This is a genomic window from Pandoraea thiooxydans, assembly GCF_001931675.1.
Taxonomy (GTDB): Bacteria; Pseudomonadota; Gammaproteobacteria; order Burkholderiales; family Burkholderiaceae; genus Pandoraea; species Pandoraea thiooxydans.
Genome location: NZ_CP014839.1, coordinates 1,992,051 through 2,049,721 on the forward strand (window position 1 = coordinate 1,992,051; position 57,671 = coordinate 2,049,721).

The window sequence follows — 57,671 nt, forward strand, 5'->3', positions numbered from 1 at the left end:
ATTGCCAATCAATAGATTTCTTCTAGCCCATGGAAAACCACCCGGCCAGCATTTTTTGTCTCGCGCTTCTGACACTGTTTTCCGCTCGGCTGGTTTGCATTTCTGCGCTGATCGCTTCCATCCGGGCAAAGCTTATTGTCAACAGACGAACGTCGAAAAGGCGGGCTGTGCGTGACAGCGCATGGCCCAGCGTTTCCGTTGTGGTGCCCGCCTTTAACGAAGAAAAAGTCGTAGCGGCAACGGTCCACTCCTTGCTGAAGACTCACTATCCACGGCTGGAAATCCTTGTGGTAGATGACGGATCGAGCGACCGCACCAGTGACATCGTGGACGCTATCGCCGCAGACCACGACTGCGTAAGACTGGTGACATTGCATCAGAACGTTGGCAAGGCAAGGGCGCTGAACGCCGGCGTTCGGGCCGCTCGTTCCGAATGCATCGTAACGGTCGACGCGGACACCGTTGTCGCAGCCGATTTTCTGCAAAAGATCATGAGACCGATCGTTCTCGGTCATGCGGACGCCGTGGCAGGCAACGTTAAGGTAGGAAACCGTCAATGTCTCAAGTGCGTGTTTCAAAGTATCGAATACACGTGCACGTTGAGTACCATCAAAACTTTCCAAAGCCACTGTAACGCCATCACCACGCTGCCAGGCGTCGGGAGTGCCTTCAAAAAATCCGCGCTTATCTCAGCCGGTGGCTTTACGCCAAGGACCAGGGCAGAAGATACCGACCTGTCGCTCGAGCTCGCCCGATCGAACCTCCGGCGAGTCTATCAACCACTTGCGGTCGTCTACACGGAAGCGCCGATCACCTGGCGCTCGCTGTTTCGTCAGCGGGTGCGCTGGATCTACGGGAATATGCAATGTACGGCTCTGCATCTGGGACAGCTAAGGGCACGCAATGCAATGTCGCTGCTGGGATTGCCTCTGTTCATATTTGACAACTTCCTGGCGATACCTCTGAAATTTCTGTTTGTTGTTTTTCCGCTTTTCTTCATACGGGACGCCATTTTTTCACGCTTGCTGATTTTCTATGGAGCTTGCGTAGCATTGGACTGGATCGGCGTCGCGCTGATCTACTGGCACGTGAAGGAGAGAAAAATCGAGATTCTTCACGTGCCGTTGAAGTGGTGCATGTGGCCGATTTTCATGATGGCGCCTTACGTGGTGGCGCTATGGCACTTCGTGGGGCGTCGCGGGGTCGGCTGGAACAAACTGGAGCGTTCCGCGCAAGTCGCTCGCAAGGTTAACTCTCTTACGGCCCGGGCAACACTTGACGTCGATGACAACCGTTAGATAAGACCGCGAGGATCGGTGGCTGGCCGCAGTTCGAAGACCGGTGGGTGGTTTTCATGGAATTCTGGGCGCACTTATATTACGCATAATATATATTATGTTAAATAAACATTGCGCAGCCGTTCGAGTTCCCGCTCATTGCTCACCCGCCGCCGCAAACGCCGCTTCCTGCAGCAGCATCAATCGTTGCGCTTCAGCGAGATCGATCAGCTGGAACCGCACCGTCTCTCCGGGCATTCTCTGCGCCAGCCGCGGTAGATCGACCGCGCAAACGTGCGCGATCCTGGGATAGCCTCCGGTCGTCTGCCGATCGGCCATCAGAACGATCGGCTGACCGTCGGGCGGCACCTGGACGGTGCCGAAGCCGACCGCCTCGGAGATCATTTCCCGCGCCGCGCCAAGTTGGAGCGCCGGGCCTGCCAGGCGGTAGCCCATCCGATCCGATTGCGGATCGATGCGAAACGGCTCGCCGACCAGGGTGCGTTGCGCTTTCGCGGAAAACATCGCCCACTCGCGTCCGGCCATCGCGCGCAATGGCGCATCGGGCGCGCCCAGCACCGCAGGCGGCAAGACCGGCAGCGCCGCTGCGCGCGCGCCTTTGCCGGTGCGCGGCAAAGTTGGCGACGCGTCGTTCAGCGCAATCACGTCGCCCCGGCGCAGCGGCTCGCCGCGCAGTCCGCCGTAGCCGCCCCGCACATACGTACTGGCGCTGCCCATCACCCGCGTCAGCCCGAAGCCGCCGTGCACCGCCAGATAAGCACGCACGCCGCTGCGCCGTCTTCCGAATGCAAGCACCGCGCCGGCGGCAACCGGCACCGGCTGGCACATCGGGATCGGCTTATCGTCGAGGCTGGGCTGAAGATCCGCGCCGCAAATGACGATCGTCGCCGGCGCGTGCCAACGCAGCGTCGGGCCCATCAGCGTCACTTCAAGGGTTGCCTCGGTCGACGCGTTGCCGGCCAGCAGGTTCGCCAGCCGGTGCGAGCGCTCGTCCATCGCGCCGTTGACCGGCACGCCAAGATGCTGATAGCCGGCGCGGCCGAGATCCTGAAAAGTCGTCAGCATGCCCGGTTTGATCACTTCGATGCTCATGGCGCCCCACCCTGACCCGCCTGCATTGCCGCGAATTCATCCGGCTCGATCGGCACAAAACGCACGCGGTCGCCCGGGCGCAGCAAACACGGCTGCGAGCCACGCCGCGCATCGAACAGCGGCAGCGGCGTGCGGCCGATCAAATGCCAGCCGCCGGGCAGATTCATCGGATAGATCACCGTTTGACGGTTCGCCAGGCCCAGCGAGCCGGCCGGCACGACGGTGCGCGGCGTGGTCCGGCGCGGCGGCGCCAGGCGCGCATCGAAACGGCCGATATAAGGATGGCCCGGCGCGAAACCGAGCATCAACACCTCGACCGGTTCCGCGCAATGCAGCTCGATCAACTGCGCCGGCCGCAGATCGCACAAGGCGGCAACCGTCTCGAGATCCGGCCCGCAATCACCGCCATAGCACACGGGCAGATCGATAACCCGTGCGTCACTGGCCGCCGGCAGCGGCAGATCGGCAAGCACCGACTGCAGGATTTTCGTCAATGCCAGATGCGGCGGCACGGCGCCGGACGACGGCACGCGATGCGGCTGGTAATGCACGCCGACCGTATGCAACGCCGGCACCACGTCGGTCACGCCAGCCGGCGCGGCGGCTTCGATGCACGCGGCCGCTGCGCGCGCGAAGCGATTCGCTGCAAACGGATCGGATGCATCGAATTCGACGATCAGGCATCGATCGCCGGACGGCACGATAACCGGCATCATGGCGCTGCCGCGTCGTATTCCCTATTTCGCGAACAGCGAAGCCATATCGGCGAATGCCTTGATCTCGACGGCATTGCCCGACGGATCGAGAAAGAACATCGTCGCCTGCTCACCCACCTCCCCTTTGAAGCGGATATGCGGTTCGATAATGAATTTGACCCCGGCCTGCGTCAGCTTGTCGGCCATCGCCTGCCATTGCGGCATCGTCAGGACCACGCCAAAGTGGCGTACCGGCACGGCATCGCCGTCGACCGCGCTGGTCTGGCGGTGCCCTGCCTCCTCGGGCGCGAGATGCGCGACGATTTGATGGCCATAGAAGTTGAAATCCACCCATTCAGGCGCGCTGCGCCCCTCGGGGCATCCCAGCAATTCGCCGTAGAACGCCCGCGCCGCGGCAATGCTGTGCACCGGAAAGGCCAGATGGAAAGGGGGGATGGTCGCGCTGTTTTGGCTCATGTCTTGGCAACTCGAAGTGGGGATGAAAACGGCCCGGTCGATCCGCCATGCGCTTGCCCGGCGCGATCGACGCTACCAGAACCATTATATGCATGACGAAAATTGCTTAAAAGCGATATATTTTTGATCTTACAATCATTTTTTTTGATGAATCGTCATGCTGCGCGAACTCAAGACATTCATGGCCGTCGCCGAACACGGCACATTCGCCGCCGCCGGCGCGCACATCGGGCTGACGCAATCGGCCGTCAGCGCCCAGATACAGCGGCTGGAGGAAGAACTGGGCATTGCATTGTTCGACCGTACCGGCCGCTCTGCGCGGCTCAACAGCGATGGCCGCCAGACGCTGGCGCTGGCCGGCGAATTGATGACGCTCTATGCGCGGCTGGGCCGACACGGTGATGCCGCCGAAAAAAGCGGCATGCTGCGCGTGGGGGCGATCGCCTCGGCACAAGTGTCGTTTCTGGCCAGCGCGATCGAAACATTCCGGCAGCGGCTGCCGGGTTGGCGCCTGCGTATCGTGCCCGGGGTGTCGCTGAACCTGCTGAGCCAGGTCGATGCGGGAGAAATCGATATCGCCGTGCTGATTCGGCCGCCATTCGCGCTGCCCACCGAATTGAAATGGCGTCCGCTGGTCAGGGAGCCATTTGTACTGCTGGTGCCCGAGGCGGTTGCCGGACAACCGTGGCGCGCCCTGCTCAAGCACGCGCCGTTCATTCGCTACGACCGCAGCTCCTTCGGCGGCAGGCTGGTCGAGCGCTTTCTGCGGCGCGCGCGCTTGAATGTGCAGGACGTTGTCGAACTCGACGAACTGCAGGCTATCGTGCAACTCGTCGCGCGCGGTGTGGGCGTGGCGCTCGTGCCCAGGGCGGCCGGACTCGGCGCGTGGCCGGCAGGGGTATGCGCGCTGGATCTGGGCGACGCCGCCTTTCACCGTGAAATCGGCCTGATCGAGCGTCCCCGGCAAAGCCCGGATCATGCGGCGCACCAGTTCGCCGACGAGGTCAGCCGCGCGGCCGAGGCACTGCTTCGGCCATAGGCCGCAACCCGAGCGCCCCGGGCTCCCCGCCCCCTACCCCGACACCACTTCCGTCAAGCGATCTCTCGCATAATCGACGAACGCGCTCGCGAGCCGCGACAGCGGCCATTGGTTCGACACCACGAGTGAGTATTCCGAACAAATCTCCGGAATAAACGGTTTGACCACCACGCGCCCGGCGGCATAACGCGCCGTGATCGGATCGATGAGCGCGACGCCGGCGCCATGCTGCACCAGGACGCACAGCGTCGCCGACAACTGCGATTCCGAGGTGATGACGCGATCGACGCGCCGGGCGGCGAACTCCCGATCGATCGCCACCCGGCCGTCGAACTCCTTGGGAAAGGAGACGAACGACTCGCCGTGCAAATCCTCGGGCGTAATCACCGCGCGCTCGGCCAGCCGGTGGCCCAGCGGCAGCACGCAGCGCATCGGCGCCTTCACGATGAGTTCGACATGCGCTCCAGGGTGCGTCAGCGGATGAGCAATGAAACCCACGTCACAACGCCGGCCAACCACCAAATCGACGACCGTTCTCGAACTGTGGATCAGCAGCGTGGTGTCGATGCCGGGGTGCTCGCGCAAAAAACCGGTCAGCGTGGTCGGCAAAAATTCCAGCGCGACGGCGGGCGCACCCGCGATGTGCAGCGAGCCGCGCCGCAGCGACTTGATCTGCTCGGCGGTCTGCGCAATGCGCTCCATGCCGGCAAACGAGCGTTCGACTTCCTCGAACAGCGCCAGCCCCTCGGGCGTCGGATGCAACCGGCCATTGGCGCGATCGAACAGCGGGAAACCCACATCGGCCTCCAGGTCGTTGATCAGGCGCGTGACCGCCGGCTGGGAGATGTGAAGCATCTGCGCGGCACGCGTCACGGTTTGCCGCAACATCAGTGCATGAAAGGCTTCCAGTTGCCGTATTTTCATGGGGAGTCGTTGGATTCGCTGTATAACATTTGCGTATGAACGACGCAAAAAATGTGATTTGACTTCATCTTTCCTGACGACGATTATTCGAAAAATCAAGCCGATAGTAAAGAAAAAAACGTTGTCGCCCCTATAACATGCTTGTAGCCAGGAGGTTGTAAAAATGAGTTTATCCCCTGTATTGCGTCAGTTCGGACTCGCGGCCGCGATGGCCGCCGTCGTATCGGTGGGCGTCTCGAACGCCCATGCCACCACCACGCTGTACGTCGGCGCCTATGGCGGGTCGTTTGAGCAAATGCTGAGAAAAGACGTCATTCCCCCATTCGAAAAAAGCAATGGGGACGTGAAGGTTGTCACCGTGCCGGGCGACTCCACCACGACGCTGGCCAAACTCGAGGCACAAAAAGGCAAGGCCGGCATCGACGTGGCCTTCCTCGACGACGGCCCGATGTACCAGGCGATTCAATTGGGCCTGTGCGGCAAGCTGACCGACGCGCCCGTCTACAAGGATCTCTACGATATCGCCCGCTTCAAGGGCGACCGTGCCGTGGCGGTCGGTTTGATCGCCACCGGCATCGCCTACAACACGCATCTTTTCAAACAAAAGGGCTGGGCGCCGCCGACTTCCTGGAAGGACTTGGCGGATCCGAAATACAAGGGGTTGCTGGTGATGCCGAGCATCATCAACACGTATGGACTGCACGCGCTGTTGATGGAGGCCAAGCTCAACGGCGGCAGTGAAACGAACATCGGCCCGGGCTTCGCGGTCATGAAAAAATCGGTCGCTCCGAACGTGCTGTCGTTCGATCCCTCGCCGGGAAAAATCGCCCAGATGTTCGGGGATGACGAAATCGCGCTGGCGGTGTGGGGCAACGGTCGCGTGCAGGCGTTGCGAGACCAGGGACTGCCGGTCAAGTTCGTATATCCGAAGGAAGGCGCCGTCGCGCTGGGCATGGGGGTGTGCGTCGTGGCGAGTTCGGCGCACAATGCGCTGGCCCAGAAGTTCGTGCAATACATCCTGTCGCCGCACGTGCAAGCGATCCTGGCTCAAAGCCAGGGCGTCGGGCCGTCGAACCGCAACACCAAGTTGCCGCCCGCGGTGGCTGCCGAGGTACCGAGCCCCGACGAAATCAGCAAGCTCGTGCGCGTCAACTGGGACGTCGTCAACCAGCATCGGAACGCCTGGACGCAGCGCTGGAACCGAGAAATCGAACAATAAGACCGAATCGCGCGCCATTTGAATCCGGCCTTCCGGGCAACCGCCAGATGCCGGATTCGCCCAGTCTGTCTGTCGTCCAGCAAGAGCACCATGACACCCTATCTACACCTTGAAAAACTCGGCAAGCGCTTCGGGCCAACGATTGCCGTCGACTCGATCGACCTGACGGTCGCCCAGGGAGAATTCGTATCCCTGCTGGGACCGTCCGGTTGCGGGAAAACCACCACCCTGCAAATGATCGCCGGCTTCACCGAGCCGAGCGCTGGCCGTGTGCTGCTGCAAGGCCGCGATCTGACGCCGATTGCCCCGGAGCAGCGCGGGCTGGGCATCGTATTCCAGAGCTATGCGCTGTTTCCCCACATGACGGTGGCGCAGAACGTCGCCTTTGGCCTGGAGATGCGCCGCGTGGGCGCCGCCGAGCGCCGGCGCCGGGTGCAGGACGCGCTGGAACTGGTGCACCTGGGCCAACATGCCGGGCGCTACCCGCGCGAACTCTCGGGTGGGCAGCGTCAGCGCGTCGCGCTGGCGCGCGCGCTGGTAATCGCCCCGCCGCTGCTGCTGCTCGACGAGCCGCTCTCGAATCTGGACGCCAAGCTGCGCGAAGAGATGCAGGGCGAGCTGCGCGCGATTCAGCGCAAAGTCGGCACGACCACCATCATGGTCACCCACGATCAGGCCGAGGCATTGGCCATCAGCGATCGTATCGTACTGCTCAATCAGGGCCGCATCGTGCGTATCGATACGCCGCACACGGCTTACGAAGACCCGCGTCACACCTTTGCGGCGCATTTCATCGGACACACGAATCTGATCAGCGGGCAAATCGAGTCGCGAGCGTCCGGCATCGTGCTGAGGGCCAATGGCAACTGCTTCAATTTGCCGCCCGGCACCGCCAGTCGCGATGGCGCGACCTTCTCTTTGCGCCCGGAACGCATTCGCGTGGTTGCAAGCGGCACCGGCCGCCTCGGCGGCAGCATCGAGCAGCGGATGTTCCATGGCAATCACTGGGTGCTGACCGTCCGAACCGGACTGGGCACGCTGCAGGTGTTTCTGCTCAACGACGGCATCCCCACTGCCAGCGAAGGTGACACGGTCGACCTGGACTGGAGCGACGATGCCCTGCGCCCGGTGGAGGAAAACGCATGAATCGCAATCGCGCGCATCATGGCCTGGCGTTGACGCTCCCCGCGGCGCTCTACTTCATCCTGCTGCTGGCGGTGCCTCTGGCGCTGACGTTCGTGCTGAGCCTGCGGGGGTTCAATCTCGACGTGGGCGGCATTGTGAATACCACGTCGGTGCGCAACTACGTCGCAGTCCTGAGCGACCCCTACTACTACACGATTTTCCTGCGCACGCTGGTGCTCTCGGTGGCGGTCACGCTGCTGTGCGTTCTGGTCGGGGTTCCCGAGGCGTATTTTCTGTTTCGCATGCGCGATCCATGGCGCTCGCTGTGCCTGGTGGCGGTGCTCGGGCCGCTGCTGGTGTCGGTGGTCGTGCGCACGCTCGGCTGGTCGATTCTGCTGGGCCGCACGGGGCCGATCAATGCGCTGCTGCTCAAGCTCGGGCTCATCGCGCATCCGGCCCAGATGCTCTTCACGCTCGGTGCCGTCATCGTCGTCATGGTGCACGTGCTCGTGCCGCTCATGGTGCTGTCGGTCTGGACTTCGCTGACGCGCCTTGATCCGGCCGTGGGCCACGCGGCGCGCTCGCTGGGCGCCGGGCGAGCCACCGTCATGTGGCGGGTGGTATTGCCGCAGATCGCACCAGGCATTCTCTCCGGCAGCCTGATTGTGTTCGCCCTGACCGCCAGCGCGTTCGCCACCCCGGCGCTCATCGGCGGGCGGCGGCTCAAGGTGGTAGCCACCACCGCCTACGACGAGTTTCTCGGCACCCTCAACTGGCCTCGCGGCGCCGCCATCGCGGTCATTCTGCTGGTGGCCAACTTCGTCATCATCGCCGGTTATAACCGCGTGGTCGAGCGACGCGTCACACGCCGGCTCGGAGGTGTGTCATGAAACATCACGATCGCAACGGCGCAGGCGCCCTGCTGTTCCATGGCCTGTTTCTCGCGTTCATTCTGGCGCCGCTGGTGGTTGTGTGCCTGTCGGCCTTTACCCCCGACGATTTCCTGACGATTCCAACCCGCCATTTCTCGCTGCGCTGGTTTATCGCGCTGTGGCACAGCGACGATTTCAACTCGGCGTTCAAGACCAGCCTGTGGCTGGGCGTGCTGGCGGCCACGATCAGCTCGGCACTCGCACTGCCCACCGCGTTGGGGCTGGTGCGCTATCGCTTTGCGGGTCGCGACGCTATCAATGCCTTCGTGCTCTCGCCGCTGATGATTCCGCCGGTGGTGCTCGGCATCGCCTTCCTGCGGTTCTTCACGCTCGTCAATATCAGCGGTTCGTTCGCGAGTCTGGTGGCCTGCCACGTGCTGCTGATATTTCCGTATGCGCTGCGCCTGATCATGGCCGCGCTCACCGGCATGGCCGGCGACGCCGAGCAGGCGGCGCGTTCGCTGGGCGCCGGACGCTGGACCACCTTTCGGCGTGTCACCCTGCCGATGATTTTGCCTGGCCTGGTGGGTGGCTGGGTCCTGGCATTCATCAGCAGCTTCGACGAACTCACCGCCACCATCTTCGTTGCCGCGCCGGCCACCATCACCTTGCCGGTGCGCATCTACATGAACATGAGCGAAACCGTCGATCCGACGGTGGCGGCCGTCTCCACCGTGCTCATCGCGCTGGTTCTGGTGGTGATGGTGTTCCTTGACCGCATCTACGGCTTGAACAAAGTGTTAGTGGGAAGTCATTAAATGCAAAAAACTTTCGATATCGCCGTGGTCGGCGGCGGCCTGGTCGGCATGGCCATCGCCTTTGGGTTGGCCAAACGGGGCAAGAGAGTCGTCGTATGCGACGGCGAGGACAATGCGCTGCGCGCCGCGCGCGGCAATTTCGGGCTGGTGTGGGTACAAGGCAAAGGCGCCAACTGCGTCAACTATGCCCGCTGGTCGCTGCATTCGGCCGATGCGTGGCAGGGATTTGCCGACGAGTTACTCGCGCGCAGCGGTGTCTCGATCGGCTTTTGCCGCCCGGGGGGCTTCAATATCGCGCAGTCCCGGGAGGAGCTCGCGAGCAAGGCCGAAGCGATGCAGCGCCTCCATCTCGCCGAGCCGCGCCTGAAGTTCGAAGTGCTGGAGAGCAAAGAGCTGGCACAAAGGCTGCCGGCCGTCGGTCCGCACGCCGCCGGTGCCATCTATTCTCCCAATGACGGGCACGTCAGCCCGCTCTATACGCTGCGGGCCCTGTTCGCGGCCTACGAGCGGGTCGGCGGCGAGTATGCGCCGAACGCCAACGTCACTGAAATCAACCCGACCAGCGGCTCGTTTCGCCTGCGCGTGGCCAATGGCCACACGCTCGAGGCGGGCCGCGTCGTGCTGGCCGCCGGACTCGGCAACCGCACGCTGGCGCCGCAAGTCGGCCTGCGTGCGCCGGTCAAGCCGTTGCGCGGCCAGATTCTGGTAACCGAGCGGGTCCGCCCGTTTCTGGCCCATCCGACCATCTATGTGCGGCAAACGGTCGAGGGCTCGGTGCTGGTGGGCGATTCGGCCGAGGACGTGGGTTTCAACGACGGCGTCACGCCGGACGTGTTGGCCGACATCGCGCGGCGCGCCATCGCACCGTTTCCGCTGCTCGAGCACGTGCGGGTGGTGCGCGCCTGGGGCGCCCTGCGGGTGATGACGCCCGATGGCCTGCCGATCTATGAAGAATCGGCCAGCCACCCCGGCGCCTATCTGGCGACCTGCCACAGCGGCGTGACTTTGGCGGCCGCGCATTGCGACACCGTCGCGCCATGGATTCTCGGGGGCGATCGCCCCGCTCTTCTGGACACTTTCTATGCCAACCGATTTGCTGTTTAAGACGCTGCCTCTTGCGCAGCAGACAACTGTGCGGATCTATATCGATGAACAAATGCACGAGGTGCCCGGCACCCTGAGCGTGGCAGCCGCCCTGCTGGCCGCTGGGCATCTTGCCTGCCGCACCACGCCGGTCGGCGACAACGAGCGTGCACCTTTTTGCATGATGGGCGTGTGCTTCGACTGCCTGCTCGAAATCGATGGCGTGCCGAATCGCCAAGGCTGCATGACATTGGTGCGCGACGGCATGCAGGTGCGGCGCATGCAAGGCGCAAGGAGCATCGCATGACAGAAAAACAAGTCGACCTGCTCGTCATTGGCGCCGGCCCGGCCGGCATGGCCACCGCGCTCGAAGCCCACCGGCGCGGTGTCGATACGCTGGTGCTCGATGAAAATCCGTATCCCGGCGGCCAGATCTACCGCAACGTCAGTCACTCGCCGCTGGCAAACCCCGGCGTGCTCGGCCCCGATTACCTTCGCGGCCGAGCGCTGGTCGACGCGTTCACGCGCAGCGGCATCACCTACTGGCCGCAAACGCTGGCCTGGCAGATCACGCCGGACAAGCGGGCGAGCGTCACCCGCCAGGGCCCCGATGGCGGCACGCTGCAAATCGCCGCGCGCGCCATCGCCCTGACCGGCGGTGCGCAGGAACGGCCCTTCCCGGTGCCGGGATGGACGCTGCCGGGTGTCATGGGCGTTGGTGCCGCGCAAACGCTCCTGAAGGCCGCCGCGCTGGCGCCGAGCGCGCCCGCGGTGCTGGCCGGCTGCGGGCCGCTGCTGTATCTGTTCGCCTGGCAATTGCTGCAGGCCGGCATCGAGATTCGCGCGCTGCTCGACACGACCGCTCCCGGCACTTACCGCACCGCCCTGCCGCATCTGCCCGGCGCCTTGCGCGCGCCGGCCTATCTCGCCAAGGGATGGAAAATGCTGCGTGCGATTCGGCATGCCGGCGTCGAGCACGTCAAGCACGTGCAAAGCCTCGCACTACGCGGCACGCATCGGGTCGAGGCGGTCGAATACGAGGCCGCAGGCCGCATGCACCGCCTGACGACGCCGCTGGTGCTGCTGCATCAGGGTGTGATTCCGAACACGCAGATCACGCGTTCGGTCGGCTGCGACCACGTCTGGGACGAAGCGCAGCTATGCTGGCGCCCGCAGCTCGACGTCTGGGGCGAAACCAGTGTCGCGGACATTTTCGTGGCCGGTGACGGCGGCGGCATCGCCGGCGCGCTGGCAGCCGAAGTCTCCGGTCGGCTCGTCGGACTCCAGCTTGCGCATCGCCTGGTCGGGCTCGATTCGGCCGAGCGCGATGCGGCAGCCTCCGGGCCGCGCGCCGAACTCGCCCGGCATCTGGCCATTCGCCCCTTGCTCGATGCGCTCTATCGCCCCGCCGACCCATTCCGCCGCCCGCCCGCGGACGACACCATCGTCTGCCGCTGCGAGGAAGTCACGGCCGGCGACATCCGCGCCATGGCGAAGCTGGGCTGTGTTGGTCCGAACCAGACCAAGTCGTTCTCGCGTTGCGGCATGGGCCCTTGCCAGGGGCGGTTTTGCGGCCTCACGGTCGCTGAACTGCTGGCCCAGGCGCACGGCACAACCGTGCCGCAAGCCGGCTACTACCGCATCCGACCGCCCATCAAGCCGATTACGCTGGGCGAAGTCGCCATGGCCGTGCCGGCCGATGGCGGCATCGAACGCGCCAGTTTTCCCAAGTGAGCAGTTTGCCCGGTGAAATGAATCCTCAATTTCCTCAACTTCGACAGGAACCCTCGTGAATCACATTCAACGCATTCATCCAAGCACCCGCATGAGCCGCGTGGTGGTCTATAACGGCATGGTCTTCATTGGCGGCCAGACCGCTGGCGACCCCACGCAGGACGTCGCGGGTCAAACGCGCCAGGCGTTGGCGAAGATCGATGGCTATCTGGCCGATGCCGGCATCGACAAGACAAGGCTATTGAGCGCGCAAATCTGGCTCAAGGACATCGCGGCCGATTTCGCCGGCATGAACGAAGTATGGGATGCATGGGTGGCGCCTGAATGCGCGCCCGCCCGAGCCACTGTACAGGCCAGTCTGGCACGTCCGGAACTGCTGGTCGAGATTTCGGTAACCGCCGCCGCGCTATGAGGCGGCAGGGTCCTGGCGCCGAAAATTGCCGTGCGCATTGGCCGGCTGGCCGGCCGTGCGGCATGGCACTCGCCATGCAACGCGCCAAGACCTTCAGGACTGCTCGGAATCGGCCCCCACCGACACCAGCAAACTGCACGAGACCCGGTCGAGCAGCATTGCGCTCTCCGAGCCGCCGGCCCACCAGCGGGCCAGCGTGCCGCGTGTCTGGTGCCCGACCACGATCAGATCGGCATTGAGCTTTTCCGCCAGACGCGGGATTTCCTCGATCGGGCGGCCGTGCGCCAGATGCCCGGTCGCACTTACGCCGCGCGAGGTCAGCCACTGCACGCCTTCTTCCAGGATCTCCCGCGTGGTCGTTTCGATCGCGCTGCAAGTCACGTCGGCCATGATGCCGCCGCTTTGCGCGACGTTCGAGATAATGTCGACCACCGCCAGCACATGCGTCTCGGCCTTCAGGTCGAGTGCCAGATTAGCGCCGCAGCGCAAAGCCTTGCGGCCTTCGCGCGAACCGTCGTAGCACAGCAAAATACGGTTGTAGGCTGCCATATCGATCTCCTGCGAATTTTTCCTACCCCACTCTAGCGTCACGGCCGCGCCGTCGCCATAGTGGCTTTTACCGAGAGACCGCCGCCCCGATCCGGCCAACCGGGACCAGACGGCGCGGCCGGCCGGCGGCCTTCCCTTATTAACAGCTTAGACGGTTTTGGCAAAAACTTAGTAAAACCAATCACCTGTACCGATCACGGTTCCTGCGGCGTAGCGGCGCCAAAGAACACACGGCGGACAAGCCCGTCCACCGTGGCCGGCAGCAAGATGCAGCGGCAATATCTTTCGATGGGCTATCGACCACGAACAGGAGCACTGGCCACCGGCCGTTGCCCGCGCCGCAAATCGTGCGGCGCGGCAGCCGACAGCGCGGTTAGCCGAGCGCTTCCGTTCTTGCCCGGGGCATGGAGGCACGCCCCAGCACCGGCCGCAACGCCGCGCCGGTATGACTGTCGCGCACTCGCAGCAAGTCCTCCGGCGTGCCTGCGGCGACGATCGTGCCGCCGCCCACCCCGCCCTCCGGGCCCAGATCGATCACCCAGTCGGCCTCGGCGATCACGTCGAGATCGTGCTCGATGACCACCACGCTATGGCCACCGTCGGCCAGCCGGTGCAGCACGCGAATCAGCTTGGCCACATCCGCCATGTGCAGCCCGACGGTCGGCTCGTCGAGCACATACAGCGTGTGCGGCGGCTTCTGGCCGCGTCGCGTGAGATCGTCGCGCACCTTGCTCAGCTCGGTCACCAACTTAATGCGTTGCGCCTCGCCGCCCGACAGTGTCGGCGACGGCTGGCCGAGCGTCAGGTAGCCCAGGCCGACGTCCTTCATCAGTTGCAGCGGATGGGCGATGTTGGTGATCGGGGCGAAAAACTCGACGGCTTCGTCGATTTCCATGGTCAGCACATCGCCGATGTTCTTGCCGTGCCAGGTCACCGCGAGCGTTTCGGGGTTGAAGCGCTGGCCGTGGCACACGTCGCACGGCACCTTCACGTCGGGCAGAAAACTCATGCCGATGGTGCGCACGCCCTGCCCCTCGCAGGCGGGACAGCGCCCGGCGCCGGTATTGAATGAAAAGCGCGAAGCGGTATGGCCGCGCGCACGCGCCTCCAGCGTGCCTTCGAACAGCTTGCGAATCGCGTCCCACACGCCGATATAGGTGGCCGGGCACGAGCGCGGGGTCTTGCCGATCGGCGTCTGGTCGACTTCGAGCACCCGGTCGATCGCTTCCCAGCCGGTCACGGCATCGCAGCCCTGCCACTGGTGGGTGACCGCCAGCGGCGCACGCGCACGATGCCCGTCGGTGTCCGGCTGCTGGGCTGCGGCGGCCTTGCGCGCGCGCCGCGTGGCGGGCGAAGACAATACGGAGCGACCGACCGCGTCGAGCAGATTCGTCATCAGCACGTCGCGCGCCAGGGTCGACTTGCCCGACCCGCTCACCCCCGTGACCACCACCAGGCGCGACAACGGAATATTCACCGTCAGCTCGCGCAAATTGTGGAGCCTGGCGCCGTGCACGCTCAGCCATTGTGCCGGCTCCGGCGGCGCGCCGCTACTGGCCGGCACCACCGCGCGGCGCTCCTGTAGCGGGTGCACGATCGGGTGAGCGAGAAACTGTCCGGTCAGCGAAGCGGCCTGCTTTGCCAGGTCGGCCACGCCGCCCTGCGCGACCAGCGTGCCGCCGCGCTTGCCGGCCCCCGGCCCGATATCGATGATGTGATCGGCCCGGCGAATCGTGTCTTCGTCGTGCTCGACCACCACCAGCGTATTGCCCTTCTCGCCGAGCTTGCGCAGCGCGTCGAGCAATATTCGATTGTCGCGCGGATGCAGGCCGATGGTCGGCTCGTCGAGCACGTAGCAAACGCCCTGCAAATTGCTGCCCAGTTGCGCGGCCAGACGGATGCGTTGGGCCTCGCCGCCAGACAGGCTTGGCGCGGCGCGATCGAGGCTCAGATAACCCAGCCCGACCTCTTCGAGAAACGCCAGCCGGCTGCCGATTTCGCTGACCACGTCGCGCGCGATGTCGGCCTCGCGGCCGACCAGTCGCAATGACTCGATCCAGCGGCGCGTATCGCTCACCGTCCATTGCGCGACGTCGACGATCGGATGTCCGTCGAAAGTGACCGCGCGCGCCGCCGGATTCAGGCGCGTGCCTGCGCAATCCGGGCACGGTTCGTCGCCCATGCCCTCCGGCTCCTGTTCCTCGGAGGGCAGGCTTTGTTCACGGCCCCGGCCGTCCTCGGCCAGCAGCGTGTCGTCGTAGGCCTTGCGTTGCTCGCGCGTGAGCGCCAGACCCGTGCCGACGCAACTGGTGCACCAGCCGTGCTTGCTGTTGTACGAGAACATGCGCGGATCGAGTTCCGGGTAACTGGTGCCGCACACCGGGCAGGCGCGCTTGATCGACAACACCTTGACCTGGCCGATGCCGGCGCTCGAACGCCCGGCGCGCATGGCATCGCCCAGGCCGTCGAGCGGCACGAGCAAATGCATGACGCCCTTGCCCACTTCGAGGGTTTCATCGAGCAGGCGGCGCAATTCCGCCTCGCGGTCGGCCAGAATCACCAGATCGGCCACCGGCAGCTCGATCGTGTGCTCACGAAAGCGATCGAGCTTGGGCCACGGCGCCACCGGCACGAATTCGCCGTCCACGCGCAAATGGGTGTGTCCACGCGCCCGCGCCCACTTCGCCAGGTCGGTATATAGCCCCTTGCGATTGACCACCAGCGGTGCGAGCAGGCCGACGTGCTCGCCGCGGTGCTCGCGCAGCAACTGCGCGGCGATCGATTCCACGCTTTGCGCGGTAACCGGCGTGCCGTCGTGAATGCAATGCTGCAGCCCGAGCTTCACATATAGCAGCCGCAGGAAGTGCCAGACTTCCGAGGTGGTCGCGACGGTACTCTTGCGCCCGCCGCGCGACAGGCGCTGCTCGATCGCCACGGTCGGCGGGATGCCATAGACGGCATCGACCTCGGGGCGGCCGGCCGGCTGCACGATCGAGCGCGCATACGCGTTGAGCGACTCGAGATAGCGGCGCTGACCTTCGTGAAAAAGAATATCGAACGCGAGCGTCGATTTGCCCGACCCCGACACACCCGTGATCACGTTGAACTTGCCGTGCGGAATGTCGACGTCGAGCGACTTCAGGTTGTGTTCGCGCGCATTGACGATGCGCACCACATCCTCGCCCTCGACCGCACGGCGTGCGCGCGACGCGCGCAGTGCCGTTTGCAGCGGGATGCCGGCCGCGTCCGCATGCGACGGGTTGGCCAGCGCGGCCAGCGCGCGTTCGTATTGCAACAGGGCCTGTCCGGTATGTGATTCGGCACACTGCTGCACCGTGTGCGGCGTGCCGGCGCACAGCACGCGGCCGCCGCCGTCGCCGCCTTCCGGGCCCAGGTCGATCAGCCAGTCGGCAGCGCGAATCACGTCGAGGTTGTGTTCGATAACGATCAGCGAATGACCGTTCGCGAGCAGTTTGCCGAACGCGCGCATCAGTTTGGCGATGTCGTCGAAATGCAGTCCGGTGGTAGGCTCATCGAACATGAACAGCCGCGCCGAAGGCGTCGACGCAGTGCCGCGCGCACCGCGCGTATTGGCGGTCTCGGCCAGAAATCCCGCGAGCTTGAGCCGCTGCGCCTCGCCGCCCGAGAGGGTCGGCACCGGTTGGCCGAGCTTCACATATTCGAGTCCGACGTCGACGATCGGCTGCAGCACGCGCAGCACCTGCGCATCGTCGGCAAAAAAACCGGCCGCCTCGCTGACCGTCAGATCCAGCACGTCCGCGATGCTCAGCGCGCGCGCCGGCACGCCGCGCTCGATTTTCACTTCAAGCACTTCAGGCCGGTAGCGGCGCCCGTCGCAATCAGGGCAGCGCAAATACACATCGCTCAGAAACTGCATCTCGACGTGCTCGAAGCCGGAGCCGCCGCACGTCGGGCAGCGGCCATCTCCGGAATTGAAGCTGAAGGTGCCGGCGGTGTAGCCGCGCTGCACCGCCATCGGCGATTTGGCGAACAGCTTGCGAATCTCGTCGAACGCGCCCACATAACTCGCCGGATTCGAGCGCGTGGTCTTGCCGATCGGCGACTGGTCGACAAATACCACGTCACCGAGCAAGTCGGCGCCGGTCACGCGCCGGTAGGCGCCCGGCGCCTCGGTAGCCAAACCGAAATGGCGCGCCAATGCCGGATACAACACGTCCTGCACCAGGGTCGATTTGCCCGAGCCCGAGACCCCGGTCACGCACACCAGGCGGCGCAGCGGAATCTCTACGGTGACGTCCTGCAGATTGTGTTCGCTGGCCCCCTCGAGCACCAGGCGCGGCGTGCTCGCCTCGACCGGGCGGCGCATCCACGTCAGATCGGTAACCTGACGCCGCCCGACCAGGTATTCGCCGGTCAGCGTGCCGCTGCGCCGGATCTGCTCAGGCGTGCCGTCATAAATGATCGTGCCGCCACGCTCCCCGGGCCCCGGGCCCATGTCGATCAGGCGATCGGCCGCGAGCATCACCGACGGATCGTGCTCGACCACCACCAGCGTATTGCCGGCGTCGCGCAGCCGATGCATCGCCTCGACGATTCGGTTCAGATCACGCGGATGCAGCCCGATGCTCGGCTCGTCGAGCACGAACAGTGTCTTGGTCAGCGAGGTGCCCAGCGCCGTGGTCAGATTGATGCGCTGTACTTCGCCGCCCGACAGCGTACGGCTTTGGCGGTCCAGCGTCAGGTAACCGAGTCCCACGTCGCACAGGTATTTCAGGCGCGTGCGCACCTCGGCGAGCAGCAGTTTCAGGGCGTCGTCGAGCATCGCGCTGGGCAGAACGATATCGTCGAAGAAGCGCCGGATCCGCTCGATCGGCAGCAGCATCAGGTCATGCACTGTCAGGCCCGGCAATGCCTCGAGCTGCTCGCGGCGCCACTCGACGCCATACGGCATGAAGCGCTGCGCCGGCGCCAGCACCGCGTCGGCGTTGGCCTTGGTGCCCAGGCGCCAAAGCAGCGACTCGGTCTTCAGGCGCGCGCCGCCGCAGGTCTGGCACGGCGTGTAGCTGCGATATTTCGACAGCAGCACACGAATGTGCATCTTGTAGGCCTTCGACTCCAGGTAACCGAAGAAGCGCCGGACGCCATACCACTGCTTCTGCCACTTGCCATGCCAGTCCGGCGCGCCGTCGATGACCCAGGCGCGCTCGGACGCAGACAGGTCGGCCCACGGCGTATCGCAGCGTACGTCGGCTTTTGCCGCATGGCGCAGCAAATCGTCCTGGCACTCCTTCCAGGCGGGCGTCTGCATCGGCTTGACCGCGCCGCCGCGCAGCGTCTTGCGCTCGTCGGGAATCACCAGCCCCAGGTCGACCCCGATCACGCGGCCAAAACCGCGGCACGTGTCACATGCGCCGTAAGCCGAGTTGAATGAAAACAGCGCCGGCTGCGGATCGGCATAGCGCAGATCGCTGTCGGGGTTGTGCAGGCCAGTGGAAAAGCGCCAGACCTCCGGCGCGGCATCGGCCGCATCGGCAGCCGGCAGCACGTAGACATTGACCCGCCCGCCGCCGCGCTTGAGCGAGGCCTCGATCGCCTCGAGCACACGCGCGCGCTCTGCCTGCTGGACGCGAAAGCGGTCGGCCACCACATCGAGCAGCTTGCGCGGACCATTGGCGCCCACCACCTCGCGCTGCGCCTGCACGCGCGTATAGCCACTGAGCGAGAGCCACTGCTCGACCTCCTCGGCCGAGGCCGATTCGGGCAACTCCACCGGAAAGGTCACCACCAGCCGCGGATCGTCGCGCTCGGTGCGAGCTCGCAGTTCGGCATAGATCGTCTCGGGCGTGTCGTGCCGCACCGGCTGTGCGGTCTTGCGGTCGAACAGCTCCGCCGCGCGCGCATAAAGCAGCTTCAGGTGATCGTTGAGCTCGGTCATGGTGCCGACCGTCGAGCGCGAGCTGCGCACCGGGTTGGTCTGGTCGATCGCGATGGCCGGCGGCACGCCGTCGACCCGGTCGACCTGGGGCCGGTCCATCCGGTCGAGAAATTGCCGCGCATAGGCGCTGAAGGTCTCCACATAGCGGCGCTGACCCTCGGCATAAAGCGTGTCGAACACCAGGCTCGACTTGCCCGAGCCCGATGGGCCCGTGACCACCGTCATTTCACCGGTCTGCAAATCGAGATCGATATTCTTGAGGTTGTGCTGCCGAGCGCCGCGAATGCGGATTTTTCCAGTCGATGACAATTTATTCGATCCTCACAAGGCATTGAGCCGATGCTGTTGGCCCGATAAGCCGCGCGGCGCCGCGACGCTCACTCATGCATCGGCAATTCGCCGCGGCAATTAGCTGCCGCAAAATAGGAATATTCTACTGTACATCTATACAGCCTTGCAGGGGTCATCTCATTTACGTCGCGTTCGCCTGTCAATCGCGGCGAGAACGCCCTATGCTGGAAAGCCAGGGAGTCCGCAGGGCTCCCGTTCTCCTGAGGAGGCCCCCATGTCGATCGCCACCACTCTAGAGGACTGCCTGCGCAAAAAAGGCAGCGAATACGACGTCGTACAGCACCGCCACACCCACAATAGCGCCGAAACCGCCGAAGCCGCGCATATTCCCGGCGACCGTCTCGCCAAGACGGTACTCCTGGAAGACGAACGCGGTTACGTCGCCGCGGTGCTGCCCGCCACGCACCGTCTGCAGTTGGCAAAACTGTGGGCCCAGACCGGACGGCGGCTGGTACTTGCCAGGGAGACCGATCTCCCGGCGCTGTTCAAGGATTGCGATGTCGGCGCCATTCCGCCGGTGTGCGCCGCCTACGGATTGCCGACCTACGTCGACCAAAGCCTCGCCGGCCAGGCCGACGTCTACTTCGAGGCCGGTGACCACGAAGCGCTGATTCACATGCGCACCCAGCAATTCATGGATCTCATGGAGCAAGCCGAAACCGCCCGGTTTTCGCGCCGCCGCCCGGCATACCGGCACTGACCGGTGCACGGTCAACGGCTCTGGCAGCCGTTGGCCCCCCTCCCCCTTGGCATGAAGCGCGATAACCCAAAATATCAATGTCGCTTAAATAATTAGGTTGCTATCTAATTATTAACATGTTAATTTATTGTCATGTCAAATCTCACCTCACTTCATCTGGCCTTGACCAGTGCCCTTATGGCAGCCGGGCGGCAATGGCGGCAAATCTCCGAGGCGATCACTACGCCATCGGGCATCTCCGGCGCCTGCACCGCACCGCTGATTTTCATTGGCCGGCTGGGCGAAGGGGTGCGCCAAAACGTGCTGGCCGAGCAGATCGGCATCGAAGGCCCATCGCTGGTGCGCCTGCTCGACCAGATGTGCCGCGCCGGCTTGATTCGCCGGGAGGTCGACCCGGCCGACCGGCGAGCCAACATGCTCTGGTACACCGACGCCGGCAGAGCGTTGGCCGAAAAAATCGAGGCGGACCTCATCCAATTGCGGGCCTCCGTGTTCCGCGACATCAGCAAGGAAGACGTCGAGGCCACCTTGCGTGTGTTGGCCGCCATTGGAGACGCAGCCCACGCGGTCAGCGCCCCGGCCCGGCCGTGAGCGAGGTGCTGCCATGAACCACTGGCCTTCGGCGCGGGACTGGCTGTTTTCGCTCAAAGCCTTCGTTGCCGCGATGCTGGCGCTTTATCTCGCGATGGCGGCCGGCTTGCCACGCCCGTATTGGGCGATGTCGGCCGTCTATATCGTCTCGCATCCGCTGACCGGCGCTACCCGCTCGAAAGCGCTGTATCGCGTGCTGGGCACCCTGCTGGGCGCTACCGCGGCAATCGCTTTCGTGCCGCTTTTCGACGACGCGCCAGTGCTGTTGTCGGCTGTCGTGGCGCTCTGGACCGGCTCGCTGCTCTACATTTCCCTGCTGCACCGCACGCCGCGCAGCTACGTGTTCATGCTCGCCGCCTATACGCTGCCGTTGATCGCCCTGCCCGCTGTCGATCAGCCGCAGGCCGTGTTCGACATCGCCGTGGCGCGCAGCGAGGAAATCATGCTTGGCATCATCTGCGCCAGTGTCGTCGGGGCGATTGTCTTTCCGGGCCGCATCGCGCCGGTGATCCATGCTCGCACGCAAGCCTGGCTGCGCGACGCCGCTGCCTGGGCGGCCGACACGCTGGCGCCCGGCAGTGCCGCCCAGCATCCTGGCACCCGGCACCGGCTGGCGTCCGACATCCTGGCACTCGACCAACTCATCAGCCAGCTTTCGTACGATCCGGAAACAGCCGACATGGTGCGCCATGCGCGCGAACTGCGCGCCCGCATGTCGATGCTGTTGCCGGTGCTGTCCTCGCTCACGGCGGTGCTCGGTACGCTGCGCGGCCAGGGGCACGCGATGCCGCACGACCTCGAACAGCTCACTGGCGAGATCGCCGGCTGGGTGCGCACGATGTCGGCCGATGCCGGCGCGGCCCAGCGCTTTCGCGAGCGGCTCGAGCGCGGCGACGCCCCGGCTGGCGACGCGCTCGACTGGGGCGGCGCGCTCGCCGCCAATGCCCGCTGGCGGCTGGGCGCGCTGGTCGACCTGTGGCTCGACTGTCTGACCCTACATGCGCGCCTGGCCGGCGAGGCGTCGGGCGAGCCCTGGGCTCCCGCTTATCGGCGCCGCGAGATTTCGCGCGGGGCGCGTCACCTGGATTACGGCATGACGCTGTTCTCGGCGTTCTCCGCCAGTCTGGCAACCTTCTGCGGCTGCCTGGTCTGGATCGCCACCGGCTGGGCCGACGGCGGTGCGGCCGTCACGCTGGGCGCGATCGCCAGCTGCTTTTTTGCCGCGCAGGACGAACCGGCGCCGATGGTGCTGTCGTTTGCCGTATGGACCGCCGTGTGCATCGTCGTCGCGGCCATCTATCTGTTCGCGATTCTGCCGCTCTCGCACGGTTTTGTAACGCTGGCCATGCTGCTGGCCGTGCCGTTTCTGCTCGCCGGCACGTTGATCGCGCAACCGCGCTTCAACATGATCGCCATGCTGCTGACCGTCAACACCGCGACCTTCATCGGCCTGCAGGGCGCCTACCAGGCCGACTTCACGGCGTTCCTCAACGGCAATCTGGCGGGCGTCGCGGGCGTGCTGGTCGCGCTGGGCTGGACCTTGCTGACGCGGCCGTTCGGCACCGAACTGGCGTTGCGCCGTCTGGTGCATGCGAGCTGGCGCGACCTGGCCGACACCGCCGCCGGCCATGCCGTCACCGATCATGCACGGCTTACCGCCCGCATGCTCGATCGGCTCGGTCAATTGATCCCGCGCTTGGCGGCAAGCGGCAACGACACCGTCACCGACGGCTTCAAGGAATTGCGCGTCGGCTTCAGCACGCTCGAGTTGCAGCGCGAAGAACTCGACCTGTCGGGCACCACCCGCGATGCCATCCAGGCGGTACTCGATGCGCTTGCCGATTACTACCGGCGCTGTCTGGCCGAGCGCACGCACCGGGCCCCGCAGGCCGACCTGCAGCACCGCATCGACGCGGCCATCGCGCGCACCGTCACGCGTCGCAGCGCGGCGGCGCGCATCGCACTCAACGCATTGGTCGAATTGCGGGTGGCCTTGCTGCCCACCGCGACGCCCCTGCGCGTGCCGAACGCGCCGGGTGCGGCCGGCGGCGGTTGATTTTTAACGTTTTAACGAGACCGGCCGATCGCCGGGACTGACAGAAGAATGAGTGGCGAAATCAACATTTACGGTGTGTTCGTTCCCAGCGTGCTGGGCTGGATGCTGATCGCCTTCGCGATCACCACCGGCTTGCGCATGCTGCTCGGGCGCGCGGGCCTCTACCGGCACGTATGGCACCGCTCGCTGTTCAATCTGGCGCTTTATGTGATCGTGCTGGGCGGCACGGTTTTTCTGATTCATTGGTTGCAGTCATGAAAAAAGATACTCGCTTCATCGGATCCGTCATCCTCACCCTGGCGCTGGCGGCAGTCGCGGCAGTGACCGCCGCGCATCTGTTGGATTACTACACAGTCGCGCCCTGGACCCGCGATGGCCAGGTCGGCGCCGACGTGGTGCAGATCGCTCCCGACGTCAGCGGCCAGATCACCCAGGTGATGGCCCACGACAACCAGACCGTCAAGCAGGGACAGGCGCTGTTCGTGATCGACCGCGCGCGCTTCGAACTCGCGCTGCAGCACGCCCGGGAAGTCGTCGCCGCGCAACGTGCGGCGCTGGCCGAGGCGCGGCGCGAAGCGGCGCGCAATCGGTCGCTGGGCAACCTGGTCGCGCAGGAGACCACCGAGCAAAGCCAGGCCCGGGTCCTGCAGGACGAGGCCGCCCTGGCACAGGCCAAAACCGCCGTCGCCGTCGCCGAACTGAATCTGCGACGGGCCACCGTGCTGAGCCCGGTCGACGGCTTCCTGAGCGACCGCACACCGCGGGTTGGCGACTATGTCGTGACCGGCAAGCCGGTGCTGTCGATCGTCGACGCGCATTCGTTCCATGTCGACGGCTACTTCGAAGAAACCAAGCTGCATGACATTCGCGTCGGCCAGCCGGTCAAAATCCGCATCATGGGTGAATCACAGACGCTGCGCGGCCACGTGCAGAGTATCGCCGCCGGCATCGAGGACCGCGACCGCAGCAATGGCGCCAGCCTGCTGCCGAACGTCAACCCGACCTTCAGCTGGGTACGCCTGGCGCAGCGCATTCCCGTGCGCGTGGCGCTCGATGACGTGCCGCCGGACGTCCGCCTGATTGCCGGGCGCACCGCGACCGTGTCGATCGACACCGACGCGTCCGTGCACAGTTCGGGAGCGCGCTCATGAGACCCACTCGCCTTGCCGTGGCGCTCGTGCTGCTGCAAAGCCTGCTTGGCTGCGCGGTAGTCGGCCCCGATTATCATCTGCCGGCCGAGGCGGCCATCAACCGACCCTCGGCGAATGCCGGATTCGCCGGTGCGCACGGCGCCGCCGTCACGCTCGCCCCGGTGCCGAACGACTGGTGGCGCTTATACGACGACCCTGCGCTCGAGCGCCTGGTGCAACAAGCGCTCGCGGCCAACACCAATGTGCGCGTGGCCGCCGCGAATCTGCGCCGTACCCTCGCGCTGCGCGACCAGGTCGACGCCGAAGGGGGATTCCATGGTGCCCTCGAAGGCGCGGCAAAGCGGGCGCAGGAGTCGGGCGAACAATATCTGCTCAGCGAGAAGCTGCCGGTCGTCAACGAGGGCGATGCCGGCTTGAGCGTGTCCTACGACCTCGATCTGTTCGGCAAGCTCAAGCGCGCCGGGCAGGCCGCCACGGCCGATGCCCAGGCAAGTCAGGCAGCGCTCGACCTGGTACGCGTGAATGTCGCGGCACAGACCGTGCGCGCCTACGTCGAGAGCTGCGCCGCCACGCAGGCACTGAGCGTAGCCCGCCGGCAACTCGCGCTGCAAACGCGTAGCGTCGACATCGCCAAGCGGCTCGAAGCCGCGGGCCGGGGTCGCAGCACCGACGTGCTGCGCGCGCAGGCCCAAGCCGATCTGCTGCGCGCCAACCTGCCGAAGTTCGAGGCCGCGCACGACGCCGCACTGCTGCAATTGGCGGTGATGGTGGGAAAAACGCCGCGCGAATTCGATACCTCGACACTCACCTGCGCGCACGCGCCAACGTTGCGCCAGCCGATTCCGGTCGGTGACGGCACCGCGCTGCTCAAGCGCAGGCCGGACGTGCGCGAGGCCGAGCGTCAACTGGCCGCCGCCACGGCGCGCATCGGCGTGGCCACCGCGGCGCTTTATCCCGATATCGTGATCGGCGCCTCCGGCGGCTTCACCGGGGTGCTGGAAGATCTGGGAAAGGCATCGACCGGACGCTGGAACATCGGTCCGCTGATCTCCTGGACACTGCCCGATAATGGTGCGCGAGCGCGTATCCGCGGTGCGCGGGCCGGCACCGAGGCGGCGCTCGCGCATTTCGACGGCGTCGTGCTCGACGCGCTCAAGGAAACCGAGACAGCCTTGACCCGCTACACGCACGACCTCGCCAGCCGAAGCGAGTTGCGCGCCGCGCGCGACGCGGCCCGCCAGGCCGCGCAACAGAACCGGGTTCTATACCAGGCCGGCAAGACCCCCTACCTCGCCAGCCTCGACGCCGATCGCACGCTGGCCAATACCGAAGCGGCGCTGGCCGCGGCCGACCGGCAGGTTGCGCTCGATCAGGTCAACCTGTTTCTGGCCCTGGGCGGCGGCTGGCAAGGCAGCGAAGCCAACCCTGCCCGGCTCTCCGGCGCCAGCGCCGCAAAGTCGACGTCCTAAGTAAACGCTAATCGAAATTTCTCATGATCGTCATTTTTTTGACACGCTTTTTTAATTAGGAAAACATAATTAAAACTTAGGAAGATATTCACGGTTCTGTCAGAAACCGTTGTTAGCATCGCGCCTCATTCGAAACCTCGCTTTACAGCCCATTTGAATAAGGATGCCGATATGAAACGGGTAGTTTCGCAGTTCCGTAAAAAGCCGCTGGCGCAATTGATCTTTGCGTCGCTGTGCGCCGCCGGCGCCCAGGTTTCCCATGCACAAACCTCGGGCGACCTCGGTTCGGTGCAAAGCACCGCGAACTGGTCGGCGGCCGACGGCTCGGGAGCGAACAACCCGCAATCCGCACCGGCCCAGGCGCCAACGCAAGGCTCGCTCACCACGACCCAGCCCAAGTCGATCATCAGCCGCCACTACATCGAGAACAGCACCGCGCCGACGTCGAACTACACCGACATCCTGCAGATCGCGCCGAGCGTGTCGAACGTCGACCCCAACGGTCCCGGTTTGATGGAATCGCAAAGCCTGTCGATTCGCGGCTTCCAGGACGGCCAGTACAACGTGACGTTCGATGGCATCCCGTTCGGCGACTCGAATGACTTCACCCACCACTCGACCTCGTTCTTCTCATCCCAGTCGCTGGGCGACATGTCGGTCGATCGGGGCCCGGGCGACGCCTCCCAAATCGGTTTCGCCACGTTTGGCGGCACCATCGGCCTGACCTCCAAGGCGATGTCCGACAAACCGGCCTTTAACGTGGCGGGCTCGTACGGCAGTTTCAACACTTGGCTGGGCAGCGCCGAATTCAACAGCGGCGACATGAAGCAGTGGGGCGACGCGCGCATACTGTTCGGTTACAACCAGATCGGCAGCGACGGCTATCTGACCAACGCTCACCTGAGCCGCAAGAACGCCTACTTCAAGCTCGAGAAGCCGATCGGCGACAACACGCTGGTGACCCTGTTCGCGACTTATTCGCGCATTCACCAGAATGTGCCGGTCGGTGCGACCGCCGCGCAAATCCAGCAATTCGGTCCCGACTTCGGCCTGAGCACCGATCCGACCAGCCAAGCCTACTACGGCTACAACTTCGATCGGATCAATACCGATTTCGAGTACCTCGGCATCCAAACCAAATTTGGCGAGTGGTCGATCGATAACAAACTGTATACGTACGGGTACTATCACAACGGCTTCAACGGCGCGGACCCCAACGGCGAGACGCCGAACGGCACCAACTTCGGTGCCAACAACGTGCCTGGCCAGGAGATGAACAACAACTACCGGGCTGTGGGCGACGTCCTGAACGCCGAACGCAAGCTCGGCCCGGGCAAACTGAAAACCGGCTTGTGGATCACTCGCCAGACCAACTTCCGCAACAATTTCAACGTCGACGATTCGCTGAATTTCGCGTTCCAGTCGCTGAACTTCACGATGAACGATACGCTGCAGACGTTCGAGCCCTATGCCCAATACGCGTGGAACCTCGGTCATGGCCTGACACTGACGCCGGGCGTGAAGTTCGTGTCGTTCAATCGCAGTATCGACACGCCGCTGAACCAGAAATCAGGCACTGCGCTGGATTACAGCCACACCTGGACCAAGTTCCTGCCGTCGCTGACCGTGCACGAACGGATCACGCCCGACTGGAGCGCCTACGCGCAATACGCGCAGGGTTTCCTGGCGCCCAACCTGAATGTCTTCTATGTGCAGGATCCGTCGATTTCCGGCCAGCCCAATCCTGAACAGACCAATAACTATCAGATCGGCACGACCTACAAGACCGGTCGCCTGACACTGGCCGCCGACGTGTATTACATCGACTTCCTCAATGCCGTGACCAAGCGCACGGTCGGCAGCAATACCACCTTCAGCAACGCCGGCGGTGCGATCTACAAGGGTATCGAGACCGAAGCCACGGTCTACGCCGGCGACGGCTTCAGCCTGTATGGCAACCTTACCTTCAATTCGGCCAAGCAGAAAGACACGGGCAGCTGGATGCCCAACGCGCCGCGCCAGACCGCCGCGGCCGGCCTGATTTATCAACATGGTCCGCTGTACGGCTCGTTGATCACCAAGTTCGTCGGCCGCCAGTTCGGCGACACGGGCGACACGCAACCGATCGGCGCGTTCGCGGTAACCAACCTGGCAGCCGTCTACACCATCAAGCACCTCGCGCCGTGGACGCACGACACGCGCATCGGCTTGCAGGTCGACAACCTGTTCAATCGCACCAGCATCGACGCGCTGGCCGGCTACACCGCGGCCGACAACACGCCGCTGTACTGGACCGTCCCGGGCCGCTCGATCATCGCCACGCTGGCCACCTCTTTCTAACCGGAGATTGACGTCATGACCGTCGATACTTTCATGCACCTCGCGAACAACTCGGACGGGGTGCTCTATGTGATCGCCGCGATGCTGCTGGTCGCCCTGACCGTCATCATCGAACGGTTCTGGTTCCTGCATCGCGCCGCGGCCAGCACTCACGCCGCGCTTGCCGAGATCGACCGCAGCGAGTCGCTCAACCCGGCAACGCTCAATGCTTGCGCCGAACAATTCCACGGCATGCCCGCCGCCAGCCTGTTTGCCAGCGCCGCGCGGCTGGCCGGGCATACCTCGGACGACGCGCTCGAGTCCTGCATGGAGGAAGTCATCATGCGCCAGGCGCCGCGCATCGACCGCTTTCTCTGGGTGCTTGACACGATCGTCACGCTAGCTCCCCTGCTCGGCCTGTTCGGCACCATCCTCGGCATGTTCAATGCGTTTCAGGTCTTGTCCAACCCGGGCAATGCGCCGACGCAGGTCACCGGCGGCGTCGCCCAGGCGCTCATCGCCACGGCCTCCGGGCTGTTCGTCGCGATGATCGGCCTGGTGTTCTTCAACGGCCTGCACAATCGCGTGCGCGTCGTCGTGCACCAGCTCGAAACGCTCAAGGCGGCGCTGGTCAATCGCATCGCCCGGGCCCCGCACGAACATCCCAGGGCCCTGAAGGACGCGCCTCGCGCGGTGGTCGGCAAACTCGTATCGCAAGGGGCCTGAACGTATGAAGTACTTGGAAGTACGCCGAGCCCGCATCGAAATCATTCCGATGATCGACATCATGTTTTTCCTGTTGGTGTTCTTCATCATGATCACGCTGCACATGATTCCGAACGCGGGCTTGCGAACCCAGTTGCCTTCGAGCAGCAGCACCCAGGCATTGCCGCCGGCCAAAGTGCTGGTGACGCTGTCGACCGACGGCAGCGTGTCGGTCGACGGCAACACGCTGAGCCCCGCGCAGCTCACCGCAATGCTGGCCGCGCGACCCGATGTCGCGCATACCGCGGTCACCATCGCCGGCTCGAAACAGGCCCGCATTCAGGGGCTGGTTACCGTAATGGACGCGTGTCGGGCGGCCGGCGTGTCGCAGATCGCGCTGGCCGCCCAGCCCGCGCAAACCCCGCTCCAGTAAAGATGGCTACCTTACCCATGCCGGGCCTTGCCCACGACGGCAAGCGCCTGTTTCGTGCGGCTGCGCTGGCGGCCGTCGTCGAGGCGCTGCTGCTCGGCGGCGGCTACCTGTTCCTGTCCCGCAAGCCGGTCGCGCCGCCCCCGGTCCCTATCACGCTGCTGGCTATCGCCCAGGCGCCCAAACCCGTTCCGGCACCGCCCAAGCCGGTCGCTCCGGTGAGCCCGCCTCCGGTCAAGCCGCCCCCTCCGGTACGTCGCGTGATTCACCACGTCGTGCCTACCGCCAGGCCCAAACCGCAGCCGATACCCAAGGCGCCGGCACCGCCACCGCCCGCCCCGGCGCCCGCCACACAGGCCGCGCCCCCGCCCGTGCCGCAACCCCCGCCGCCGGCCGCACCGGTAGCCGCGGCCGCACCCGGTGCGAATTTCGCCAGCGCGCTGCGTGCGGCAATTCAGGCCGCGCTGCGCTATCCCGTGGCAGCCCGCATGGGCGGCATGACGGGTCGCACCCGCGTGGCCTTCGATTACCGCGACGGCGTCGTCTCTCACGTGCGCGTGGTTATCTCCAGCGGCGTCGGCCTGCTAGACCGCGCCGCGCTCGCGGCGGTACGTGAAGCGGCCGTCCCCAAACCCAAACCCGCCTTTGCCGGCAAGACGTTCGCCGAGCAGTTGTGGGTAACCTTCAATCTGAACAACGACGAATGAAAAAGAGATTTTCCGCCGCTATCGCCGGCCTGGGCATGTGCGTCGCCGCATTGGCGGGCGCAGCGAGCCTGCCGGCCAACGCACCTGCTCGGCATGTACTGCTCATCAGCGTCGACGGCCTGCACGGCAGCGATCTGGCGTACTTCATCGAAGCTCACCCGCACAGCACATTGGCCGCGCTCGCGCGCCACGGCATCGACTACGGCAACGCGCGCACGGTCGGGCCGGCCGATTCGTTTCCGGGTCTGTTGGCGCTGATCACGGGCGGCACGCCGGCAGCCACCGGCGTGTACTACGACGTGACCTACGATCGGTCCCTCTCGCCGGCCGGCAGCGATTGCCGTGGGCGCGGCGCAGCCGTGCCGTACAACGAAGCGATCGACGCCACCGCTGCCGGCAAGCGGGACACGATCGACCCGGCCAAGCTGCCGCGCGACCCGCGCGACGGCTGCCGGCCGGTCTATCCACACGCCTATTTGCGCGTCAACACGGTTTTCGAAGCAGTGCGCGCGGCCGGCGGCTACACCGCCTGGACCGACAAGCACCCGGCTTATGAATTGGTGCAAGGCCCCTCCGGGCATGGTGTCGACGACCTCTTTCTGCCGGAGATCGGCGCCAACTACGAGGCGCGGCAAGCCGCGCCGGTCAATGGCATCACCGCGTCGCTCGCGCGTACCGAAGCTTATGACGACATGAAGGCACACGCGCTCGTCAATGAGATCGACGGCCTCACCCACGACGGACGTCGCCGTGCGCCGGTACCCAATCTGTTCGGGCTGAACCTGCAGGCCATCAACGTCGCGCAAAAACTCTACGGCTATCGCGACGCCGACGGCGCGCCAACGCCCGGACTCACGCAGGCGCTCGAGCACACCGATCGGATTCTCGGCCGCTTCGTCGAGGCCCTGCGCCGGCAAGGGCTGCGCGACGATACGCTGATCGTGGTCACTGCCAAGCACGGCAATGGACCGATCGATCCCGCCCGGTTGCACAAAGTCGATCGCAACGAACTGGCCAGGGTCATCGACGCTGCCGCGCCGGGTGCATTGGCGCAGCTGACCGTCGACAGCGGCGCCTTGATCTGGCTGCGCGCCCCGTCGGCTACCGCGCAAGTCGCCGCAGCCCTGCGCGCTCATGCGGCGCCCCTGGGCATTGCCGACGTGCTCAGCGGCGAGCGGCTGGCAAGACGCTTTCCGTCCCCGCAACAAGATAGCCGCACCCCGGACATCATCGTCATGACCAAAGCCGGCGTGATCTACACCAAGCCCGCGGACGGCAAGCGCATGGAGCATGGCGGCTTCGGCAACGACGACAGACACGTCGCGCTGCTGCTGTCGAGCCCGCGTCTGGCCCATGCCGGGCGGCTCGTGACATATCCGGTGTCGACCACCCAGGTTGCGCCAACCATGCTGGCCGCACTCGGCTTGCACCCCACCGCGCTCAAGGCCGTCGTGCTGGAAAACACGCCGACGTTGCCACAGGTCGACTGGCTAAAGCCGCGCTGATCGACACCAGCCATCGGCGCGCCGCCCGGACGGCGCCCGTCGAACCGTGCGGGCGATGCACGACAGTGCGCCCGACGGTTCGAACCATTGCCCTGCAAACCCCTCGCGCCAAATCCGCGCGGCGCTCGCTGGCGCGCTCCGCACTCGGACAGATGCCCCGCGTCGAGCGCCGGTCACGGCACGCGCGGCGCGGCTGAGCCGTCATCGCGGCGCGGCCGTCCACTTCACGCCGGGCTTGACCAAAATCAAGGTGGGAACCCGCCAAACGCACAGAATTAAAAGCGTCTGGCGGTTGCTCGGCGCGACGACCCCGCGTCACGAGATCCGCTCCATACCGGCGCTCAGCCGGTGCAGTGCCATTTGACAATGGTTTGATGGGTCCAACGGGGATAAACATGCGGGTATGGCACTCGGTATCGAAACATCCACCAGACGTGCCCGGTCACCTGGGATCCGCGTGGCGTCTGCATCACTGCGTCACGCCGTATCGGCGCCGGAGTGGATTGCATTGGCGGCAGGTCCTGCTGCTGCTTTTGCTGGTGCTGATCGCATCGTACGTGCGTGCGGCAACGCTGGCCACCGTCACGGTCAAGGCGCAGCCGCTGCGTGACGAATGGATCGCCGACGCGGTGATCGAATCGACGCGGCAAACAGTGGTATCCGCGCAAACCTCCGGCCGCATCACCGCGCTGTATGTGAAGGCCGGCGATCAGGTCGCCGCCGGCCAGCGCCTGCTGTCGATCGACCAGCGCACGGCCGACGAGCAACTGGCGGCATCGCGCGCGCAATTCGCGGCGGCCAGCGCCGAGCGCGACGTCGCCGCGCGCGATCTGGCGCGCACCCGCACGCTGTTCGACAAGCAATATGTCAGCCAGGCGGCGCTCGATCGCGCCCAGGCGCGCTACCGGGCGGCGGCCGAGGCGGCCTCGGCCAGACAGGCCGAGGTGCGCGCGGCGCTCGTGCAGGCCGGGTTGCATAACATTGCTGCGCCCTACGCCGGCACCGTCGCCAGCGTCGACGTCGAGCTCGGCGCCACCGCGATGCCAGGCGCCCCGCTGCTCACGCTCTACAGCCCCCACACCCTGCGAGCGGTCGCCACGGTGCCGCAGTCCCAACTGACAGGAGTGCAAAGCGATGCGGCGGTACGCGTCGAGATACCCGACTTGCCGGCCGGCGCGCGCTGGCAGACCGCCACGTCGGTCGAGATCCTGCCGGTGGCCGACCCGCTCAGCCATTCGGTGCAGGTACGCCTGCCATTGCCCGCGGCGGCCAACCAGGCACGCCCGGGCATGTTCGCCCGCGCCTACTTCCCGGTCGGTCAAGCTCGCCTGGGGCTGATGGTGCCGCTTACCGCGGTCGTTCGGCGTACCGAGGTCACCGCCGTCTACGTGGTCGCGCCGGGCGGACAGGTCACGCTGCGCCAGGTGCGGCTGGGCGAAGTCCACGGCGATCAGGTGGAAATCCTGGCCGGGATAGCGGCCGGCGAGCAGGTTGCTCTCGACCCGACGGCGGCAGCACGTCAATGACCCCTAGCGAACCGACCTTGCGATGAGCTCACCCAACCTCGGCATCTCCGGCCGCATCGCGGCGTTCTTTCTGGAGAACCGCATCACCCCGCTGCTCGCGCTGGTGGCGCTGTTGCTGGGCCTGTTCGCGATGGTGATGACCCCGCGCGAGGAAGAGCCGCAAATCAATGTCACGATGGCCAACGTGCTGGTGCCGTTTCCCGGTGCGAGCGCGCGCGACGTCGAACAGATGGTGGCCGGGCCGGCCGAGCAGATTCTCTCGCAAATCAAGGACGTCAAGCATGTCACCTCGGTGTCGCAGCCCGGCCTGGCGGTGCTGACAGTGCAGTTCGAGGTCGGCGTGCCCCGCACCGATGCCCTGGTCAGACTGTACGACACCGTCTACTCGAATCAGGATTGGCTGCCGAAGAATCTCGGGGTGCTGCCACCGCTCATCAAGCCAAAGGGGATCGACGATGTGCCGATCGTCGTACTCACGCTCTATTCGACCGATCCCCACACTGGCGCCTACGATCTCGAGCGGGTCGGACAATCGATCGAGGCGGATCTCAAGCGCGTGCCCGGCACGCGCGAAGTCACCACCATCGGCGGGCCGCAGCGCGCCGTCAACGTCCTGCTCGACCCGGCCCGCATGCAGGCCGCCGGCGTCACGGTCGACGATTTGCGCAATGCGCTGCGCGGCGCCAACGCCGGTGCTTCGGTCGGCGATCTGGTGCGCGACAACCGCAGTATTCACATCGAAACCGGGGCGCTGCTCAAAAGCGCGCAGGACGTACGGACCCTGATGGTGGCGGTGCGCGACGGCCGGCCGGTATTCGTCTCGGACGTGGCCACCGTGCGCGACGGTCCTCCCACGCCGACCCATTACGTCTGGGAGGGCGTAGCGGGCAAGCATCCGGCCGAATACCCGGCGGTTTCGATCTCGGTCACCAAAAAGGCCGGCGAGAACGCCGTGAGCGTGGCCAGGGAGGTGCTGCAGCGCGTTGCCCAGTTGCGCAACACGGTGATTCCGGCCGACGTGAAAATCGACGTCGCGCGCGACTACGGCACCACCGCCAATGCCAAGGCGCTCAAGCTCATCGAGAAGTTGATCTTCGCCACGACCTCGGTGGTCGTGCTGGTGCTGCTGGCGCTGGGCTGGCGCGAGGCGCTGGTGGTCGGCACCGCGGTCATCCTGACCCTGACCGCTACCCTGTTCGCTTCCTGGGCCTGGGGTTTCACTCTCAATCGCGTTTCGCTTTTCGCATTGATCCTGTCGATCGGCATCCTGGTCGACGATGCGATCGTGGTGGTGGAGAACATCCATCGGCATCGCGCGCTCGAGTCCGGCAAGACGCTCGTGGCGATCATCCCGAAAGCCGTCGACGAGGTCGGCGGGCCCACCATTCTCGCCACCCTCACGGTGATCGCCGCCCTCCTGCCGATGGCCTTCGTCAGCGGGCTGATGGGCCCCTACATGAGCCCGATTCCGATCAACGCCAGCATGGGCATGGCGATTTCCCTGACGGTGGCGTTCGTCGTCACACCATGGCTCTCGCGCGTCTGGCTCAGGCACTCGCACCACATCGCCAAACCCGGCTTGCGTGCCAAGCTCGAACCGCTTTTCGAGCGCGTGCTCGCGCCGTTTCTCGACGACACCCGAGGCGCGCGCAATCGCGGCTTGCTGTGGTTCGGCGTGGCTGGCGCGATCGTTGTGTCGATGCTGCTGCCGGCCTTCAAGCTGGTGATACTGAAGATGCTGCCGTTCGACAACAAGTCCGAATTCCAGGTGGTGGTCGATATGCCGGCCGGCACGCCGCTCGAGCGCACTGCGGCGGCTCTGCATCAGATGGGCGCCTATCTGGCCACGGTGCCCGAGATGACGACCTATCAGGCCTATGCCGGACTCAGCGCGCCGATCAATTTCAACGGCCTGGTCAGGCAATACTACCTGCGCGCCGGCGGCAACGTGGGTGACATCCAGGCCAATCTGGTCGATCAATCGATGCGCCATCGGCAAAGCCACGCCATCGCCACCGCGGTGCGTCCAGCCCTGACCGCGATCGCCAGGCAGTATGGCGCGCGCATCAAGGTCGTCGAGGTGCCGCCCGGACCGCCCGTGCTCGCGCCGATCGTCGCGGAAGTCTACGGGCCGACCGAGCAGGGCCGCATGGCCGTGGCAAAAAGCGTGCGTCACGTGTTCGACACGACGCCGGGCGTGGTGGACGTCGACGACAGCACCATCGCGCTGGCACCGCAGCGCACCTTCGAACTCGACCGGCGCAAGGCCGGCCTGCTGGGGATCTCGCAACAGGAGGTCGCGCAAACGCTGCGCGCCGGCCTTAGCGGCGAAGACGTCACCTATCTGCACGACGGCAGCAAATACCCGAGCGCGGTTCGCCTAGCCTTGCCGGCCCGGCTCACCGGCGATGACGCGGCGCTGCTCGCCCTGAGCGCGCGCGGCGCGCAAGGCCAGCTCGTGCCGCTGTCCGAACTGCTGCATGTGCGCGACGACACCGTCGAGCAACCCATCTATCACAAGGATCTGTTGCCGGTGGTCTACGTGGTCGGCGACATGGCGGGCAAGGTCGACAGCCCGCTGTACGGCATGTTCGAGATGCGCAGCCGACTGGCGAACCTGAGCGTGCCGGGTGGCGGCAAGCTCGGCGAATGGTTTATCCGGCAGCCGTCCGACCCATACCGCGCCTATTCGATCAAGTGGGACGGCGAGTGGCAAATCACCTACGAAACATTCCGCGACATGGGCGTGGCCTATGCCGTCGGCCTGCTGCTGATCTATTTGCTGGTAGTGGCCGAATTCGGCTCTTACCTGACACCGCTCATCATCATGGCGCCGATCCCGCTGACCATCATCGGTGTCATGCCGGGGCACGCCCTGCTCGGCGCCCAGTTCACGGCGACCTCGATGATCGGCATGATCGCCCTGGCCGGCATCATCGTGCGCAACTCCATCCTGCTGGTCGATTTCATCAACCTGCAGGTCGCCGAGGGCGTGGCCTTCAAGCAGGCCATCGTGCGCTCGGCCGCCACACGCGCGCAACCGATTCTGCTCACCGCACTGGCGGCCATGATCGGCTCGCTGTTCATTCTCGACGACCCGATCTTCAATGGCCTGGCAATCTCGCTGATCTTCGGCATTCTGGTCTCGACGGTGCTCACCCTGGTCGTTATCCCGCTGCTCTACTACAGCGCCTATCGACGCCGCCATTTATCTGACACATCCACCAAGGAGCCATCATGACCTCATGGCAAATCACACGCGTTTTCGCCGGCACGTTGATCCTGATCAGCCTGCTCATCGGCGCTCCCGCCAGCCCGTTTTACGTCAGCGCGTACTGGCTGTGGCTGACCGCATTCGTGGGCGCGAATCTGCTGCAAAGCGGCTTCACCAGATGGTGCCCGATGGAAATTTTCATGCGCAAGCTCGGCATGCGGGGCGGCGACTGAGTCGCACTCTTCGGGAACGACCATCATGATCTCGACCAGGCGCTGGGGCGCCGCGCTGCTCGGCCTGTGCGCCACCTTCGCATACGCGCAGACCGACCTGCTTGGCGCGGCGCGTGCGGCGCTCGCGCACGACCCGGTATACGCCGCCGCCGTCGCGCAAAGCCAGGCCGATGCGACCAAGCGCCGGCAAGGCCGCGCCGGATACCTGCCGCAGATCTCCGCCACCGCCGGCCTCGGCTATGGCGATATCAACCAGCAGACGAGCGGAGCGCGCTTCTCGGGGCCTGGCTTCGGCAGCAACGAGGGAATCGGCTTCGACACCAGTTCGGCCGGCGCATCGGACGCCAACTGGGCGCTCACCATCCGTGAAAATCTGTACAGTTCGGCGAAAACCGCCACTGCCCAACAAATGAACGCGGCCGCCGACGCCGGCCCGGTGTCGCTGCAGCTGGCCCGTCAAACATTGCTTCTGCAAGTCGCGCAAGCCTACTTCGACGTGCTGCTGGCGCAGGACAACCTCGCTGCGCTCAAGGCCGAACACGACACCGCGGTGCGCGCTCATGCGATCGCCCAGGCCCGCTTCGAGGCGGGCGACGCCGCCATTACCGACGCCAGCGATGCGCAGGCACGCGCCGATCTGGCCGGCGCGCAGATGATCGAAGCGCAAACCGAGCTCGATCTCAAACGCGCGGCGCTGCGCGATCTGACCGGCGAGCCCGACACCGCACTGCAGCCCCTGACCGACTCGGCCGGACTCGCGGCAATCCAGGCCGGCGATTTCGCCGATTGGCAAAAACGCGCGCTGCAGACCAGTCCGCTGATTCGCCTGAGCAACCTCGGCGTGAGTGCCGCGCAGGCGGAATCGACCCGCTATCGTGCCGATGGCGGCACCACCGTCGATGCGTTCGCCTCCTACCTGGGCCAGCGCGTCAATGGTGCCGGATATGGCGGCACGGGCGGCATGCACAGCAACAGCGCGGTGGTCGGCATCATGGTGACCATCCCGATCTATTCAGGCGGCATGCGCAGCGCCAAACGCGACGAAAGCCTCGCGCTGCTGAACAAGGCCGAGATGGATCAGGACGCCGCACGCGTGCGCGTGGCGCGCCAGATCCGTCAGGCCTACCTCGGTTTGCGCAGCGCGCAGGTGCGGGTCACGGCGCTCACCCAGGCGGTCCATTCGGCACGCCTGCAGCTCGATGCAAACCAGACGGGCTTCGAGGCTGGCGACCGGCCCTCGATCGACGTGCTGAACGCGCGATCGGCGCTGTCCAACACGCAGCGGGACCTCGCCGCGGCGCGCTATCAGGTGGCCATGGAACGCTTGCGCCTGAGTGCCGCCGCAGGCGAGCTGGATGATCGGGAGATGGCGCAAATCAACGCTTTGCTGCATTGATGCCAGGCGCCCGGCAGGAACGGCAAAGCCTCACGGCGTTGCCGTCGGAATTCGGTGTTTTGCGCTCCGTGTGGCGCGCGCAAGGAGAAATCATGTCTCACATTGTGATTGTCGGCGCCGGAATCGGTGGCTTGTCGATGGCCTACGCAATGCGCAAGGCCGCCCGTGCGGAAGATGTCGTGACCGTCATTGCGGACGACACGCATTTCCATTTTGTGCCGTCCAATCCCTGGGTCGCGGTCAAGTGGCGCACCCGCAAGGATGTCGACGTCGAGTTGCAGCCGGCGCTGGCGAAGAAAAACATCGGTCTGCAGACCGGCGGCGCCAAGCGGATTCATCCGGAGCGCAATCAGGTCGAGCTGGGCAACGGCGAATGCGTGACATACGACTATCTGGTGATCGCCACCGGCCCGAAACTGGCTTTCGACGAAATCGAGGGCCTCGGACCAGCCGCGCATTCGCAGTCGATCTGCCATATCGACCACGCCGAGACGGCCGCCCAGACCTGGGAGCAATTCGTCGCCGCGCCCGGCCCGATCGTGGTCGGCGCAGTCCAGGGCGCCTCGTGTTTCGGGCCCGCCTATGAATACGCGATGATCATGGACACCGATCTGCGCAGGCGCAAGATCCGCGATCGCGCACCGATGACGTTCGTCACGTCCGAGCCCTATGTGGGCCACCTGGGCCTGGGCGGCGTGGGCGATTCCAAAGGTATGCTCGAGTCGACCATGCGCGAGCACGACATCAAGTGGATCTGCAACGCCAAGACCACGCGCATCGAAGCCGACAAGATGTTCGTCACCGAATACGACGACCTCGGGCACGAACGCCGCACACACGAACTGCCGTTCAAATATTGCATGATGCTGCCGGCCTTCAAGGGCGTCGACGCGCTGATCGGCGTCGACAAGCTGGTCAACCCGCGCGGCTTTGTGATCATCGACGAATTCCAGCGCAATCCGACGTATTCCAACGTCTACGCAGTCGGCGTGTGCGTGGCGATTGCCCCGCTGGAGACCACGCCGGTGCCGACCGGCGTGCCCAAGACCGGCTTTATGATCGAATCGATGGTCAGCGCCACCGCGGCCAACATCCGCGCCGCGCTCGATGGCCAGGAGCCGTCCACACGCGCGACCTGGAATGCCATTTGCCTGGCCGATTTCGGCGATCGCGGCATCGCCTTCGTGGCCCTGCCGCAACTGCCGCCGCGCAACCTCAATTGGTCCAGCGAAGGCAAATGGGTACACCTGGCAAAGATCGGTTTCGAGAAGTATTTCATGCGCCGCATGAAGGTCGGCGGCACCGAACCGGCCTACGAAAGAGTGCTGCTGGAAATTCTGGGCGTGAGAAAGCTGAAGGACTGATCCACGGGTCGCGTGCGGCGCGCACGCGTCAAGCCGACGCGTCGTACCCGCCCAGAGCGCGCCGCTGGCCGCCGTCGCCCGGCGCCGGCGCATCATCTTGCAGGGCGACGGTCCATGCGGCAACCGCGCGATTGCGCCCCAACGCCTTGGCCGTATAGAGCGCGGCGTCGGCGCGTGCCATTGGCGCCGATATCGATTCGTCGACCAGATATTCGTCGACGCCCACACTGAACGTGCACGCCACCAAGCCGGCCGGCGTCTGGCAAGCGGATGCCGCTACCTTGCGGCGCAGGCGGTCGACCAGCCCGAGCGCCTGGTCGGGCGCGGCAGCGCAAAAACACAACGCGAACTCCTCGCCGCCGAGCCGCCCGAAAATATCGCGCGGCTGGATTTCCCGGGACACGAGCGCGGCAAAATACGCCAGCACGCAGTCGCCGGCCCCGTGGCCGTAGTCGTCGTTGATGGCCTTGAAGTGATCGAGATCGATAATGGCAACGAACAGGTGCGCACCATGTCTTTGAGTCGACCGCGCCAAGGCCTCGGCTTGCGCCAGGAAGGCGCGGCGCGACAGCACGCTGGTCAGCTCGTCGACGTTGGCCAGCCGTTCGAGCCGTCTGACGAGCCGGTCGTGGGCCAGCATGACCATGCCGATCGACAGGCAAGGCAACGCGAGAATGCCAAGTCCCAGAAAGGCGATATTGATCGGCGAGACCTGCAGCAAGGCGCTCTGGTCGACCGCGCCGAGCAGGTAAGTCATGCCGCGCACCACGTGGCCGATGCAGCCGAGCACGGCGACCACGACCACGAACCGGTAGCTGTACTTCGGTCGCTCGGCCGGCCGCGCGCGATAGGCAAGCCAGCCGAGCGCGGCGTACACATAGGCGTGAAATGCCGAGACAACGGCAACCCGCGCATTGATGTCGGGCACCGCCGCATACCAGTACGCCACGCCTGCGACCGCGGCAAACAACGCCACGTACTCGGCCGGGTAATGGACGCGCCGTCCGAAGCACTGGCGCGCCCCCTGCAGGATCAGCAGCACCGCCGCGCCCATCACGCCATTGGCGACGATGATCGTCAAAAACGCCGGGCCGTGCCCCTGCCAGGCGAACAGCACCAGGGAAATCATGGCCAGCCCATTCGCGCTGATCCAGCGGGTCAAGCCGGCAATGCCGGCCGGCCGCAACGAGGCCAGCACCGCCATGCTCATCAGGCTCGACAGAAAAGTCACCGCGAGAATACTGACAGGATTCAACATCGGGCAATACGCTTCCTGGAAGAATCGGCGCCGCGCCCCATACCTGTCGAGGACGGTTGCGCCGGCACGCTAGAGTGCGTTGATTGTCACGAGTAGGATTTTGCCCCATAAGACGCCATGCGGGGTGCGCTCCCCCCCAAATTCCGGCGGGCGCGCCGCTTCTGTCAGCCTCGCGCCGCGCCCAGCATGCGGCACTCGGCGGCCAGTGCCAGCAGATTCGGGTCGCGCTCGCGCTTTTTCGGCAGCATCAGGGCGATGGTCTGACGCGTGCGGTATTTCTGCGCCAACGGAATCAGTTGGATGCGCGGGCTGAAAGGCCGCACCCGTCCCGGCAGCAGGCTATATCCGACACTGCCGCTGACCAGATTGACGAGCGAAAAGATATCCCCGACGCGCATCGCCAATTGCGGCTCGTAGCCGGCAATCTCGAATGCGTGGCTGAAATTCGAGGCGGTGGCATATTCGTCGTCGAGTGCGACGAATTTTTCGTCACGCAGGCGCGCCAGGTCGATTTCGCTATCGTGCGCGTAGGGCGATCCCTCCGGTGCGGCGAAAAAAATGTCGTCGTCGAACAGCGGCACCGACAGCAGCGAGTCGTCCGGATACTCTTCGCGCGATGCAATCACGATCGCGTCGAGCCGCCCCTGCGCGAGCAACTCGAGCAGCAAGCGATTCGAGCCAAGCGTCAGATCGACATCCAGCGCCGATTTCCGCACCTTGAGCTTGATGAGCAACTCTGGAATGGTGCCGACGGTAAGCGAATACAGCGAGCCGATTTTCAGCCGCGGCGAGGCGAAGCCGGCGGCCTCACGCGTGCGGCGCAAGCCCTCCTCGCATTCGCGCACCGCCCGCTCGGCGTATTCGGCCAGCGTGTACGCGGTTTGCAGCGGAATCAGCTTGCGCCCGTCGAGCTTGAACAACGGACAGCCCACACCCTCTTCCAGCGAATGCAGCGCACGATGCACGCTCACCACACTCTGCGACAGGCGCTCCGAGACGCGGGCCATGTTGCCCATGCGCATGAATGCCAAAAATACCTCCAGCTTCTTGAGCGTAACGGCTTCGTCGATCGCCATTGAGTAGCCTTTCCGATGAGTCCAATGATTACCCTGATAGTAATGTATTTACGCTTGGCTTGATTGATACGCTTCGCTCCGCGCCCTAAAGTTAGAGCATATACCGTGAGAGAAAGCGCATGACCGTTCATTCACCTGCCGCTAATCGCTGGGCCACGCGCCGGGCGGAAAAAGCGCGGCGCCTGGCCCAGGTGCGTTCCCTCGCCGATGGCGTGCTGCTGCCCCGGGAGCGAATCGTCGCGGCGCTCGAGCGGCTGATCATGCCGGGCGACCGCGTGGTGCTCGAAGGCAATAACCAGAAGCAGGCGGATTTCCTGTCCCGCTCGCTGGCGCAGGCAGACCCCGGCGTACTGCACGACCTGCATCTGATCATCCCCAGCGTCAGCCGGCCCGAGCATCTGGACCTGTTCGAGCGCGGTATTGCCCGCAAGCTCGACTTCGCCTATGCCGGCACACAAAGCCTGCGAATCTCGCAATTCCTGCAGGACGGCATCCTCGAAGTCGGCGCCATCCATACTTATATCGAGCTGTACGCGCGGCTATACGTCGATCTGACTCCCAACGTCGTGCTGGTCGCTGCCTATCAGGCCGACCGCCACGGCAATCTCTACACCGGCCCAAGCACCGAGGACACGCCTGCGCTGGTCGAGGCCGCAGCTTTTCGGGACGGCATCGTGATTGCCCAGGTCAACGAGATCGTCGACGACCCGGGCGAGTTGCGCCGTGTCGACATTCCCGGCTCGTGGGTCGACTTCGTGGTGCAGGCCGATCGGCCGTTTTTCATCGAGCCGCTGTTTACCCGCGATCCGCGCCTGATCAAGCCGATGCACGTATTGATGGCAATGATGGCGATTCGCGGCGTCTACGAGCGCCACCAGGTGCAATCGCTCAATCATGGCATCGGCTTCAACACCGCGGCCATCGAACTGATTTTGCCGACCTACGGCGAGCAACTCGGGCTCAAGGGAAAAATCTGCCGGCACTGGACGCTCAACCCGCACCCGACGCTGATCCCGGCGATCGAATCGGGCTGGGTCGACAGCGTGCATTGCTTCGGCGGCGAACTCGGCATGGAGCCGTATATCGCCGCGCGCCCCGATATATTCTTCACCGGCCGCGACGGCTCGCTGCGCTCGAACCGTGCGTTCTGCCAATTGGCCGGCCAGTACGCGGTCGATCTATTCATCGGCTCGACGCTGCAGATGGATGGTCTTGGCAATTCATCGACCGTCACCCATGGCCGCCTGACCGGTTTCGGCGGCGCGCCGAACATGGGGCACGATCCACATGGCCGGCGTCATGCCAGCCCGGCCTGGCTGGATCTGCTGCAGACCGACGATCCGCTCGAGCGCGGCCGCAAGCTGGTGGTGCAGATGGTCGAGACCTTCCAGGGCTCGGGCCGGCCGTCGGTGGTGGAGTCGCTCGATGCGGTCGAGGTCGGCCGCGCGGCCGGCATGCCGCTGGCACCGGTGATGATCTACGGGGACGATGTCACCCACGTGCTCACCGAGGAAGGCATCGCTTATCTCTACAAGGCGCGTTCGCTGGAGGAGCGCAAGCGGATGATCGCCGCGGTCTCGGGCGTCACGCCGATCGGCCTGCGTTCCACCGCGGCCGAGCGTGCCGCACTGCGCCGCGACGGGCTGGTGGCCCTGCCCGAGGATCTCGGGGTCGACCGGCGCGCCGCCACACGCTCGCTGCTGGCCGCCAAAAGCATGGCCGATCTGGTCGAATGGTCCGACGGGTTATATGAACCGCCGGCCCGTTTCAGGAGCTGGTGATGCAGACCCGTCAAGCGTGTCGGCGTGCGCTCGCGCCCCTCGGCGCCCACCCTGCCCACCCTGCCACCCCGGCAGCCCATCGGGCCGCGGCCCGGCTGGCGCGCGATGCGGTGGCGGCGCTGCTCGACGAAGTCATGCTTACTCCGAAACCCGGCCTGGTGGACCTGGGAGGCCGTGGCGCGCACGACGATCTGAGCTGGCCACTGATGTGCCGCTCGGCCTGCGCGCTGCTGCCTTCGTTTCACGCCATGGCACTGGCCAGCTGGCATGCCCCGCTGGACGGCGTCCTGCGCGAGCGCGTCGGCGCGCTCGGCCGGCATGCCGAAGCGGCGATGCTGCACGCCACCGCCGGCGTCAACACCCATCGCGGCGCGATCTGGGCGCTTGGCCTGCTGGTGTCTGCCGCTGCGCAACATCCGGCCGAGCGGGCCGCGCACGTGATTGCCGGGCACGCCGGCGCGCTCGCCCGCCTCACCGACCGGCACGCGCCGGCGTCGACCGGCCACAAGGGCGAGCAGGCCTGCCTGACCTATGGCGTGGGCGGCGCTCGCGCACAGGCGCAAGCCGGCTTTCCGCACGTCGTGAACGCGGCCTTGCCGGCCCTTTGGCAGGCGCGGGCGCGCGGCGATCATGAAAACGCGGCGCGCCTGAACGCCCTGCTGGCGGTAATGGCGAGCCTGGACGACACCTGCGTGCTCGCGCGAGGCGGTCCTGCCGCGCTGGGCGCTACCCAGGCTGGCGCGCAGGCGGTGCTCGATGCGGGCGGAGCGGCCACGCTGCCCGGCCGGCGCGCGCTCGCGGCGCTGGTCCGCCGGCTGCTGGCCTTGCGCGTGTCGCCGGGCGGCGCGGCCGATCTGCTGGCCGCCGCGCTCTTTCTGGATCGGCGGCTGCGCCCGGCGCAGGCTGCCTCAAAGGCATAGCTCATCATGGAAACCTTGACCTTCGATTACCCCGCCGGCACACGCGCCCGCGGCCGCGCGCTCGCCGGCGTGGTGGCCTCGGGCGATCTCGAAGTGCTGCTCGAGCCGGCCGACGACGCGCGCACCATCGTTCGCGTGACGACCTCCGTCGACGGCATGGCCGGCGTCTGGGGCGCCGTGCTCGAGCGCATTTTCGGCGCCGGCACGTTGCCGGCCGCGCAGCTCGAAATCAATGATTTCGGCGCCACCCCCGGTGTGGTGCGCATGCGCGTGGGCCAGGTCCTCGACATGATTGCCGCTCACGATTCCGGAGCCCGCCGATGAACGCGCACGATATTTTGACCAGACAGAGCTTTATCGAACTGGGCGCGCGCGAGCGGGCCCATGCGCTGCTCGATCCGGGATCGTTTCGCGAACTGGCCGGCCCGTTCGAGCGCCTGTATTCGCCATGGCTCATGCAGCAAGGCATCACCGCGCAGGCCGACGATGGCGTGGTGGCGGCCAAGGGATTGCTGGCGCAACAGCCGACTGTCGTGCTCGCGATCGAGGGCGCATTCCAGGGCGGCAGCATGGGCGAGATCGCCGGCGCGAAAATCGCCGGCTGTCTGGCCCTGGCGCTCGAAGACAATCACAACGGCACACCGACCGGCGCAATCATTCTGTTCGAGACCGGCGGCGTCCGCCTGCAGGAAGCCAACCTCGGCCTGGCCGCGATCGCCGAGATCCAGGCCGGGATCGTTGCCCTGCGGCGCCACCGTCCGGTGCTGGGCATTATCGCCGGCACGGTCGGCTGCTATGGCGGCATGTCGATCGCCGCGGCGCTGTGCAGCGAGCTGATCGTCACGCGCGAGGCCCGCCTCGGGCTCAATGGCCCCGCGGTGATCGAGCAGGAAGCCGGCATCGCCGAATTCGACTCGCGCGACAAGCCGATGATCTGGCGCCTGACCGGCGGCGAGCAACGCTACCGCAGCGGACTCGCCGACCGGCTGGTCGAGGACGACGCGACGCAGGTGCGCGACGCCGCCATCGCCTGCTTCGCGCGCGGCACCCCGCCGCTGTGCCGCAGCGAGCGCGTCGAGCAGTTCCGGGACAGCCTCGCGCAGATCGACCCCGACACGGCCGTCACACCGGAACAGGCGGTCACGATTTATGGCAGGAGATTCGCCGCATGACATCCTCCAACCCTTCCGAACCGATGCAGCGTGGCCGTACATGGCTGGCGGCGCTTGGCGGGCCGGCCGCACCTCAAGCCGGCTACGCCGCCTCGGTCCAGGTGGTCGACGGCTCGCTGGCCGATGCCGCGGCACGCTTTATCGCAGTGGTACCCGACCCCGACAATCCGTTTCCCCGCGCCCGCCACGGCGAAGTCGGCCTGCGCGAGGCGTGGGACATCGCCCGTGCCGTGCGCGAGGTCATCGACGCGGACGAGCACAGCACTCACAAACGACCGGTGGTGGCGGTGGTCGACGTCGCCAGCCAGGCTTATGGGCGTAACGAGGAAGCATTGGGCATTCACCAGGCACTCGCCGGTGCCGTGGATGCCTACGCGAGCGCGCGTGAGTCGGGGCATCCGGTCATCGCGCTGCTGGTCGGGCGTGCCATGTCGGGGGCCTTCCTCGCGCACGGCTACCAGGCCAACCGGCTGATTGCGCTGGACGACCCGCAGGTGATGGTGCATGCGATGGGCAAGGCGTCGGCCGCGCGCATCACGCAGCGCACGGTCGAGGGGCTCGAGGCGCTGAGCGCGCAGGTGCCGCCGATGGCCTACGACATCGGCAACTATGCGTCGCTGGGCCTGCTGTGGCGTTTGCTGAAAGTACGTCAGGCCGATGCCCCCGAGCCGGCCGACGTGGCGCTGGTGCGCGAAACGCTGGAAGCGGCCCTGCGCGACATCCGCGCCGAGCCGGAGCGCCGCCCCGGCGTGCAACTGGCGGGGCCGCAGCGCGGCGCCACCTGCCGGGTGAAAGCGCTGCTGCGCGAACAGTGGTGAAAACGATGCATGCACCAGCCGCACCCGGCGCATCGCGTGCGGCCAGCACGAGCCTGGCTGCGGCGCCCGAACCCGTTCTCGTGAGCGCGGATCGCGAGGGTGCTCTCTTGCCGCACGATCTTCTTTGGTTCGCGTCGCCGCGGGCGTACGAATCGCCCGACCCGCTGCCCGCATGGGCGTCTCGAGAATGGCTCGGCAGCGCGCCCGCCGTGGTGCGGCGCGCTTCGCGCGAGTTGCCCGCGCGGATCCCGGTCGGTTTGCGCGGCCGCATGCGCCATCAGCGTCACGCCGCCTGGGTCGACGCGCGCGACGTCATCCGCCGCGTCGCGCCCGAGGCGCTGGCCCGCTCGCGCGCCTGGCAGACACATCCGCAACGTGACGCGTTGCCGTGCCTGCGTATGCTCGAACGCATCGCGCCGATGCTCGACGCGTGCGGCCTGACCTGGGGAATTACCGGCAGCGTCGGCTTCACGCTGGCCAGCGGCCTGTTCGTGCTGCGCCAGGACAGCGACCTCGATCTGCTGTTGCGCCTGCCCCGCGCGATGTCCGCCGGCGCGGCAGCCAACCTGTTGCGCGCGCTCGCGGCATTGAATGAGCAAGCGGGCGAGGCGAGCCGCATCGACGTGCAGGCCGACACCGGGCACGGCGCTTTCTCGCTGGCCGAATGGGCCGCCGCGCGTGGGGCCGTGCTGCTCAAAACCGACTGCGGCCCGGTGCTGCGCGACGACCCGTGGGCGACGCCTGCACGGCCTCGAATGCCAGTGACGGCACGGTCGTGCCCGTCAGCCATATGAGTATCGTCTGGACTTTTCCCGGTCAGGGCGCGCAGCGTGCGGGCATGCTGCACGACCTGCCCGCGCATCCCATGATTGCCGCGACCCTCGATGAGGCCAGCGCGGCGCTGGGCCACGATGTGCTCAGGCTCGACGACGCCGCGGCGCTGCGCTCGACCGTGGCCGTGCAGCTCTGCCTGCTGATCGCCGGCGTGGCCTTTGCCCGCTTGCTAGGCCACCGGGCCCGTCCGCCCGAGATGGTCGCGGGCCTGTCGATCGGCGCCTATCCCGCGGCTGTGACGGCCGGCGCACTCGACTTCGGCGACGCGGTGCGGCTCGTGGCATTGCGCGGGCGCCTGATGGAAGATGCCTATCCGCATGGCTACGGCATGCTGGCGATCATCGGCCTGACCCAACCCGCTTTGCAGCCGCTGATCGATCTCGTCAATACGCCGGCCACGCCGCTGTTTCTGGCCAATCTCAACGATCTGACCCAACTGGTGGTCGCCGGCGCACAGAGCGCGCTGCAGCGCATCGACGCGCTGGCGCGCGAGCACGGCGCGCGCCGCTGCGAAATGCTGCAGGTGGCGGTGCCTTCGCACTGCCCGCTGCTGGCCGAGCCAGCGGCTGAACTCGCTCGGGCGTTCGCCAGCGTGCCCACGCACGCCCCGCACTGCGTCTATCTGAGCAGCACTATTGCCCGCCCGTTGTGGCGCGGCGATCTGATCGCCGCCGATCTCGCCCACAACATGGCTCGTCCCGTGCGGTGGCGCGACACCATCGAGCTGGCCCGCGAACGCGGCGCCCGCCTGGCCATCGAAATGCCCGGCGGCAGCGTCCTTACGCGGCTGGCCGCGGGCGCCTGTTGCCAATGGAATGCGGTCAGCGCCGACGAGCATCGGCTTGACGATCTGGTGTGGCTGAGCGACCGGGAGTCCGTCGCAAACTGACCTGTGCGGCGCCCACCGGCCGCACACTATTTCAATGCTTAGGAGATCATCGCAACACGTTCGAGACCACGCAGTTCAACCCGGCAAGAGGTTCTTGCGCAAAAAAACAACTCAGAGTAGAAGGTACGACCCCGGCGAGACGGCCGGTTACAAGCTCAATCTGGAGGAGTCTATGGAGATGTTGGATAACACGATGGCCGGTACCGGGGCGCGCAAGCAGCGCACTCCCCTCAATCGCTCGCAAATCGCCGGCTTTTGGGGCGCCTGGGCGGGCTGGACACTGGACGGCATGGATTCGTTCATCTACGCGCTGGTGCTCGCGCCGGCGCTGACCGAATTGCTGCCCAAGTCCGGCTATGCCGCCACGCCCGGCAATATCGGCCTGGCCGGCTCGATTCTGTTCGCATTGTTTCTGGTCGGCTGGGGGCTGTCGTTCATCTGGGGGCCCATCGCCGATCGATTCGGGCGCACGCGCGTGCTCGCCGCGACGATTTTCATTTTTGCCATTTTCACCGGACTGGCCGCCACCGCGCAGTCGGTCTGGTCGCTGGCCATCTATCGCCTGATCGCCGGCATCGGCATCGGCGGCGAATGGGCGCTGGCCGGCACCTACGTGGCCGAAGCATGGCCGGAAGACCGTCGCAAAATGGGCGCCGGTTATCTGCAAACCGGCTATTACGCGGGCTTTTTCCTGGCCGCCGCGCTCAATTACACGATCGGCGCGCACTTCGGCTGGCGCGCGATGTTTCTTACCGGCGCGGTGCCGGTCGTAGTGTCGATCCTGGTACTGCTGCGCGTCAAGGAAACCGACAAGTGGCAGCGTGCCGAGAAAAGCGCCGTGGTCCAGCACGCGAAACCATTGCGTGAAATTTTCAGTGCGCGTTATGCCAGGCGCACCCTGGTGGCCGCGGCCTTGCTGACGGTGGCCATTATCGGCCTGTGGGCCGGCGCTGTGTACGAGCCGGCCGCCGTGATCCATCTTGCGCTCAAAGCCGGCATGGCCAAGGTCGACGCGGTGAAGACCGCCTCGATTGCCACCGCGATCCTGTCGATCGGCACGATTCTGGGCTGTTTGGCCCTGCCGCCGATGGCCGAGAGAATCGGCCGACGCAAGACGCTCGCCGTGTACTTCCTCGGCATGGCAGTGTCGATTGCCGTGAGCTTCGGCTGGGCGTTCTATTTGCCCAACGGGCTGGTGCCGTTCATCGCGCTGCTGTTTGTGCTGGGATTTTTCGGCGGCAATTTCGCTCTGTTCAGCCTGTGGCTGCCGGAGCAGTTCGAGACGCGCGTGCGCGCCACCGCTTTCGCGTTCTGCACGTCGGCGGGCCGCTTTATCGGCGCCGGCGTGAACTTCGCACTCGGCGCGATGGTGCTGCACATGAAGACGCTGGGCGTGCCGGTGGCGCTGACGGCCATCGTGTTCGTGCTGGGCCTGCTGATCATCCCGCTCGCGCCGGAGACCAAAGGCAATGAGTTGCCGAACTGACCGGGTGTCGAAAAACGTAGCGAGCGGGTTTGCATCGCAGCAGACCCGCGCGCCGCAGTGGGATCGCACCCGGTATCGCTGAGGATACCGGGCACTGCCCGACCTTCGGTCGGGCGCACACAGTCGCTTTTCAACACGCGGCCCAGCGCTCAGGCTGCGCTCGGCGGCTTGCGCTGGCCAAAGCCACTTGGGTTTTGCGATTGCCAGCGCCACTGGTCGGCGCACATGCGCTCGATGTCCAGCGTGGCGCGCCAGCCCAACTCGCGCGCTGCCGCCGAAGCATCGGCATAGCAGGCGCCGACGTCACCCGCGCGGCGCGCGACAATCTCATAGGGAATCCTGCGCCCGCTGGCCTGCTCGAATGCCGCAATCATCTGCAGCACGCTGTAGCCGCGCCCGGTGCCCAGGTTGACGGTGAAGCCGCCGGGCCGCCCGAACAGGGTGTCGAGTGCGGCCAGATGCCCGCGCGCCAGATCCACGACATGGATATAGTCGCGCACGCCGGTGCCGTCGACGGTGTCGTAGTCGCCGCCGAATACCCGCAGTATCGGTTGCCTGCCCGCAGCGACCTGGGCCACATAGGGCATCAGGTTGCTCGGCGCGTCGGCCGAGTCCTCGCCGATCAACCCGCTCTCGTGAGCCCCGACCGGATTGAAGTAACGCAGCATGCCGATGCGCCATTGCGGGTCGGCGGCGGCCAGATCGGACAGTATCTGCTCGCCCATCAATTTGGTGCGCCCGTAAGGCGTGCCTGCCTGCAGCGGAAACGACTCGTCGACCGGCACCGAGGCCGGAATGCCATACACCGCCGCGGACGAGCTGAACACCAGCGTCTTGACGTTGCGGCGGCTCATCGTCTCGACCAGCGTCAGCAGGCTGTCGAGATTGTTGCGGTAGTAGGCCAGCGGCTGACTGAGCGACTCGCCCAGCGATTTGAGCGCGGCAAAATGAATTGCCGCATCGATCGGGTACGCGTCGAAGACCTGCCGCATGACCTCGGCCGAACAGGCGTCGCCCACGATCAGCTCGATTTCGCAGCCGGTGATCCGGCGCACGCGCTCGATCGATTCGGGGTTACTGTTGGCCAGATTGTCCAGCACGATGACGCGATCGCCTCGCGACAGCAGCTCGACGCAGGTGTGCGAGCCGATATAGCCGGCGCCACCGGTCACGAGAATGGTGCGTTGGGAGACGGTATTCATGCGGGACTCATTTGAAAATTAATGATGGCACCGGGTCGGCGGGCGCTAATTCGCCGATGCGGGGTTGACCGTCTGAAGGTGGCCGTCACCGACGTACGGCACGATACCCTGTGCCCTGATGCGCGTCACCGTGCGGCTCGCGCAGCCGGTGTCGGCGGGCGCGCAGTAATCGATCGCGATCACGGGCAGGCCATAGCGCTGCCTGACCATGTCGGCCTGGCCGAGCAGCCATTGACGGTCCTCCTGCGGGACGTCGACATATCGTCCGGCCGCTTCGCTCCAGCCCTGGTACAACGATTCGAACGCGACTGCGAATACCGCGTCATGCACCTCAGGCAGCAATTCGAAACCGCGATTGAGGATCAGTTTAGCGCTTGGGTAGCGCCGATGAATTGCCTCGATGACGGCCACCAGGCCTGCGCGCTCACGCTCGCGCTGCGCGTCGGTTTTGGCCACCAGTTGATAGGAATCGAGCGTATCCAAAAAAAAGCCGCGATAGCCCTGCTTCCACAGCGGATCGATCACATGCGCGACGAAAAACGCGGGCCAGCCAGGCGCTGCCTGGTCGACGACACTTGCATGCCACTCGCCGTTGCGGCCGATCAGCCAGCGCTTGGGAATCTGCGCATAGTAACTGCGCGACGGATCGACTTCGCCCACGCTGACGTAAGCAAACCATTGCGTCGGCATGGCCGCGAATGCGGTGGGATCGAACCCGCTGTCGGGCTCGACCACGGCGAGGTCGAATCTGGCCAATTGCCCCAGCGGGGGCGAGTCGCCATAGTAGAACGCAATGCTCCAGGGCAAGGGCGCGGGTGCTCCAATTGCCTTGCCCAGGAAAAGCGACGCCACCAGGCCCGCCAGCAAGGGCCGCCAGCCCGCGCGGACTCGGCGCGCGGAGCGAGCGGCGTTGGAACGGGGCACCACCGACGGCCGGGACTCAGGCATCTTTTTGCAGCATATAGGTGTCGTACTCGAGCGAGGCGAAGCGCCGGTCGAGCATGTCCACCGACAGCAGTATCACCACCAGGAGCGCGCCGGCATAACCGTAGCCGTAGGTATTCGGCCCCATCTCGAGGGTGATCCAGGTAAACAGGCCGCTAAGCAGCACGAAGACGGCAGTGAGACCGAGCACCACGCGGCGCCGGTCGAGGTAGAAGAAGATGTTGAGCGCCCCCAGGAACAGCACCTGCAGACTCGCCGAGATGACATCGATGTGCAGCAGCGGCAGGTAAAGCGTCGAGATGCCAAGCAGGCGAAGCAGCTTGTCGCCGAACGCAAAAATCAGCAGGGTGACCAACGCCTGGATTTTGAGAATTTCATACAGGCCGGTGCGTACGCTGCGCACCATCATGTCGCGCATATCCTGGATGTACTTCAGCGTGCCGCCGTTGCGGATGGCATCGTAGTAGGCGTCGTAGTACTCGACGAAATCGGTCTCGATGCGCAGCAAAAACACAGCCATGCCAGGGATCACGCACAGATACGAAATGAAAACCGGCAGGTCGTAAATCAGCGAGGCGTGCAACGGGCCGATCACTACCTGCCCGGTGGCCGGCGAAAACCAGAACATGAATTTGTCCAGCCACACGCCCAGATTGAACAACAAGCCGACGAACATCAGGCTCGGATAGGCGAAGCGCCGGTCGAAGACCTCCCAGGAGAGATAGTCGTCGGAGCGGTAGTTGCGATGAATCAGGCTGCCCAGGCCGATCAGCAGGATCAAATGACCGATCACGAAACCGCCCATCAGCCCCTCCAGGCCGTAGCGATTCAGCGCCACGGCAAAAATCACCGTGGTGAGATATCCGACGAAGAAAATCGCCAGGATCGCCCGATATTGCTTGACGCTGGTGAGAAAGATCACGCCGATCCAGATATTGCTGATGATCACAAAGCCGGCCAGCATCAGTAGGCGGTAAAGCGTCGATTCGTGTCGAAATGCCGTCAGGGCGAGGCCCAGGCCCAGCACGCCGGTGACCACGGTGGTGACGAGCGCCACCGCGTTGTAGTTCGGCAGCACCCGATCGGGCCGCCGCTCGAACAGGCGATCGGAAATGAAACGCGTGAACGACAGCTGCAATGCACCGGTGACGATCAGGCTGACGGCCATCAGATAGGTCACGGAAATCTGGAACTGCACGATTCGCACTGGCGGTTCTACCGTCGACAGGCTGAGCAGGCCGATGAGCAGGATCCCAAGAATCGACAGGACCAGGGGTCCGGCGCTGATGATTCCGGCGTAGCCGTAAGCCGTCAGCGTACCGGTCAGGCTATCGCGCTTGAGTATCTTACGCAGCTCGAAACCGATACCGGCCATTATTGCGTCTCCGTGGATTGTTGCCCGGCACTGTCCGCGATCAGCTTGCGATACAGCGAACGGTAGCTGTCTTCCATCAGCGTGTGCGTATAGTAACGCTCGACGCGCGCGATGCCGGCCCGTTGCGCAGCCCGCCACGCGTCGTCGTCGGTGAGCAGCGCCAGCACCGCCTGGGCAAATTTCTCGGGGTCGGCGATCTGCACCACCTTGCCGGCCGCGCCCAGCGCCTGGTCGTCGCCCTCGAGCCCCTCGACCAGTTGCCGGCAGGAGCCGACGTCGGTGGTCACGACCGGCACACCGGCAGCAAAGGCTTCGAGCACGACCAGCGGCAAGGCCTCGCTGATCGAGCTCAAGGCCACCAGGCCGACATCCGGCAACAGTTCGCGAATCTGCCGGAAACCCATCATTTGCACGCTTGCCTGCATGCCGAGGCTGTCTATCAGGTCGCGGCACTCCTGCGCGTAGTCGGGATCCTCGGATTCCGGGCCGACTATCCAGCCCTGCGCCGCAGGCAACTGGCGCTTGACGATGAACATCGCGCGAATGAATGTCTTGATGTCCTTGATCGGCACGACCCGGCCGATCAGCGCTACCACCGGCGGCACGTTCGTCGGACGCTGGGCGCGCAGCGGCGCGAACTGCGCCACGGCAATGCCGTTCGGGATACTGCGGGTCTTGTCCGGCGGGGCGCCGTCCTCAAGCTGGCGCAGGCGATTGCCTTCGTAGAGCGCGACAATATCGGTGGCCGCCTCGTAGGCGATACGGCCGATCGCCTCGAAAAAGCGCACCCAGAGCTCCTGGAAGTAACCGACTTGCGAGACGTCGCGCTCGAAAATGCCGCGGTTGTCGTGAATCCACTGGCTTTGCAACAGGTCGATCTTGCGCTCTTTCGTATATATGCCGTGCTCCGACACCAGCAATGGACGACCATGCCGGAAATGCAGCAGCGCGCCGAGAAATCCGGCATAACCGGTCGACACCGTGTGATAGATCCTGGCTTGCGGCAGCTTCTCGGCGATCCGGGCCAGTTGCCACAACGGTTTGTGCATGATGCGCACCGTCCAGAAATAATCGGTGAACGACGGATCGGTGCAAAACCGGTTGTAGCGATCGGTGATGATGTCCCACGAGCGTTGGCTGTGCAGGAATTCCTGTTCTCCGATCGGGCCACCCTCTTCGAGCATGGGCATCATTTCGCGCATCAGCTTGCCGATCACGCCGGCATGCCTGTGCTGTTTGAGTTCGTCGTGCATGCGCGCGACATGCTCGAACGCCTGGCGATCGCCCTGGGCGCTGATCACCGGCTTGTCCGTCTCGAAATCGTACAGATAGTGTTCTTCGAAATGCACCACGTTGTCCGGCAACGCATAGTGCGCGCCGCCGTAATCATCTTTCCGGCTGCCGATGAAGGCGATCGCGAACGTGAATTCCGGAAAGGCGCGGATCATCTGATTGACCCACGCCGAGACACCCCCACGCACATAGGGAAATGTGCCCTCGAGCAACAAGGCGATATCGGCCGAAGCCGCGCGGCGATGGAGATCTGAGTTCATTGAGACCAATAGCGCACGATAGGTTGCAGGAAGGGCACGGCCGTCGCTTTGTTGAGTGTGTCGAGCAATGGTGGAATCCGATCGTAGTCGCGCTTGAGAAACGCCACTTCGGCCAGCCACGGCGCCAGCCGATCAGCCGGGAAGCGCAGCGCCTGGGCACGCCGAAAGAATTCCTCCGCGGGCTCCGGCGCGCCGCGCAGCAATGCGCAGCGCCCGAGCAGGTAACACATCACGGCAGCCTCCTGCCCTTGCGCCAGGGCCTGCTTGGCAAACGATTCGACCTGCTCGAGGGTATAGCGATAGACTTCGCCCTGCACTAGATGCTGGTAAATCAATTCCCAATAGAGCTCGGCCAGGCGGGCACTGGCCAGACCCCGTTCGACCGCGTCGGCTGACCGCTCGAGCTGCGCCCTGGCCACGAAGATCTTTTGCATGATCTCTTTTTCTGTGCCGTCGACAATCCCATAGGCCAGCAAGCGGATCTCTTCAATGGGATCTGACAGCAAGTCGTGCAGCAGCCCGCTGCTGATGCGCGAAGGCAGCGATTGCATGGCAACCAGCGCGGCGACGCGGTCGCCGGCCGGAGCGCGAAGATTCTCCAGGCGGGCGCGCAGCCGGGCACCGGTGCCGTGGGTCACGCGCGACACCAGATAAGTGGCGAATTGCGGCACTTCAACGGCCTCGATCGGGATGTCATCGGGCGGCGTAGGGAACAGCAGCGCCACCAGGATCAGGCTGAGAAACAACAGCAAACCGGCGACCGGAAGAAACAGGCAGATGACAAAAACGTGCAGAAACGCGCCGCCTCTGGCCCGTCGGTAATGCGGTGGCAGAATGGCGCTCACGAACAGCGCGGTGGCCAGCGCGGCCAGCGTCTGCCAAAGAAAGAACACCAGCAGAGGGTCGACTCCGCCCGGCGGCTGCCACAGCGAATACACCGCCTTGCCTTGCACGGCCAGCGCCAGCAAGCCAAACAGCAATGAGCGGAGCGTCTTAGCCATGATGGCCGCACCGTTGGAGCAAGCGCTGCAACACGTCGCCGGGATCGCTCGAGCTGACCGCCACCGTGTGCACCGCGACGTGCGATCTTTCGAAATCGGTCGAGAACTGGCTTTTCAGGGTGTTTTCGGTGCGCATCAGGTAGCCGTTGATACCGTTTTCGTCGGTCAGCGGCATCAGAGTGATCGCCACTTGCCGTTGGTCATCGCGCACTGCCCAGAGCACATCCAGCGCGCGCCGCGTCCGGGTCACCTGATCGAACAGCGAATCGCCGTCGGTGCCGCGCGCAAACACCAGCGCCACCAGCGCCGAATCGATATTGCTGGCGCGCTTCATATGAGTCAGGCGTGCCAGCTCCAAGGCGAATTCATATGGGCAATCGGGCACACGCTGGGTGATGGCATCGACCATCGCCCGGTGTTCGACGCTATCGGCATAGTATCCCAGCAGTACCAGCAGCAACTGCAGGTTGTCCTGATTCAGCGACAGGAATGCCATGTGCCGCACCACCAGCACCGCGACCAACTTGCCGGACGCGGAGATCAACGGAGCACACACCAGATAGGCGCTGCGCCCGGTTTCGTCGAGCTCGCGCAAATGCGACAGTGCGCTCTTTTCGAGGCAATCGCGCAGCAGCGGATCGTCGGAATCGAGTTCGAAGGGCTCGCCCACCGATGCGGCAGCCACGTGCTCGACCCGCCCCTTGGTCACCGGAAATATCGACGCATCGCCAATCTGGCAGGTCAGCGCGGCGAATTCCAGCATGCCTTGAATGTTGGGCAGCGGCATATCGGGCGCGGCACCGCTGTGCGTCGGCGAAAAATCCCGCAGGCGCATGATCGCATCGCGCATCGTCACGGGCCGGGTCAGCACGTCGTGCTCGAGCCGGTCGTGCGAGATGCGCAGCAGGTAATGATTGTTGGTGATCGATACCAGCCGGTCGCTCAAATAGCTATTGATGCTGCCCAGCCGATTGGCGCGATTGCCCCAGATGTCGCAGAAATGGCCCGAGATCACCACCAGCGCCAGGCCGCCCACGAAGAACATCACGGGAAACTCCGCGCCGACGACGTGCCCGTACAGCGCGTACCAGGCGACGGTGACACAAATCCCCGCGAGCACCCCGAGCAGCGCGCCGTAGCGCAACGCCATGATCGCCGCGACCAACCAAAGCCATGGAAAGCCGATATGCAGCAACAGCGGATCCGCCGGGCGCAGCAAATAACAAAAACCGATCACCAGCGCCATCACGCCGATGACTTCCAGGGCGGCCACGGGACGCGTGAGCGCCGGTGCAAGCAAACGGCCGTAGTAGCCGACGTTCCCGAGTGGATCTGAGGCGCGCGCTTGCGGCGGCGATGTTTGCTTATCGGTTTGCACGGCGGACACCTCAGCGTTGCGCGAGCGGGGCCAGCAACTGGCGGATCAGGGTCTGACCGACGCCGGCCAGACTCGAGCGGCTCCAGCCGCTGCGGCTGCCGGTGGCGCTCCACACGGTCTTGCCCGTGCTCACGTCGATCACGTCGAAGGTCAAGCCGGCCACCGGCTCGCCGTCCACGCCGACCTTGTAGCGCCATTCCTGCACCGAACCGGTCAACGCGTAGCGCACGCCTGCCTTGCGTGCCCAGGCCAGCGCCTTGGCACGCGCGGCATTGGGGTGACCATTGAGCAGCGCATCGGTATCGTTGTCGCCCGGGTATTGCCACAGGTTGGCAAAACCATCCTGCTGCAGCACGCTCTGCGCGATGCTCTCGGCGCGCTTGCCGGCTTCCGGCGTTTCCGTGTAATTGGCCATCGGCAAGACCGCCCAGTTGTCGGTCTTGCTCAGGCCGGGCGCATGCCCCGCGTCGATCGTCGAGCAGCCCGCCAACACGGCCAGCAGCATGGCGCCGATCAGCCGATAAATATTTCCCGCTCTCAAGCCTTTCATTTTCTTCCTCTCCGGTTTTGATGAAACAGCGGCCACTAGCCGCGCGATGCCCGCCTCTTCCGTCTCGGCACGCTAGTAATACAAACGGTACGCCACGCCGAGTTGCGTCACCGACGCTCCGCCGCCGGTCACTGCCTCATGCGAGTAATACACGCGCGCATGATCGTTGCCAAAAATCGAACCCGCCAACCCGACATTGACCTGCGGGCCCCATCCCTCGATGCTGTCGTGCACTACGCCGACGTCGAGATATGGCACCCAGGCATGCCGATAGGCATTCTCGTAATCCAGGCCGAATCCGCTCATCACGCCGTAGCGCGTCACGCTTTGCGGCATGAATTGGGTCGCCGTGGGGGTCTCACCCGCCGGCAGCAGGCGCGCGAGCGACGGAATCACGTTGCCGCTGGCCGTGTAGATGCCCCGCTCGCCAGTCAGCCGTACATTCCAGTCGGGATAACCGAG

The 57,671-nt window shown here is 65.2% G+C and carries 50 protein-coding genes (1 of these 50 only partly in view); 34 read left to right on the forward strand and 16 right to left on the reverse strand.

Going from position 1 to position 57,671, the window contains the following annotated elements:
- The first annotated feature begins 29 nt into the window (after nt 1–29).
- A complete protein-coding gene (locus tag PATSB16_RS09200; RefSeq protein WP_062551264.1) occupies nt 30–1,298 on the forward strand; it encodes a glycosyltransferase family 2 protein in 1,269 nt (422 codons plus the stop codon).
- A gap of 135 nt (nt 1,299–1,433) precedes the next feature.
- Here PATSB16_RS09200 and PATSB16_RS09205 read toward each other — a convergent pair whose 3' ends face one another.
- Genes PATSB16_RS09205 through PATSB16_RS09215 form a run of 3 tightly spaced genes read right to left on the reverse strand, consistent with a single transcriptional unit; the run spans nt 1,434 to nt 3,562 of the window.
- On the reverse strand, nt 1,434–2,390 hold the full coding sequence (locus tag PATSB16_RS09205) for a 5-oxoprolinase subunit C family protein (protein WP_047213867.1): 957 nt from the start codon (nt 2,388–2,390) through the stop codon (nt 1,434–1,436).
- The gene (gene pxpB / locus PATSB16_RS09210; RefSeq protein ID WP_047213868.1) at nt 2,387–3,106 is read right to left on the reverse strand and encodes a 5-oxoprolinase subunit PxpB; all 720 of its coding nucleotides are present in this window, start codon (nt 3,104–3,106) and stop codon (nt 2,387–2,389) included. Before pxpB ends, PATSB16_RS09205 begins: the two co-directional genes overlap by 4 nt.
- Nucleotides 3,107–3,127: 21 nt before the next feature.
- The gene (locus tag PATSB16_RS09215) at nt 3,128–3,562 is read right to left on the reverse strand and encodes a VOC family protein (protein WP_047213869.1); all 435 of its coding nucleotides are present in this window, start codon (nt 3,560–3,562) and stop codon (nt 3,128–3,130) included.
- A gap of 157 nt (nt 3,563–3,719) precedes the next feature.
- On the opposite strand from PATSB16_RS09215, the gene PATSB16_RS09220 reads away from it, so the two are divergent.
- Nucleotides 3,720–4,601: a LysR family transcriptional regulator gene (locus tag PATSB16_RS09220; protein ID WP_047213870.1), complete on the forward strand. Its 882-nt coding sequence runs from the start codon at nt 3,720–3,722 to the stop codon at nt 4,599–4,601.
- Nucleotides 4,602–4,634: 33 nt separating this feature from the next.
- On the opposite strand, the gene PATSB16_RS09225 is transcribed toward PATSB16_RS09220, so the two are convergent.
- Nucleotides 4,635–5,525, reverse strand: coding sequence for a LysR substrate-binding domain-containing protein (locus PATSB16_RS09225; RefSeq protein WP_047213871.1), 891 nt, complete (start codon nt 5,523–5,525; stop codon nt 4,635–4,637).
- Between the two features lie 163 nt (nt 5,526–5,688).
- Between PATSB16_RS09225 and PATSB16_RS09230 the strand changes: the two genes are divergently transcribed.
- From PATSB16_RS09230 to PATSB16_RS09265, 8 genes are all read left to right on the forward strand, one after another.
- Nucleotides 5,689–6,744: an ABC transporter substrate-binding protein gene (locus tag PATSB16_RS09230; RefSeq protein WP_047213872.1), complete on the forward strand. Its 1,056-nt coding sequence runs from the start codon at nt 5,689–5,691 to the stop codon at nt 6,742–6,744.
- Between the two features lie 90 nt (nt 6,745–6,834).
- Nucleotides 6,835–7,890 carry an ABC transporter ATP-binding protein gene (locus PATSB16_RS09235; RefSeq protein ID WP_047213873.1) on the forward strand — a complete coding sequence of 352 codons (1,056 nt, stop codon included), beginning with the start codon at nt 6,835–6,837 and terminating at the stop codon, nt 7,888–7,890.
- On the forward strand, nt 7,887–8,759 hold the full coding sequence (locus PATSB16_RS09240; protein ID WP_047213874.1) for an ABC transporter permease: 873 nt from the start codon (nt 7,887–7,889) through the stop codon (nt 8,757–8,759). Before PATSB16_RS09235 ends, PATSB16_RS09240 begins: the two co-directional genes overlap by 4 nt.
- The gene (locus PATSB16_RS09245) at nt 8,756–9,559 is read left to right on the forward strand and encodes an ABC transporter permease (protein WP_047213875.1); all 804 of its coding nucleotides are present in this window, start codon (nt 8,756–8,758) and stop codon (nt 9,557–9,559) included. The genes PATSB16_RS09240 and PATSB16_RS09245 overlap by 4 nt, the downstream gene beginning before the upstream one ends.
- The gene (locus PATSB16_RS09250; protein WP_047213876.1) at nt 9,560–10,663 is read left to right on the forward strand and encodes an NAD(P)/FAD-dependent oxidoreductase; all 1,104 of its coding nucleotides are present in this window, start codon (nt 9,560–9,562) and stop codon (nt 10,661–10,663) included. It begins immediately after the preceding gene.
- Nucleotides 10,641–10,949 (forward strand): (2Fe-2S)-binding protein, encoded by a 309-nt coding sequence (locus PATSB16_RS09255; protein ID WP_156884692.1) that lies wholly within the window; start codon nt 10,641–10,643, stop codon nt 10,947–10,949. The genes PATSB16_RS09250 and PATSB16_RS09255 overlap by 23 nt, the downstream gene beginning before the upstream one ends.
- Complete coding sequence (locus PATSB16_RS09260) at nt 10,946–12,376, forward strand: NAD(P)/FAD-dependent oxidoreductase (protein WP_047213877.1); 1,431 nt, start codon at nt 10,946–10,948, stop codon at nt 12,374–12,376. The genes PATSB16_RS09255 and PATSB16_RS09260 overlap by 4 nt, the downstream gene beginning before the upstream one ends.
- A 55-nt stretch (nt 12,377–12,431) precedes the next feature.
- Nucleotides 12,432–12,788, forward strand: coding sequence for a RidA family protein (locus PATSB16_RS09265; protein ID WP_047213878.1), 357 nt, complete (start codon nt 12,432–12,434; stop codon nt 12,786–12,788).
- Nucleotides 12,789–12,881: 93 nt separating this feature from the next.
- Here the strand turns inward: PATSB16_RS09265 and PATSB16_RS09270 are convergent, their stop codons facing one another.
- Nucleotides 12,882–13,337: a universal stress protein gene (locus PATSB16_RS09270; protein ID WP_047213879.1), complete on the reverse strand. Its 456-nt coding sequence runs from the start codon at nt 13,335–13,337 to the stop codon at nt 12,882–12,884.
- A gap of 373 nt (nt 13,338–13,710) precedes the next feature.
- Nucleotides 13,711–19,563: an excinuclease ABC subunit UvrA gene (gene uvrA, locus PATSB16_RS09275; protein ID WP_047213880.1), complete on the reverse strand. Its 5,853-nt coding sequence runs from the start codon at nt 19,561–19,563 to the stop codon at nt 13,711–13,713.
- Between the two features lie 256 nt (nt 19,564–19,819).
- Between uvrA and PATSB16_RS09280 the strand changes: the two genes are divergently transcribed.
- From PATSB16_RS09280 to PATSB16_RS09355, 16 genes are all read left to right on the forward strand, one after another.
- Nucleotides 19,820–20,305, forward strand: a complete 486-nt coding sequence (locus PATSB16_RS09280) for an aminoacyl-tRNA deacylase (protein ID WP_047213881.1) — start codon at nt 19,820–19,822, stop codon at nt 20,303–20,305.
- A 132-nt stretch (nt 20,306–20,437) separates the two neighbouring features.
- Entirely contained in the window at nt 20,438–20,896 is a 459-nt protein-coding gene (locus PATSB16_RS09285; protein WP_047213882.1) for a MarR family winged helix-turn-helix transcriptional regulator, read from the forward strand.
- A gap of 13 nt (nt 20,897–20,909) precedes the next feature.
- A complete protein-coding gene (locus tag PATSB16_RS09290) occupies nt 20,910–22,952 on the forward strand; it encodes an FUSC family protein (protein ID WP_047213883.1) in 2,043 nt (680 codons plus the stop codon).
- Between the two features lie 48 nt (nt 22,953–23,000).
- Nucleotides 23,001–23,210 carry a DUF1656 domain-containing protein gene (locus PATSB16_RS09295; protein ID WP_047213884.1) on the forward strand — a complete coding sequence of 70 codons (210 nt, stop codon included), beginning with the start codon at nt 23,001–23,003 and terminating at the stop codon, nt 23,208–23,210.
- On the forward strand, nt 23,207–24,103 hold the full coding sequence (locus PATSB16_RS09300) for an efflux RND transporter periplasmic adaptor subunit (protein WP_047213885.1): 897 nt from the start codon (nt 23,207–23,209) through the stop codon (nt 24,101–24,103). The genes PATSB16_RS09295 and PATSB16_RS09300 overlap by 4 nt, the downstream gene beginning before the upstream one ends.
- Nucleotides 24,100–25,572 (forward strand): efflux transporter outer membrane subunit, encoded by a 1,473-nt coding sequence (locus PATSB16_RS09305; RefSeq protein WP_047213886.1) that lies wholly within the window; start codon nt 24,100–24,102, stop codon nt 25,570–25,572. The genes PATSB16_RS09300 and PATSB16_RS09305 overlap by 4 nt, the downstream gene beginning before the upstream one ends.
- A 171-nt stretch (nt 25,573–25,743) precedes the next feature.
- Nucleotides 25,744–27,912 carry a TonB-dependent receptor gene (locus PATSB16_RS09310; RefSeq protein ID WP_052892638.1) on the forward strand — a complete coding sequence of 723 codons (2,169 nt, stop codon included), beginning with the start codon at nt 25,744–25,746 and terminating at the stop codon, nt 27,910–27,912.
- 15 nt (nt 27,913–27,927) lie between these two features.
- Nucleotides 27,928–28,617: a MotA/TolQ/ExbB proton channel family protein gene (locus tag PATSB16_RS09315; protein WP_047213887.1), complete on the forward strand. Its 690-nt coding sequence runs from the start codon at nt 27,928–27,930 to the stop codon at nt 28,615–28,617.
- 4 nt (nt 28,618–28,621) lie between these two features.
- Complete coding sequence (locus PATSB16_RS09320; protein ID WP_047213888.1) at nt 28,622–29,029, forward strand: ExbD/TolR family protein; 408 nt, start codon at nt 28,622–28,624, stop codon at nt 29,027–29,029.
- A 2-nt stretch (nt 29,030–29,031) separates the two neighbouring features.
- Nucleotides 29,032–29,733 (forward strand): TonB family protein, encoded by a 702-nt coding sequence (locus tag PATSB16_RS09325; RefSeq protein WP_072628631.1) that lies wholly within the window; start codon nt 29,032–29,034, stop codon nt 29,731–29,733.
- Complete coding sequence (locus tag PATSB16_RS09330; RefSeq protein WP_052892639.1) at nt 29,730–31,238, forward strand: alkaline phosphatase family protein; 1,509 nt, start codon at nt 29,730–29,732, stop codon at nt 31,236–31,238. Before PATSB16_RS09325 ends, PATSB16_RS09330 begins: the two co-directional genes overlap by 4 nt.
- Before the next feature lie 395 nt (nt 31,239–31,633).
- A complete protein-coding gene (locus PATSB16_RS09335) occupies nt 31,634–32,764 on the forward strand; it encodes an efflux RND transporter periplasmic adaptor subunit (RefSeq protein WP_083566742.1) in 1,131 nt (376 codons plus the stop codon).
- A gap of 22 nt (nt 32,765–32,786) precedes the next feature.
- Nucleotides 32,787–36,005: an efflux RND transporter permease subunit gene (locus tag PATSB16_RS09340; protein WP_047213891.1), complete on the forward strand. Its 3,219-nt coding sequence runs from the start codon at nt 32,787–32,789 to the stop codon at nt 36,003–36,005.
- Nucleotides 36,002–36,211, forward strand: coding sequence for a YgaP family membrane protein (locus PATSB16_RS09345; RefSeq protein WP_047213892.1), 210 nt, complete (start codon nt 36,002–36,004; stop codon nt 36,209–36,211). Before PATSB16_RS09340 ends, PATSB16_RS09345 begins: the two co-directional genes overlap by 4 nt.
- A 25-nt stretch (nt 36,212–36,236) precedes the next feature.
- On the forward strand, nt 36,237–37,607 hold the full coding sequence (locus tag PATSB16_RS09350) for a TolC family outer membrane protein (protein ID WP_047213893.1): 1,371 nt from the start codon (nt 36,237–36,239) through the stop codon (nt 37,605–37,607).
- A 92-nt stretch (nt 37,608–37,699) separates the two neighbouring features.
- The gene (locus PATSB16_RS09355) at nt 37,700–38,971 is read left to right on the forward strand and encodes an NAD(P)/FAD-dependent oxidoreductase (protein WP_047216433.1); all 1,272 of its coding nucleotides are present in this window, start codon (nt 37,700–37,702) and stop codon (nt 38,969–38,971) included.
- Nucleotides 38,972–38,999: 28 nt separating this feature from the next.
- On the opposite strand, the gene PATSB16_RS09360 is transcribed toward PATSB16_RS09355, so the two are convergent.
- Together PATSB16_RS09360 and PATSB16_RS09365 are read right to left on the reverse strand one after the other, a co-directional pair.
- Nucleotides 39,000–40,229, reverse strand: a complete 1,230-nt coding sequence (locus PATSB16_RS09360; RefSeq protein WP_072628632.1) for a GGDEF domain-containing protein — start codon at nt 40,227–40,229, stop codon at nt 39,000–39,002.
- Between the two features lie 164 nt (nt 40,230–40,393).
- Nucleotides 40,394–41,305: a LysR family transcriptional regulator gene (locus PATSB16_RS09365; protein WP_047213894.1), complete on the reverse strand. Its 912-nt coding sequence runs from the start codon at nt 41,303–41,305 to the stop codon at nt 40,394–40,396.
- A gap of 119 nt (nt 41,306–41,424) precedes the next feature.
- Here PATSB16_RS09365 and mdcA point away from each other — a divergent pair, with 119 nt between their 5' ends.
- The 8 genes from mdcA to PATSB16_RS09405 all read left to right on the forward strand — a co-directional run bounded on the left by mdcA (nt 41,425) and on the right by PATSB16_RS09405 (nt 49,205).
- The gene (mdcA, locus tag PATSB16_RS09370; protein ID WP_047213895.1) at nt 41,425–43,086 is read left to right on the forward strand and encodes a malonate decarboxylase subunit alpha; all 1,662 of its coding nucleotides are present in this window, start codon (nt 41,425–41,427) and stop codon (nt 43,084–43,086) included.
- Nucleotides 43,086–44,006 carry a triphosphoribosyl-dephospho-CoA synthase gene (locus PATSB16_RS09375; RefSeq protein WP_047213896.1) on the forward strand — a complete coding sequence of 307 codons (921 nt, stop codon included), beginning with the start codon at nt 43,086–43,088 and terminating at the stop codon, nt 44,004–44,006. Before mdcA ends, PATSB16_RS09375 begins: the two co-directional genes overlap by 1 nt.
- A gap of 6 nt (nt 44,007–44,012) precedes the next feature.
- Entirely contained in the window at nt 44,013–44,330 is a 318-nt protein-coding gene (locus tag PATSB16_RS09380; RefSeq protein ID WP_047213897.1) for a malonate decarboxylase subunit delta, read from the forward strand.
- Nucleotides 44,327–45,178: a biotin-independent malonate decarboxylase subunit beta gene (locus PATSB16_RS09385; protein ID WP_047213898.1), complete on the forward strand. Its 852-nt coding sequence runs from the start codon at nt 44,327–44,329 to the stop codon at nt 45,176–45,178. The genes PATSB16_RS09380 and PATSB16_RS09385 overlap by 4 nt, the downstream gene beginning before the upstream one ends.
- Complete coding sequence (gene mdcE / locus PATSB16_RS09390; RefSeq protein WP_047213899.1) at nt 45,175–45,996, forward strand: biotin-independent malonate decarboxylase subunit gamma; 822 nt, start codon at nt 45,175–45,177, stop codon at nt 45,994–45,996. Before PATSB16_RS09385 ends, mdcE begins: the two co-directional genes overlap by 4 nt.
- A 5-nt stretch (nt 45,997–46,001) precedes the next feature.
- Nucleotides 46,002–46,790: a malonate decarboxylase holo-ACP synthase gene (locus PATSB16_RS09395; RefSeq protein ID WP_083566873.1), complete on the forward strand. Its 789-nt coding sequence runs from the start codon at nt 46,002–46,004 to the stop codon at nt 46,788–46,790.
- On the forward strand, nt 46,787–47,719 hold the full coding sequence (gene mdcH, locus PATSB16_RS09400; protein ID WP_047213900.1) for a malonate decarboxylase subunit epsilon: 933 nt from the start codon (nt 46,787–46,789) through the stop codon (nt 47,717–47,719). Before PATSB16_RS09395 ends, mdcH begins: the two co-directional genes overlap by 4 nt.
- A gap of 172 nt (nt 47,720–47,891) precedes the next feature.
- Nucleotides 47,892–49,205, forward strand: a complete 1,314-nt coding sequence (locus PATSB16_RS09405) for an MFS transporter (protein WP_418303895.1) — start codon at nt 47,892–47,894, stop codon at nt 49,203–49,205.
- A gap of 149 nt (nt 49,206–49,354) precedes the next feature.
- Here PATSB16_RS09405 and galE read toward each other — a convergent pair whose 3' ends face one another.
- The 8 genes from galE to PATSB16_RS09445 all read right to left on the reverse strand — a co-directional run.
- A complete protein-coding gene (gene galE, locus PATSB16_RS09410; protein ID WP_047213901.1) occupies nt 49,355–50,407 on the reverse strand; it encodes a UDP-glucose 4-epimerase GalE in 1,053 nt (350 codons plus the stop codon).
- Nucleotides 50,408–50,452: 45 nt separating this feature from the next.
- Nucleotides 50,453–51,355, reverse strand: a complete 903-nt coding sequence (locus PATSB16_RS09415; protein WP_083566743.1) for an endo alpha-1,4 polygalactosaminidase — start codon at nt 51,353–51,355, stop codon at nt 50,453–50,455.
- A complete protein-coding gene (pelG, locus tag PATSB16_RS09420) occupies nt 51,348–52,727 on the reverse strand; it encodes an exopolysaccharide Pel transporter PelG (RefSeq protein WP_047213902.1) in 1,380 nt (459 codons plus the stop codon). The genes PATSB16_RS09415 and pelG overlap by 8 nt, the downstream gene beginning before the upstream one ends.
- Nucleotides 52,727–54,280: a GT4 family glycosyltransferase PelF gene (gene pelF, locus PATSB16_RS09425; RefSeq protein WP_047213903.1), complete on the reverse strand. Its 1,554-nt coding sequence runs from the start codon at nt 54,278–54,280 to the stop codon at nt 52,727–52,729. The genes pelG and pelF overlap by 1 nt, the downstream gene beginning before the upstream one ends.
- Nucleotides 54,277–55,281 carry a hypothetical protein gene (locus PATSB16_RS09430; protein WP_047213904.1) on the reverse strand — a complete coding sequence of 335 codons (1,005 nt, stop codon included), beginning with the start codon at nt 55,279–55,281 and terminating at the stop codon, nt 54,277–54,279. Before PATSB16_RS09430 ends, pelF begins: the two co-directional genes overlap by 4 nt.
- Nucleotides 55,274–56,659 carry a PelD GGDEF domain-containing protein gene (locus tag PATSB16_RS09435; RefSeq protein WP_237170329.1) on the reverse strand — a complete coding sequence of 462 codons (1,386 nt, stop codon included), beginning with the start codon at nt 56,657–56,659 and terminating at the stop codon, nt 55,274–55,276. Before PATSB16_RS09435 ends, PATSB16_RS09430 begins: the two co-directional genes overlap by 8 nt.
- A gap of 10 nt (nt 56,660–56,669) precedes the next feature.
- Entirely contained in the window at nt 56,670–57,209 is a 540-nt protein-coding gene (locus PATSB16_RS09440; RefSeq protein WP_047213906.1) for a transporter, read from the reverse strand.
- A gap of 72 nt (nt 57,210–57,281) precedes the next feature.
- Nucleotides 57,282–57,671, reverse strand: the 3' end of a protein-coding gene (locus PATSB16_RS09445) for a tetratricopeptide repeat protein (protein WP_047213907.1). Its footprint extends 3,528 nt past the window's final position; 390 of the gene's 3,918 nt are visible here — the last part of the coding sequence; its start codon lies off the right edge, out of view — the gene reads right to left on this strand; the stop codon is at nt 57,282–57,284.

Bases quoted from the DNA above. Each gene is read 5' to 3' on its own strand.
- PATSB16_RS09260 (WP_047213877.1), top strand. From the start codon at position 10,946: ATGACAGAAAAACAAGTCGACCTGCTCGTCATTGGCGCCGGCCCGGCC.
- PATSB16_RS09415 (WP_083566743.1), bottom strand. From the start codon at position 51,355: ATGCCTGAGTCCCGGCCGTCGGTGGTGCCCCGTTCCAACGCCGCTCGC.
- PATSB16_RS09285 (WP_047213882.1), top strand. From the start codon at position 20,438: ATGTCAAATCTCACCTCACTTCATCTGGCCTTGACCAGTGCCCTTATG.
- pelF (WP_047213903.1), bottom strand. From the start codon at position 54,280: ATGAACTCAGATCTCCATCGCCGCGCGGCTTCGGCCGATATCGCCTTG.
- PATSB16_RS09330 (WP_052892639.1), top strand. From the start codon at position 29,730: ATGAAAAAGAGATTTTCCGCCGCTATCGCCGGCCTGGGCATGTGCGTC.
- PATSB16_RS09380 (WP_047213897.1), top strand. From the start codon at position 44,013: ATGGAAACCTTGACCTTCGATTACCCCGCCGGCACACGCGCCCGCGGC.
- PATSB16_RS09405 (WP_418303895.1), top strand. From the start codon at position 47,892: ATGGAGATGTTGGATAACACGATGGCCGGTACCGGGGCGCGCAAGCAG.
- PATSB16_RS09245 (WP_047213875.1), top strand. From the start codon at position 8,756: ATGAAACATCACGATCGCAACGGCGCAGGCGCCCTGCTGTTCCATGGC.
- PATSB16_RS09325 (WP_072628631.1), top strand. From the start codon at position 29,032: ATGGCTACCTTACCCATGCCGGGCCTTGCCCACGACGGCAAGCGCCTG.
- PATSB16_RS09315 (WP_047213887.1), top strand. From the start codon at position 27,928: ATGACCGTCGATACTTTCATGCACCTCGCGAACAACTCGGACGGGGTG.
- PATSB16_RS09375 (WP_047213896.1), top strand. From the start codon at position 43,086: ATGCAGACCCGTCAAGCGTGTCGGCGTGCGCTCGCGCCCCTCGGCGCC.
- PATSB16_RS09200 (WP_062551264.1), top strand. From the start codon at position 30: ATGGAAAACCACCCGGCCAGCATTTTTTGTCTCGCGCTTCTGACACTG.
- PATSB16_RS09290 (WP_047213883.1), top strand. From the start codon at position 20,910: ATGAACCACTGGCCTTCGGCGCGGGACTGGCTGTTTTCGCTCAAAGCC.
- PATSB16_RS09205 (WP_047213867.1), bottom strand. From the start codon at position 2,390: ATGAGCATCGAAGTGATCAAACCGGGCATGCTGACGACTTTTCAGGAT.
- PATSB16_RS09320 (WP_047213888.1), top strand. From the start codon at position 28,622: ATGAAGTACTTGGAAGTACGCCGAGCCCGCATCGAAATCATTCCGATG.
- PATSB16_RS09220 (WP_047213870.1), top strand. From the start codon at position 3,720: ATGCTGCGCGAACTCAAGACATTCATGGCCGTCGCCGAACACGGCACA.
- PATSB16_RS09235 (WP_047213873.1), top strand. From the start codon at position 6,835: ATGACACCCTATCTACACCTTGAAAAACTCGGCAAGCGCTTCGGGCCA.
- PATSB16_RS09215 (WP_047213869.1), bottom strand. From the start codon at position 3,562: ATGAGCCAAAACAGCGCGACCATCCCCCCTTTCCATCTGGCCTTTCCG.
- PATSB16_RS09250 (WP_047213876.1), top strand. From the start codon at position 9,560: ATGCAAAAAACTTTCGATATCGCCGTGGTCGGCGGCGGCCTGGTCGGC.
- PATSB16_RS09255 (WP_156884692.1), top strand. From the start codon at position 10,641: ATGCCAACCGATTTGCTGTTTAAGACGCTGCCTCTTGCGCAGCAGACA.
- PATSB16_RS09365 (WP_047213894.1), bottom strand. From the start codon at position 41,305: ATGGCGATCGACGAAGCCGTTACGCTCAAGAAGCTGGAGGTATTTTTG.
- PATSB16_RS09385 (WP_047213898.1), top strand. From the start codon at position 44,327: ATGAACGCGCACGATATTTTGACCAGACAGAGCTTTATCGAACTGGGC.
- PATSB16_RS09280 (WP_047213881.1), top strand. From the start codon at position 19,820: ATGTCGATCGCCACCACTCTAGAGGACTGCCTGCGCAAAAAAGGCAGC.
- mdcA (WP_047213895.1), top strand. From the start codon at position 41,425: ATGACCGTTCATTCACCTGCCGCTAATCGCTGGGCCACGCGCCGGGCG.
- PATSB16_RS09350 (WP_047213893.1), top strand. From the start codon at position 36,237: ATGATCTCGACCAGGCGCTGGGGCGCCGCGCTGCTCGGCCTGTGCGCC.
- pxpB (WP_047213868.1), bottom strand. From the start codon at position 3,106: ATGATGCCGGTTATCGTGCCGTCCGGCGATCGATGCCTGATCGTCGAA.
- PATSB16_RS09295 (WP_047213884.1), top strand. From the start codon at position 23,001: ATGAGTGGCGAAATCAACATTTACGGTGTGTTCGTTCCCAGCGTGCTG.
- PATSB16_RS09270 (WP_047213879.1), bottom strand. From the start codon at position 13,337: ATGGCAGCCTACAACCGTATTTTGCTGTGCTACGACGGTTCGCGCGAA.
- PATSB16_RS09225 (WP_047213871.1), bottom strand. From the start codon at position 5,525: ATGAAAATACGGCAACTGGAAGCCTTTCATGCACTGATGTTGCGGCAA.
- PATSB16_RS09355 (WP_047216433.1), top strand. From the start codon at position 37,700: ATGTCTCACATTGTGATTGTCGGCGCCGGAATCGGTGGCTTGTCGATG.
- PATSB16_RS09300 (WP_047213885.1), top strand. From the start codon at position 23,207: ATGAAAAAAGATACTCGCTTCATCGGATCCGTCATCCTCACCCTGGCG.
- PATSB16_RS09310 (WP_052892638.1), top strand. From the start codon at position 25,744: ATGAAACGGGTAGTTTCGCAGTTCCGTAAAAAGCCGCTGGCGCAATTG.
- PATSB16_RS09430 (WP_047213904.1), bottom strand. From the start codon at position 55,281: ATGGCTAAGACGCTCCGCTCATTGCTGTTTGGCTTGCTGGCGCTGGCC.
- PATSB16_RS09240 (WP_047213874.1), top strand. From the start codon at position 7,887: ATGAATCGCAATCGCGCGCATCATGGCCTGGCGTTGACGCTCCCCGCG.
- PATSB16_RS09230 (WP_047213872.1), top strand. From the start codon at position 5,689: ATGAGTTTATCCCCTGTATTGCGTCAGTTCGGACTCGCGGCCGCGATG.
- PATSB16_RS09340 (WP_047213891.1), top strand. From the start codon at position 32,787: ATGAGCTCACCCAACCTCGGCATCTCCGGCCGCATCGCGGCGTTCTTT.
- PATSB16_RS09335 (WP_083566742.1), top strand. From the start codon at position 31,634: ATGCGGGTATGGCACTCGGTATCGAAACATCCACCAGACGTGCCCGGT.
- PATSB16_RS09440 (WP_047213906.1), bottom strand. From the start codon at position 57,209: ATGAAAGGCTTGAGAGCGGGAAATATTTATCGGCTGATCGGCGCCATG.
- galE (WP_047213901.1), bottom strand. From the start codon at position 50,407: ATGAATACCGTCTCCCAACGCACCATTCTCGTGACCGGTGGCGCCGGC.
- PATSB16_RS09395 (WP_083566873.1), top strand. From the start codon at position 46,002: ATGCATGCACCAGCCGCACCCGGCGCATCGCGTGCGGCCAGCACGAGC.
- PATSB16_RS09345 (WP_047213892.1), top strand. From the start codon at position 36,002: ATGACCTCATGGCAAATCACACGCGTTTTCGCCGGCACGTTGATCCTG.
- PATSB16_RS09305 (WP_047213886.1), top strand. From the start codon at position 24,100: ATGAGACCCACTCGCCTTGCCGTGGCGCTCGTGCTGCTGCAAAGCCTG.
- mdcH (WP_047213900.1), top strand. From the start codon at position 46,787: ATGAGTATCGTCTGGACTTTTCCCGGTCAGGGCGCGCAGCGTGCGGGC.
- mdcE (WP_047213899.1), top strand. From the start codon at position 45,175: ATGACATCCTCCAACCCTTCCGAACCGATGCAGCGTGGCCGTACATGG.
- PATSB16_RS09360 (WP_072628632.1), bottom strand. From the start codon at position 40,229: ATGTTGAATCCTGTCAGTATTCTCGCGGTGACTTTTCTGTCGAGCCTG.
- pelG (WP_047213902.1), bottom strand. From the start codon at position 52,727: ATGGCCGGTATCGGTTTCGAGCTGCGTAAGATACTCAAGCGCGATAGC.